The sequence below is a fragment of the Pseudomonas sp. LBUM1651 genome, assembly GCF_059716135.1.
Genome location: NZ_CP166805.1, coordinates 2,000,637 through 2,057,574 on the forward strand (window position 1 = coordinate 2,000,637; position 56,938 = coordinate 2,057,574).

Annotated in this window: 47 protein-coding genes and 1 other RNA gene (2 of these 48 only partly in view); 20 read left to right on the top strand and 28 right to left on the bottom strand. The window is 59.4% G+C overall.

Annotated features, from left to right (window positions below):
• The 3 genes from ligA to ffs form a co-directional block, all read left to right on the top strand.
• Nucleotides 1–1,691 carry the 3' portion of an NAD-dependent DNA ligase LigA gene (gene ligA / locus ACA066_RS09200; protein ID WP_497698954.1) on the top strand. 667 nt of this gene lie to the left of the window's left edge, so the window shows 1,691 of its 2,358 coding nt (coding positions 668–2,358); its start codon lies beyond the left edge, outside the window; the stop codon is at nt 1,689–1,691.
• A gap of 240 nt (nt 1,692–1,931) precedes the next feature.
• Nucleotides 1,932–3,095, top strand: coding sequence for a zinc-binding metallopeptidase family protein (locus tag ACA066_RS09205; protein ID WP_497698955.1), 1,164 nt, complete (start codon nt 1,932–1,934; stop codon nt 3,093–3,095).
• A 128-nt stretch (nt 3,096–3,223) separates the two neighbouring features.
• Nucleotides 3,224–3,320, top strand: an RNA gene (ffs, locus tag ACA066_RS09210) — signal recognition particle sRNA small type.
• 185 nt (nt 3,321–3,505) lie between these two features.
• Here ffs and ACA066_RS09215 read toward each other — a convergent pair.
• Nucleotides 3,506–3,820 (bottom strand): helix-turn-helix domain-containing protein, encoded by a 315-nt coding sequence (locus ACA066_RS09215; protein WP_497698956.1) that lies wholly within the window; start codon nt 3,818–3,820, stop codon nt 3,506–3,508.
• A gap of 416 nt (nt 3,821–4,236) precedes the next feature.
• On the opposite strand from ACA066_RS09215, the gene ACA066_RS09220 reads away from it, so the two are divergent.
• Nucleotides 4,237–5,937: a putative bifunctional diguanylate cyclase/phosphodiesterase gene (locus ACA066_RS09220; protein ID WP_497698957.1), complete on the top strand. Its 1,701-nt coding sequence runs from the start codon at nt 4,237–4,239 to the stop codon at nt 5,935–5,937.
• Nucleotides 5,938–6,050: 113 nt separating this feature from the next.
• Here the strand turns inward: ACA066_RS09220 and ACA066_RS09225 are convergent, their stop codons facing one another.
• Entirely contained in the window at nt 6,051–6,785 is a 735-nt protein-coding gene (locus tag ACA066_RS09225) for a substrate-binding periplasmic protein (protein ID WP_497698958.1), read from the bottom strand.
• 122 nt (nt 6,786–6,907) lie between these two features.
• Here ACA066_RS09225 and dnaX point away from each other — a divergent pair, with 122 nt between their 5' ends.
• The 5 genes from dnaX to ACA066_RS09250 all read left to right on the top strand — a co-directional run bounded on the left by dnaX (nt 6,908) and on the right by ACA066_RS09250 (nt 12,703).
• Nucleotides 6,908–8,995: a DNA polymerase III subunit gamma/tau gene (dnaX, locus tag ACA066_RS09230; RefSeq protein WP_497698959.1), complete on the top strand. Its 2,088-nt coding sequence runs from the start codon at nt 6,908–6,910 to the stop codon at nt 8,993–8,995.
• Between the two features lie 66 nt (nt 8,996–9,061).
• Nucleotides 9,062–9,400: a YbaB/EbfC family nucleoid-associated protein gene (locus tag ACA066_RS09235; RefSeq protein WP_008028561.1), complete on the top strand. Its 339-nt coding sequence runs from the start codon at nt 9,062–9,064 to the stop codon at nt 9,398–9,400.
• A gap of 267 nt (nt 9,401–9,667) precedes the next feature.
• Nucleotides 9,668–10,702: an NADPH-dependent curcumin/dihydrocurcumin reductase gene (gene curA / locus ACA066_RS09240; protein WP_497698960.1), complete on the top strand. Its 1,035-nt coding sequence runs from the start codon at nt 9,668–9,670 to the stop codon at nt 10,700–10,702.
• A 65-nt stretch (nt 10,703–10,767) separates the two neighbouring features.
• Complete coding sequence (gene recR, locus ACA066_RS09245; RefSeq protein WP_214381918.1) at nt 10,768–11,370, top strand: recombination mediator RecR; 603 nt, start codon at nt 10,768–10,770, stop codon at nt 11,368–11,370.
• 184 nt (nt 11,371–11,554) lie between these two features.
• Nucleotides 11,555–12,703: an acyl-CoA dehydrogenase family protein gene (locus ACA066_RS09250; protein ID WP_497698961.1), complete on the top strand. Its 1,149-nt coding sequence runs from the start codon at nt 11,555–11,557 to the stop codon at nt 12,701–12,703.
• 121 nt (nt 12,704–12,824) lie between these two features.
• On the opposite strand, the gene ACA066_RS09255 is transcribed toward ACA066_RS09250, so the two are convergent.
• The 11 genes from ACA066_RS09255 to ACA066_RS09305 all read right to left on the bottom strand — a co-directional run bounded on the left by ACA066_RS09255 (nt 12,825) and on the right by ACA066_RS09305 (nt 23,229).
• Nucleotides 12,825–13,373 carry an adenine phosphoribosyltransferase gene (locus ACA066_RS09255; RefSeq protein ID WP_221733278.1) on the bottom strand — a complete coding sequence of 183 codons (549 nt, stop codon included), beginning with the start codon at nt 13,371–13,373 and terminating at the stop codon, nt 12,825–12,827.
• 79 nt (nt 13,374–13,452) lie between these two features.
• Entirely contained in the window at nt 13,453–14,187 is a 735-nt protein-coding gene (fnr, locus tag ACA066_RS09260) for a fumarate/nitrate reduction transcriptional regulator Fnr (RefSeq protein ID WP_008028550.1), read from the bottom strand.
• Nucleotides 14,188–14,299: 112 nt separating this feature from the next.
• Entirely contained in the window at nt 14,300–15,682 is a 1,383-nt protein-coding gene (gene hemN, locus ACA066_RS09265) for an oxygen-independent coproporphyrinogen III oxidase (RefSeq protein ID WP_497699837.1), read from the bottom strand.
• A gap of 132 nt (nt 15,683–15,814) precedes the next feature.
• Nucleotides 15,815–16,498: a sulfite exporter TauE/SafE family protein gene (locus ACA066_RS09270; RefSeq protein WP_497698962.1), complete on the bottom strand. Its 684-nt coding sequence runs from the start codon at nt 16,496–16,498 to the stop codon at nt 15,815–15,817.
• On the bottom strand, nt 16,491–16,709 hold the full coding sequence (gene ccoS, locus ACA066_RS09275; RefSeq protein WP_017337529.1) for a cbb3-type cytochrome oxidase assembly protein CcoS: 219 nt from the start codon (nt 16,707–16,709) through the stop codon (nt 16,491–16,493). Before ccoS ends, ACA066_RS09270 begins: the two co-directional genes overlap by 8 nt.
• A 24-nt stretch (nt 16,710–16,733) precedes the next feature.
• Nucleotides 16,734–19,184, bottom strand: a complete 2,451-nt coding sequence (locus ACA066_RS09280) for a heavy metal translocating P-type ATPase (protein ID WP_497698963.1) — start codon at nt 19,182–19,184, stop codon at nt 16,734–16,736.
• Nucleotides 19,185–19,298: 114 nt separating this feature from the next.
• The gene (locus tag ACA066_RS09285) at nt 19,299–19,838 is read right to left on the bottom strand and encodes a FixH family protein (RefSeq protein ID WP_214381930.1); all 540 of its coding nucleotides are present in this window, start codon (nt 19,836–19,838) and stop codon (nt 19,299–19,301) included.
• Nucleotides 19,839–19,849: 11 nt separating this feature from the next.
• Complete coding sequence (gene ccoG / locus ACA066_RS09290) at nt 19,850–21,265, bottom strand: cytochrome c oxidase accessory protein CcoG (protein WP_497698964.1); 1,416 nt, start codon at nt 21,263–21,265, stop codon at nt 19,850–19,852.
• A 207-nt stretch (nt 21,266–21,472) separates the two neighbouring features.
• Nucleotides 21,473–21,883 (bottom strand): type II toxin-antitoxin system VapC family toxin, encoded by a 411-nt coding sequence (locus ACA066_RS09295; protein ID WP_497698965.1) that lies wholly within the window; start codon nt 21,881–21,883, stop codon nt 21,473–21,475.
• The gene (locus ACA066_RS09300; protein ID WP_033055887.1) at nt 21,883–22,137 is read right to left on the bottom strand and encodes a type II toxin-antitoxin system Phd/YefM family antitoxin; all 255 of its coding nucleotides are present in this window, start codon (nt 22,135–22,137) and stop codon (nt 21,883–21,885) included. The genes ACA066_RS09295 and ACA066_RS09300 overlap by 1 nt, the downstream gene beginning before the upstream one ends.
• A 150-nt stretch (nt 22,138–22,287) precedes the next feature.
• Nucleotides 22,288–23,229 (bottom strand): metallophosphoesterase family protein, encoded by a 942-nt coding sequence (locus tag ACA066_RS09305; RefSeq protein WP_497698966.1) that lies wholly within the window; start codon nt 23,227–23,229, stop codon nt 22,288–22,290.
• Between the two features lie 161 nt (nt 23,230–23,390).
• Between ACA066_RS09305 and ACA066_RS09310 the strand changes: the two genes are divergently transcribed.
• On the top strand, nt 23,391–24,401 hold the full coding sequence (locus tag ACA066_RS09310; protein ID WP_497698967.1) for a metallophosphoesterase family protein: 1,011 nt from the start codon (nt 23,391–23,393) through the stop codon (nt 24,399–24,401).
• A 67-nt stretch (nt 24,402–24,468) separates the two neighbouring features.
• On the opposite strand, the gene ccoP (ACA066_RS09315) is transcribed toward ACA066_RS09310, so the two are convergent.
• The 8 genes from ccoP (ACA066_RS09315) to ccoN (ACA066_RS09350) form a co-directional block, all read right to left on the bottom strand.
• Nucleotides 24,469–25,452 carry a cytochrome-c oxidase, cbb3-type subunit III gene (gene ccoP / locus ACA066_RS09315; RefSeq protein ID WP_497698968.1) on the bottom strand — a complete coding sequence of 328 codons (984 nt, stop codon included), beginning with the start codon at nt 25,450–25,452 and terminating at the stop codon, nt 24,469–24,471.
• Entirely contained in the window at nt 25,449–25,634 is a 186-nt protein-coding gene (locus tag ACA066_RS09320) for a CcoQ/FixQ family Cbb3-type cytochrome c oxidase assembly chaperone (protein WP_003175465.1), read from the bottom strand. Before ACA066_RS09320 ends, ccoP (ACA066_RS09315) begins: the two co-directional genes overlap by 4 nt.
• A 5-nt stretch (nt 25,635–25,639) precedes the next feature.
• Nucleotides 25,640–26,248 carry a cytochrome-c oxidase, cbb3-type subunit II gene (gene ccoO / locus ACA066_RS09325; protein ID WP_010456412.1) on the bottom strand — a complete coding sequence of 203 codons (609 nt, stop codon included), beginning with the start codon at nt 26,246–26,248 and terminating at the stop codon, nt 25,640–25,642.
• Nucleotides 26,248–27,690, bottom strand: coding sequence for a cytochrome-c oxidase, cbb3-type subunit I (ccoN, locus tag ACA066_RS09330; protein ID WP_497698969.1), 1,443 nt, complete (start codon nt 27,688–27,690; stop codon nt 26,248–26,250). Before ccoN (ACA066_RS09330) ends, ccoO (ACA066_RS09325) begins: the two co-directional genes overlap by 1 nt.
• A gap of 482 nt (nt 27,691–28,172) precedes the next feature.
• Nucleotides 28,173–29,126: a cytochrome-c oxidase, cbb3-type subunit III gene (gene ccoP, locus ACA066_RS09335; RefSeq protein WP_497698970.1), complete on the bottom strand. Its 954-nt coding sequence runs from the start codon at nt 29,124–29,126 to the stop codon at nt 28,173–28,175.
• Complete coding sequence (locus ACA066_RS09340; RefSeq protein ID WP_497698971.1) at nt 29,123–29,323, bottom strand: cbb3-type cytochrome oxidase subunit 3; 201 nt, start codon at nt 29,321–29,323, stop codon at nt 29,123–29,125. Before ACA066_RS09340 ends, ccoP (ACA066_RS09335) begins: the two co-directional genes overlap by 4 nt.
• 5 nt (nt 29,324–29,328) lie before the next feature.
• Nucleotides 29,329–29,937 carry a cytochrome-c oxidase, cbb3-type subunit II gene (ccoO, locus tag ACA066_RS09345; RefSeq protein ID WP_497698972.1) on the bottom strand — a complete coding sequence of 203 codons (609 nt, stop codon included), beginning with the start codon at nt 29,935–29,937 and terminating at the stop codon, nt 29,329–29,331.
• A 10-nt stretch (nt 29,938–29,947) separates the two neighbouring features.
• Entirely contained in the window at nt 29,948–31,372 is a 1,425-nt protein-coding gene (ccoN, locus tag ACA066_RS09350; RefSeq protein WP_497698973.1) for a cytochrome-c oxidase, cbb3-type subunit I, read from the bottom strand.
• A 111-nt stretch (nt 31,373–31,483) separates the two neighbouring features.
• On the opposite strand from ccoN (ACA066_RS09350), the gene ACA066_RS09355 reads away from it, so the two are divergent.
• A complete protein-coding gene (locus ACA066_RS09355) occupies nt 31,484–32,164 on the top strand; it encodes an alpha/beta family hydrolase (protein ID WP_497698974.1) in 681 nt (226 codons plus the stop codon).
• Nucleotides 32,165–32,268: 104 nt separating this feature from the next.
• Nucleotides 32,269–35,043: a phosphatase domain-containing protein gene (locus ACA066_RS09360; RefSeq protein ID WP_497698975.1), complete on the top strand. Its 2,775-nt coding sequence runs from the start codon at nt 32,269–32,271 to the stop codon at nt 35,041–35,043.
• A gap of 84 nt (nt 35,044–35,127) precedes the next feature.
• On the opposite strand, the gene ACA066_RS09365 is transcribed toward ACA066_RS09360, so the two are convergent.
• From ACA066_RS09365 to acnA, 3 genes are all read right to left on the bottom strand, one after another.
• Nucleotides 35,128–36,693, bottom strand: coding sequence for a methyl-accepting chemotaxis protein (locus ACA066_RS09365; RefSeq protein WP_497698976.1), 1,566 nt, complete (start codon nt 36,691–36,693; stop codon nt 35,128–35,130).
• Nucleotides 36,694–36,796: 103 nt separating this feature from the next.
• Nucleotides 36,797–37,588, bottom strand: a complete 792-nt coding sequence (locus tag ACA066_RS09370) for a CPBP family intramembrane glutamic endopeptidase (RefSeq protein ID WP_497698977.1) — start codon at nt 37,586–37,588, stop codon at nt 36,797–36,799.
• 260 nt (nt 37,589–37,848) lie between these two features.
• Nucleotides 37,849–40,590: an aconitate hydratase AcnA gene (gene acnA / locus ACA066_RS09375; RefSeq protein WP_497698978.1), complete on the bottom strand. Its 2,742-nt coding sequence runs from the start codon at nt 40,588–40,590 to the stop codon at nt 37,849–37,851.
• Between the two features lie 222 nt (nt 40,591–40,812).
• Here acnA and rlmM point away from each other — a divergent pair, with 222 nt between their 5' ends.
• Nucleotides 40,813–41,886 carry a 23S rRNA (cytidine(2498)-2'-O)-methyltransferase RlmM gene (gene rlmM / locus ACA066_RS09380; protein WP_497698979.1) on the top strand — a complete coding sequence of 358 codons (1,074 nt, stop codon included), beginning with the start codon at nt 40,813–40,815 and terminating at the stop codon, nt 41,884–41,886.
• 185 nt (nt 41,887–42,071) lie between these two features.
• Nucleotides 42,072–42,323, top strand: coding sequence for a sulfurtransferase TusA (gene tusA, locus ACA066_RS09385; RefSeq protein ID WP_497698980.1), 252 nt, complete (start codon nt 42,072–42,074; stop codon nt 42,321–42,323).
• Between the two features lie 108 nt (nt 42,324–42,431).
• Here tusA and ACA066_RS09390 read toward each other — a convergent pair whose 3' ends face one another.
• Nucleotides 42,432–43,835 carry an MATE family efflux transporter gene (locus ACA066_RS09390; protein WP_497698981.1) on the bottom strand — a complete coding sequence of 468 codons (1,404 nt, stop codon included), beginning with the start codon at nt 43,833–43,835 and terminating at the stop codon, nt 42,432–42,434.
• Nucleotides 43,836–44,105: 270 nt separating this feature from the next.
• Between ACA066_RS09390 and pdxB the strand changes: the two genes are divergently transcribed.
• On the top strand, nt 44,106–45,248 hold the full coding sequence (gene pdxB, locus ACA066_RS09395) for a 4-phosphoerythronate dehydrogenase PdxB (protein WP_497698982.1): 1,143 nt from the start codon (nt 44,106–44,108) through the stop codon (nt 45,246–45,248).
• Between the two features lie 191 nt (nt 45,249–45,439).
• On the opposite strand, the gene ACA066_RS09400 is transcribed toward pdxB, so the two are convergent.
• Nucleotides 45,440–45,619 carry a PA1571 family protein gene (locus ACA066_RS09400; protein WP_017337549.1) on the bottom strand — a complete coding sequence of 60 codons (180 nt, stop codon included), beginning with the start codon at nt 45,617–45,619 and terminating at the stop codon, nt 45,440–45,442.
• 257 nt (nt 45,620–45,876) lie between these two features.
• Here ACA066_RS09400 and ACA066_RS09405 point away from each other — a divergent pair, with 257 nt between their 5' ends.
• On the top strand, nt 45,877–47,655 hold the full coding sequence (locus tag ACA066_RS09405) for an ABC transporter transmembrane domain-containing protein (protein ID WP_497698983.1): 1,779 nt from the start codon (nt 45,877–45,879) through the stop codon (nt 47,653–47,655).
• Nucleotides 47,656–47,797: 142 nt separating this feature from the next.
• Here the strand turns inward: ACA066_RS09405 and ACA066_RS09410 are convergent, their stop codons facing one another.
• Complete coding sequence (locus tag ACA066_RS09410) at nt 47,798–49,726, bottom strand: transglycosylase SLT domain-containing protein (protein WP_497698984.1); 1,929 nt, start codon at nt 49,724–49,726, stop codon at nt 47,798–47,800.
• 213 nt (nt 49,727–49,939) lie between these two features.
• Here ACA066_RS09410 and ACA066_RS09415 point away from each other — a divergent pair, with 213 nt between their 5' ends.
• Complete coding sequence (locus ACA066_RS09415; protein ID WP_497698985.1) at nt 49,940–51,859, top strand: ATP-binding cassette domain-containing protein; 1,920 nt, start codon at nt 49,940–49,942, stop codon at nt 51,857–51,859.
• 191 nt (nt 51,860–52,050) lie between these two features.
• Here ACA066_RS09415 and ACA066_RS09420 read toward each other — a convergent pair whose 3' ends face one another.
• Complete coding sequence (locus ACA066_RS09420; RefSeq protein WP_008028495.1) at nt 52,051–52,491, bottom strand: universal stress protein; 441 nt, start codon at nt 52,489–52,491, stop codon at nt 52,051–52,053.
• Nucleotides 52,492–52,594: 103 nt separating this feature from the next.
• Between ACA066_RS09420 and ACA066_RS09425 the strand changes: the two genes are divergently transcribed.
• From ACA066_RS09425 to fadA, 3 genes are all read left to right on the top strand, one after another.
• Entirely contained in the window at nt 52,595–53,032 is a 438-nt protein-coding gene (locus ACA066_RS09425; protein ID WP_497698986.1) for a hypothetical protein, read from the top strand.
• A gap of 609 nt (nt 53,033–53,641) precedes the next feature.
• Complete coding sequence (gene fadB, locus ACA066_RS09430; protein WP_497698987.1) at nt 53,642–55,789, top strand: fatty acid oxidation complex subunit alpha FadB; 2,148 nt, start codon at nt 53,642–53,644, stop codon at nt 55,787–55,789.
• Nucleotides 55,790–55,818: 29 nt separating this feature from the next.
• A protein-coding gene (gene fadA / locus ACA066_RS09435; protein WP_008028488.1) for an acetyl-CoA C-acyltransferase FadA crosses the window boundary here: on the top strand, nt 55,819–56,938 show its 5' portion. The gene runs 56 nt beyond the window's last position; only the first 1,120 of its 1,176 coding nucleotides appear in the window; the start codon lies at nt 55,819–55,821; its stop codon lies beyond the right edge, outside the window.

Sequence of the window (56,938 nt, forward strand, 5' to 3'; positions counted from 1 at the left end):
CTGCCAACCGCCCGCTGGAGTTCTGCTGCTACGGCATCGGCCAGGTTTCGGCGGACATTGCCGACACGCACATCGGCAATCTGAAGCAGCTTCAGGCATGGGGCATGCCCATCAGTCGCGAGCTGAAACTGGCGCACGGCATTGATGAGTGCCTGGATTACTACCGCGACATCGGTGAGCGCCGCAACGGGCTGGCCTATGAGATCGACGGCGTGGTGTTCAAGGTCAACAGCATCGCCTCACAGCGTGAGCTGGGTTTTCGCGCTCGCGAGCCACGCTGGGCAATCGCCCATAAATTTCCGGCCATGGAAGAACTCACCGAGTTGCTCGACGTGGAATTCCAGGTCGGTCGTACCGGTGCAGTAACACCCGTGGCGCGCTTGAAACCGGTCAAGGTGGCGGGCGTCATCGTGGCCAATGCGACGCTGCACAACATGGACGAAGTCGCGCGTCTGGGCCTGATGATCGGCGACACCGTGATCATCCGCCGTGCGGGCGATGTGATTCCGCAAGTGGTGCAAGTGGTCATGGAGCGCCGTCCGGATGATGTGCGTCCGGTGCAGATTCCGCAGAAGTGCCCGGTCTGCGGTTCCCATGTCGAACGCACGCAACTGGTCAAGCGCAGCAAGGGTCGCGAGACCGTGAGTGAAGGCGCGGTGTATCGCTGCGTCGGTCGACTGGCCTGTGGTGCGCAACTCAAGCAGGCGATCATTCACTTTGTCTCCCGTCGCGCGATGGACATTGAAGGGCTGGGCGATAAAAGCGTCGAGCAACTGGTCGATGAAGGCCTGGTGAGTTCTCCGGCCGATCTTTATGCGTTGAAATTTGACGGCATTGTCGATCTGGAGGGATTTGCCGAGCTGTCGAGCAAGAAGCTGCTCAGCGCCATCGAAGACAGCAAGAAACCAAGCCTTGCACGGTTTATCTACGCCCTCGGCATTCCCGATGTCGGCGAGGAGACGGCCAAGGTGCTGGCACGCTCTCTCGGTTCGCTGGAGCGGGTTCAGCAAGCATTGCCGCACGTGCTCACCTACTTGCCGGATGTCGGTCTGGAAGTGGCTCACGAGATCCACAGCTTCTTTGAAGATGCGCATAACCAGCAGGTGATCGCGGATCTGCTCAGGCATGGCCTGCAGATTCAGGATCAGGGCGACCTGGGCGCCGAGTTTGCGGCGAGCACCACGCTGGGCGGTTTCCTCGACAAGTTGCACATTCCTTCGGTCGGGCCGGGTGGGGCGCAGAAACTGGCGGACAAGTTCGGTTCGCTGGAAGGCGTGTTCGGCGCTGACTGGCTGGACATGCGTCAGGCGCTGCCGGAGAAACAGGCCAATTCGGTCCGCGAATTTTTTGCGGTTGCGGACAATCGTCAGATTGCTGAGGCCGCTGAAAAGCAGCTGCGCGATTTCGGCATGCACTGGCAGAGCGAGAAGAAGGTCGTCGAAGGGCTGCCGCTGGCGGGACAGACCTGGGTGCTGACCGGTTCGCTGGAATTGATGAGCCGTGATGTCGCCAAGGACAAACTGGAAAGCCTCGGCGCCAAGGTGGCCGGCTCGGTGTCGGCCAAGACCCATTGCGTGGTGGCCGGGCCGGGTGCCGGCTCCAAGTTGGCCAAGGCCAATGAGCTTGGGCTGAAAGTGTTGGATGAAGAGGCGTTTATCGAGTTTCTGAAGAAACACGGCATCCCGATCTGACACTAAACCTTGGATGAGTGAAATCCTGTGGCGAGGGGGCTCGTCGGAACGCCGCACCGCCCCGTTCGGCGGCGAAGCCGTCGTAAAACCGATGAATGCGGTGTGTCTGTAGAAACTAGGCGGAATGAATAGGGGGTCGCTGCGCGACCCAACGGGGGCAAGCCCCCTCGCCACAAAGAACACGGAACGATCTTCGCGCCGCAATGATCTAGTCTTGGCAAGCCCCAGGGAGAGATCGCCATGCACCGCTTCTTCGAACAGCTCAGCTCGCGCATTGCAGCGCCCTTCACCGGCGAGCGTTCGCGCAACAGCAAGGTCTGGCATTGCCGTTGTGGGCAGTCGCTGTTTTTTCGCAACAGCCAGTGCCTGGCCTGTTCGGCGGCGCTGGGTTATCAACCTGAACACAGTCGCTTGTCGTCGCTGCAACCCGGCTTGCAGGCGGACACCTGGGTTCTGGACGCCGATCCCGACGCCGGTGTGTTCCGCCGCTGCGCCAATCTCGATTCCCCTGCCGCGTGCAACTGGCTGTTGCCGGCCAACGATCATGATGCGTTGTGTGTCGCCTGTAGCTTGAATCGCACCATTCCCGATTTATCGATTCCTGAGAATCACGAACGCTGGCGCAAGGTCGAAACCGCCAAGCGTCGCCTGGTCGCGCAGTTGGTCAGCCTGGGTTTGCAGGTCATCCCCAAAACCGTGGATGAAGAAACCGGTCTGGCCTTCGATTTCATTGGCGTCGACCTCGAAGGCAAACCGCCGACCACCGGCCATGCCAACGGCCTGATCACCCTCGATATCAAGGAAGCCGACGACGCCCACCGCGAGCAGATTCGCGTGCAAATGCGCGAACCCTATCGCACGTTGCTCGGGCATTTTCGCCACGAAGTCGGGCATTACTACTGGGATCGACTGATCGCCAACAGTCAGTGGCTGGAACCGTTTCGCGGGTTGTTCGGCGATGAGCGCGCGAGCTATGCCGACGCCCTGGAACGCCATTATCAACAGGGCGCACCGCTCGACTGGCAGCAACACTTCGTCAGCGCCTACGCCACCATGCATCCATGGGAGGACTGGGCGGAAACCTGGGCGCACTACTTGCACATGATGGATGCGGTGGACACTGCCCTCGGTTTTGGCATGAGCGCGAGGGAAATGGATTTCGACTACCAGCCATTTCCGCCCACAACGCTCTACGATCCGCAGCATCCGGGCGGCGCGGCGTTCCTGTCCTTCGTCAATGCCTGGATCGAACTGGCCGGCATGCTCAACGAACTCTCGCGCAGCATGGGCCAGCCGGATTTCTACCCGTTCGTCCTGCCGCCGGCGGTGATCGCCAAGTTGCACTTCATTCACCTGGTGATCCAGCAGGAGGGCGGCAAGGCTGATGAGGTGTTGGCGCAATAGGATTTTCAGCCGTACTGCATGTCCTTGAAGCCGTTCATATTTTTTAATCCATCCGAACGGTTGTAACTTCGTCTCAGACAGGTACAATGGCGCGGCTCGCCGTCAGGTGAGCGTCGTTATGGTGATCCCATCGGTCCCCCCGCAACGATTACCCGTGAACCTGGTCAGATCCGGAAGGAAGCAGCCACAGCGGGAACATTGTGTGCCGGGGTGTGGCTGGTGGGGTTGCCTCCATAACGCCTCGCGAGCCTTCTCTCGCGTTATCCATCAAAAAATACCGTTTTATTGTTCTGCCATGGATCTCGTCCAGGGCGGATTTTCGTCGTTTCCATTTTTTTGGAAACGGCGCAAAAAAAGGAGGCCGACCTGTCGAACCACGACAAGTCGGCCTCCTTTTTTCATTTCTGCCACTAAGGCTTGGACAAGGCCTGGTCAACCGCTGCAATCAGCTTTCCCAGATCCTTCGGGGTGGCTTTATTTATGACTGCGAACAGGTACGCCCGCTGTTCATCTTCGTCGCCCAAATCTGCGAAAAAGGCTTTCAGCTTCACGCCCAGCACGTCGGCAAGCAGGAACAGGGCTTCCACGCTGGGAGTGTAGGTGCCGGTTTCGAAGCGGCTGATGGTTTTGGGGTCAAAACCGGTTTTTTCGCCGAGTTCAGCCTGAGTAAGCCCCGCGACCTTGCGGTAACGCCGGATGGCTGGACCCAAACTTGAAATTTGCATCGCTCAATTCCCATTTATAATCAAGAACTTAACGATAGATTTTTGCATTAGACAACCGCATGATTCATCACCTTGCTTTGCAAAATGTGATGCATTTCGTAGAATCGCCGATCCAAAGGGGTATTCGGTGATCTGTTTTCGGAAGTTCGGCTGATATGGAAGAGCCAGCATTGCGCTCCCTCGAGCGGTATGCGGAGCGCTGAAGCGGTCCTGAGGCCTTGCAAAATGTTACCGAAATCGTTGTTGCTGCCCTTTATCAAGGTCTTTGAGCCTAGTTGATCTTCGGCGGCCAATGGGCCATCAATCGCTGTAAATGGAGTGATCACGTGGCTCTGCGCAGTACGATTCAAAACATCTCTTCCGGGCATTGTGCGCTGGTCGAGCGGTACCACCGCTAGCGACAGCGAGCCTGACTCATGGATGAGAAATACCGCAGGGCCGTTGATGCCGCCGCCATTTTTTCCGAGACAGATCTGACCGGCCGGATTACCTACGTCAACGATCAGTTTTGCGCCGTGTCCGGCTATAGCCGCGATGAACTGCTCGGGAAGAACCATCGCCTGCTCAACTCCGGTTTGCACTCCGCTGATTTCTTTGCCGGGATGTGGCGCACCATCGCGTTGGGCAATGTCTGGAAGGGCGAGATCTGCAATCGCGCCAAGGATGGCCGTCTGTATTGGGTCGAAAGTACCCTGGTGCCGGTGCTCGATGACGCCACCGGGCGAATCCACCGTTACCTGGCGATTCGTTTCGACATCAGCGAAAAACGCCAACTGCTGCATTCATTGCAGTGGCGGGTCGGCCATGACGTGCTGACCGGGCTGCCCAACCGCGCGTTTCTCTCGGATTTGCTGGATCAGGCGCTAGCCTTCTCCCGCGAGGAAAACATTCCGCTGGCGGTGTGCATGCTCGACCTCGACGGCTTCAAGGCGGTCAACGACGGCTACGGGCATGCCAGTGGCGATCTGCTGCTGGTGGAAGTGGCCAAGCGTCTGCGCGACATCGTTCGCGGCGAGGATGTGGTGGCGCGGCTGGCCGGTGACGAGTTCGTGCTGGTGTTGCGTTATGTGCTTGATGTGCCGGAGTTGCGCGCGGCGCTGAACCGAGTGCTGGGGGCGATTTCCGCACCGTACGCGCTGCAGGGCAAGGCCCTGAATGTCTATGCCAGCATCGGCGTCACCCTGTTTCCCCACGACAACGAAGATGCCGAAACCTTGCTGCGTCACGCCGATCAGGCCATGTACGTGGCCAAGCAGAGCGGGCGCAATCGTTTTCATTTGTTCGATGTGTTCCGGGACCAAGAGGTCAAGGCCACTCACCAGACCGTCGAACGGGTACGCCAGGCGCTGGCCGCCGGTGAACTGCGCCTGTATTTCCAGCCCAAGGTCAATATGCGTCACGGTGTTGTCGTCGGCTTCGAGGCGCTGTTGCGCTGGGAGCACCCGCGAGACGGCACGGTGCCGGCAAGGGAGTTTCTGCCGCTGGTGGAGGAAACGGATCTGATCATCGAAATCGGTGAGTGGGTGATGGATCAGGTGTTGTTGCAGTTGGACCGTTGGCAGCAGGCGGGGCAGGGCTGGCCGATCAGCGTCAACATTGCCGCCCGGCATTTTCAGCGGGCGGATTTCGTCGACCGCCTCAGGCAGGTGCTCGCCCGGCATGCCCGGGTCGCGCCACAGATGCTCGACCTGGAAATCGTCGAATCGGTGGCCATCGAAAACATCCAGCATGTCAGCGCTTGTTTGCAGGCCTGTCAGGCCCTCGGGGTGCAGTTTTCATTGGGTGACTTTGGCACCGGGTATTCATCGCTGAGCTACCTCAAGCGCTTGCGCACCCAGACCATCAAGATCGACAAGTCGTTTATCCGCGACATTCTGCATGATCACGACGACCTGGCCCTGACCACGGCGGTCATTGGCCTGGCCCGGGCGTTTGGCCGACAGGTGATCGCCGAGGGGCTGGAAAGCATCGAGCACGGTGAGCTGTTGTTGCAGCTGGGGTGCGACGTTGCCCAGGGCTACTTCATCGCTCGACCGATGCCGGCGGCGGAGGTGCCGGGCTGGGTCGAAGGGTTTGTTGCGCCGCTGCAATGGCGGGGGCTTGATCAAACAGCCTGAGGCTCGTACGAAGATCAAATGTGGGAGCGACCTGCTCGCGAAAGCGGTGTATCAGTTGACACTAGTGCTGAATGACACGCCGCCTTCGCGAGCAGGCTCGCTCCCACAGGTTTTTACGGTTTCCCGACGTAAAGCCGGATGATGTCATCGATTTCCCCGGACATTTTCATCCTCAGCAGGGTGCGCAGAATTCGTTGCGCCGGCACTTTCGGATCATTGCGCACGTAGCAACCGACAATCTGCTCCTGCAGCACCGCCACGCCTTGCAGTTGCCGGTCAGGCAGCAAGCGTTGATTGAACCAGTCCAGCGTCCACTGGTTGCTCACGGCATAGCGATAACGTCCGGCCAGAAGCTTGTCCAGCACTTGATCCTGGTTGCGCGCGTCTTCGCGAATCAGGCGGCCGGCATCGAACAGTGGCTGCAGGGCCGGGTAGCTGTAACCGAGCACCGTACCGATGGTTTGTCGCGGCAAGTTTGCCGGAGTAACCGCGATCTCCGGTTGCCGCCGGCTGATCAGCACGCCGGGCTGATTGCATAGCGGAATGCTCCAGAGGTAGTCCCCGGGATTCGGCAGCCACGACTGCGCGGCATAGCAGCGAACATCGACCTCGCCGTGTTCCATTGCGCCTTGCACCCGCGCCCGGGGCAGCACGTGAAATTCGGCCGGAACGCCGACCTGGGTGGCGAGGCTGACCATCACATCATGCAGGATGCCCCGGGTTGGCCGGCCGCGATCCAGTTGCACCATCGGCATCGCCCAACTGTCGGGCACCACGAAACGCAACGGCGCTTCGGTGGCAGCGCTGTTCAGGCTGATCAACAGCAGTGCCCCCAAGGCCAGCCGCATAAACACTCCGATAAATACCCCCAAAGAGCATCTTAGCCAGATTAGACGAGCGCACCGGATGCAATTTTGGCCTTGCTCCGCTAGCATTAGCCGCTTGTGTTCCTTCGTGGCGACGGTTTTCGATGAGTTATCAGGTTCTTGCACGTAAATGGCGTCCGCGCTCGTTCCGCGAAATGGTCGGCCAGACCCATGTGCTCAAGGCTCTGATCAATGCCTTGGACAGCCAGCGGCTGCACCACGCCTACCTGTTTACCGGGACGCGCGGTGTCGGCAAGACCACCATCGCGCGGATCATCGCCAAATGCCTGAACTGTGAAACAGGTATCACTTCGACGCCCTGTGGCGAGTGTTCGGTGTGCCGTGAGATCGATGAAGGCCGCTTCGTCGACCTGATCGAGATCGACGCCGCGAGCCGGACCAAGGTCGAAGACACCCGCGAGCTGCTCGACAACGTGCAGTACGCCCCGAGCCGCGGGCGCTTCAAGGTCTACCTGATCGACGAAGTGCACATGCTCTCGAGCCATTCCTTCAATGCGCTGCTGAAAACCCTCGAAGAGCCGCCGCCCTACGTCAAATTCATTCTGGCGACGACTGATCCGCAGAAACTTCCTGCAACTATTCTGTCGCGGTGCCTGCAGTTCTCCCTGAAAAACATGACCCCGGAACGCGTGGTCGAGCATTTGACCCACGTACTGGGCGTCGAGAACGTGCCGTTTGAAGACGATGCACTGTGGCTGCTGGGCCGCGCCGCCGATGGTTCGATGCGCGACGCCATGAGCCTGACTGACCAGGCGATTGCCTTCGGTGAGGGCAAAGTCATGGCCGCCGACGTGCGGGCAATGCTCGGGACGCTTGATCACGGTCAGGTTTACGACGTTCTGCATGCGCTGATCGAAGGCGACGCCAAGGCGTTGCTCGAAGCCGTCCGTCATCTGGCCGAACAAGGCCCGGACTGGAACGGCGTGCTCTCGGAAATTCTTAACGTGCTGCACCGTGTCGCCATCGCCCAGGCCTTGCCTGAAGGTGTCGACAATGGTCACGGCGACCGTGATCGGGTGTTGGCGCTGGCCCAGGCCTTGCCGGCCGAAGACGTGCAGTTCTACTACCAGATGGGCCTGATCGGCCGCCGCGATTTGCCGCTGGCGCCGGACCCTCGCGGTGGTTTTGAAATGGTCTTGCTGCGAATGCTGGCGTTCCGGCCCGCAGACACCGAAGACGCGCCGAGGCAACCGCTAAAGCCAGTGGGGATCAGCCAGGCCACAGTTGATTCCGCAAACTCAGTGGCTGCCGCGCCGGTTGTCGCGCCGGTAGTCGCTGCGGCAGTTGCACCGGTCGCTGCGGTTGTTGCTCCAGTTCCTGCTCCAGTTCCCGCACCAGAGCCTGAGCTGGTCGCGCCCGTTGTCGTGCCTGAACCGGTTGTCGTGCCCGAGCCAGTCGCGGTTGAAGCCGTCGTCGATCTGCCATGGAACGACCCGGTAGAGCCCGAAGTCGTTCAGCAGCCAGCCGTCGAGCCGGTGCTGGAAACAGCCAGCGAACAACCCGAATTGCCCCCAATGCCGTTGCCGACGCCTGACAGCGTTGTGCCGGACGCGCCGGAGTGGGCCGCTGCGCCAATCCCGGAACCGTCCGTCGCCGATGTCGACGCCGCTACACCGGGTATCGACCCCGACGACGAGCCGCCGCTGGATGAGGATTACATCGAGCCGGACATGGATTCGGCTTACAGCTACCTCGATGAACTGGCGAGTGAACATACCGCCGAGCCAGCGCCGGAGCCCGAGCCTGAGCCGGCGGCCATGCCCGCTACCGGTCTGGCCCTGCAATGGCTGGAGCTGTTCCCGAAACTGCCGATTTCCGGCATGACCGGCAGCATCGCCGCCAACTGCACGCTGATCTCCGTGGAGGGCGACCATTGGCTGATGCACCTGGATCCGGCCCACAGCGCCTTGTTCAACGCGACCCAGCAGCGTCGTCTCAACGATGCGTTGAACCAGTTTCACGGGCGCACGCTGACCCTGAGCATGGAGCTGATCAAGCCCGAGCAGGAGACCCCGGCCCAGGCCGCGTTCCGGCGCCGCGCAAACCGTCAGCGCGAGGCCGAGGAGTCGATCCACGGTGATCCGTTCATCCAGCAAATGATGCAGCAGTTCGGTGCGGTGGTCCGTAACGATACTATTGAACCTGTCGAAGCCCTGGCCAGTCAGGGCTAATAACTGAAGGCGTTCGGCCGCATGGGCCGGACGCTGTTTTTATCCAAGTACTTTGAGGTGATTCCCATGATGAAAGGTGGCATGGCCGGCCTGATGAAGCAGGCGCAGCAGATGCAGGAAAAAATGGCCAAGATGCAGGAAGAACTGGCCAACGCCGAAGTCACCGGCAAGGCCGGTGGCGATATGGTCACCGTGGTGATGACCGGTCGTCACGACGTCAAGCGCGTGACCATCGACCCAAGCCTGGTCGAAGGCCTGAGCGAAGACGACAAGGAAATGCTGGAGGCCGTGTTCGCCGCCGCCGTCAACGACGCCGTGCGCAAGATCGAAGCCAACAGCCAGGACAAAATGTCCGGCATGACCGCTGGCATGCAATTGCCACCGGGCATGAAACTGCCATTCTGATTCGCCAAGGCGCGTCGGATGAGCTACTAAATAAAAATGCCAGGCATTGCGCCTGGCATTTTTGTTTCTGTCTGTTGGAGATGTAGTGTTTATGAGGGCCCTTTCGCGAGCAGGCTCGCTCCCACAGGTTGATCGCATTCCAATGTGGGAGCGAGCCTGCTCGCGAAGAAGTCAACTCGGTCCTTGAGCAGAAACATCGAACACCCTACCGCCACAAAGGTCTGCTCCCCTATACCGCCGAATTCATCGTTCAAAGGAGACGCTCGCATGCCAGAAGCATTGACCCTCAACCAACGAATCGTCCTGGCGTCCCGCCCGGTTGGCGCGCCGACACCAGAGAATTTCCGCCTGGAACGGGAAGCGCTGCCGGACCTGGCCGACGGTCAGGTGTTGCTCAAGACCCTGTTTCTGTCACTGGACCCCTACATGCGCGGTCGCATGAGTGATGCTCCGTCCTACGCGGCGCCGGTGGAAATCGACGAGGTGATGACCGGTGGTGCTGTCAGCCGGGTCGAGCGTTCGCTGAATCCCAAGTTTCATGAAGGTGATCTGGTCGTCGGCGCTACCGGGTGGCAGAGCCACAGCATCAGCGACGGTCGCAACATCATTCCGGTGCCGTCCGGGCTGCCGAGCCCGTCGATGGCGCTGGGCGTGCTTGGCATGCCCGGGATGACCGCCTACATGGGATTGATGGACATCGGCCAGCCCACATCCGGCGAAACCCTGGTGGTCGCTGCGGCGTCCGGCGCTGTGGGGTCGGTGGTCGGCCAGGTGGCGAAGATCAAGGGCCTGCGGGTGGTCGGTGTGGCGGGCGGCGCGGACAAGTGCCGTTATGTGGTGGATGAATTGGGCTTCGATGCCTGCATCGATCATAAGAGCCCGAATTTCGCCGAAGAACTGGCACTGGCGTGTCCCCAGGGCATCGACATCTATTACGAAAACGTGGGGGGCAAAGTCTTCGATGCGGTACTGCCGCTGCTCAACCCCAAGGCGCGGATTCCTCTGTGCGGCCTGATCGCTACCTACAACGCCTACGAGGCACCCACCGGCCCGGATCGCCTGCCGCAATTGCAGCGCACGTTGCTGACCAAGCGTGTGCGGATTCAGGGCTTCATCGTGTTCGATGACTACGGTGACCGTCAGCCGGAGTTTGTCAGCGCCATGGCGCCGTGGGTGCGTGATGGCAAGGTGAAATTCCGCGAAGACGTAGTCGAGGGTCTGGAGAATGCACCCGAGGCGTTCATCGGTCTGCTGGAAGGACGCAACTTCGGCAAACTGGTGGTGAGGGTCGCACAGAACTGAATAATTGACGCTCATTCGAGGCGCGGGTATAAACCGCGTCTCGTTGTTTTGTCGGACGTTTCCCCATGAGCTTCAGCCCTTTGATTCGCCAACTGATCGATGCCCTGCGAATTTTGCCAGGTGTGGGTCAGAAAACTGCCCAGCGCATGGCATTGCAGCTGCTCGAGCGTGATCGCAGCGGTGGCTCGCGCCTGGCGTCGGCGTTGAGCCAGGCCATGGAAGGGGTGGGTCACTGCCGTTTGTGCCGCACGCTGACCGAAGACGACCTGTGCCCGCAATGCGCCGATACCCGTCGCGACGACACCTTGCTGTGCGTGGTGGAAGGGCCGATGGATGTCTACGCGGTGGAGCAGACCGGTTTTCGTGGTCGCTACTTTGTGCTCAAGGGCCATCTTTCGCCGCTCGACGGGCTCGGGCCGGAAGCCATCGGAATTCCGCAGTTGCTGGCGCGGATCGAAGAGGCGGGCACGTTTACCGAAGTCATCCTCGCGACCAACCCGACGGTCGAAGGTGAAGCCACGGCGCACTACATCGCCCAGTTGCTCAGCAACAAAGGCCTGATCGCGTCGCGCATTGCCCACGGCGTGCCGTTGGGTGGCGAGCTGGAGCTGGTGGATGGCGGGACGTTGGCGCATTCGTTTGCCGGACGTAAACCAATAGCGCTGTAGTGCTTGACCCGGCGCCTTCGCGAGCAGGCTCGCTCCCACACTGGATTTACGGTGCATACGAAATCCCTGTGGGAGCGAGCCTGCTCGCGAAGGGCGCGCCTCGGTTTGCCTGATTAACACAATCCTGTTGAAAACCAAGCAAGCGCTCGGTTAACTTCGCTGAACCCCTCAGTGGAGTTCGCCGATGCCTGCTTTTCAGGAATACTTCGACCCCAGCCACCAATTGGTCCGTGACAGCGTCAGACGTTTCGTCGAGCGCGAGATTCTTCCGGACATCGACCAGTGGGAAGAAGCTGAAAGCTTTCCCCGCGAGCTCTACCTCAAGGCCGGTGCGGCAGGGATTCTCGGGATCGGTTACCCCGAAGCCCTGGGCGGTAGCCACGAAGGTGATCTGTTCGCCAAAATCGTCGCCAGCGAAGAGTTGATGCGCTGCGGCTCCGGCGGGTTGGTGGCGGGGCTCGGCTCGCTGGACATCGGATTGCCGCCAATCCTCAAATGGGCCAGGCCCGACGTTCGAGATCGCGTCGTGCCGTCCGTGCTGGCCGGCGAGAAGATCAGCGCCCTGGCCGTGACGGAGCCCAGCGGTGGCTCCGATGTGGCCAACCTGCAAACCCGCGCCGTACGCGACGGTGATGTCTACCGGGTCAGCGGCAGCAAAACCTTTATCACCAGTGGCGTGCGCGCGGATTACTACACCGTCGCGGTGCGTACCGGCGCGCCCGGATTCGGTGGCATCAGCCTGTTGCTGGTCGAGAAGGGCACGCCGGGTTTCACCGTAGGCCGCCAGTTGAAGAAAATGGGTTGGTGGGCGTCGGACACTGCCGAGTTGTTCTTCGATGATTGCCGTGTGCCTGCAGGCAATCTGATCGGCGCCGAGAACATGGGCTTCGCCTGCATCATGGGCAACTTCCAGAGTGAACGCCTGGCCTTGGCGCTGATGGCCAACATGACCGCGCAACTGGCGCTGGAGGAAAGCCTGAAGTGGGCGCGTCAGCGCGAGGCGTTCGGTAAACCGATTGGCAAGTTTCAGGTGCTTAAACACCGCCTCGCCGAAATGGCTACCGCGTTGGAGGTGTCACGGGAGTTCACTTACCGTCAGGCGGCGAAAATGGCGGTGGGGCAGAGTGTGATCAAGGAGATTTCCATGGCCAAGAATTTTGCCACCGACACGGCTGACCGGATCACCACCGATGCGGTGCAGATGCTGGGGGGCTTGGGTTACATGCGTGAAAGTCTGGTTGAGCGGCTTTATCGGGACAATCGGATTCTGTCGATCGGTGGCGGGACGCGGGAAGTGATGAACGAGATCATCAGCAAGCAGATGGGGCTTTGAGATTTGCAGTGTTGCAGCTATCGCCATCGCGAGCAGGCTTGCTCCCACAGGGGATGTGTGAACGACGCAGATCCAATGTGGGAGCGAGCCTGCTCGCGATGAGGCCTGTGCAGACGCCGCCTTACTTATCGGTCAGAGCAAACTGCGTCAGGCAGAAAGTAGGAATCCCCATATCCTCCAGCCGCTGCGACCCACCCAGTTCCGGCAGATCAATGATCGCCGCCGCTTCATGCACCCGCGCACCCATGCGCCGAATCAGGTTCGCCGCCGCAATCAGCGTGCCGCCGGTGGCGATCAAATCATCGAACATCACCACCGAATCGCCTTCGCAAAGACTGTCGGCGTGCACTTCAAGGAGGGCTTCGCCGTACTCGGTCGCATAACCCTCGGCCAGCACGTCGGCCGGCAGTTTGCCTTGCTTGCGGAACAGCACCAGCGGCTTGTTCAACTGATAGGCCAGCACCGAACCGATCAGGAAACCACGGGCATCCATGGCGCCGATGTGGGTGAAGTCAGCCTCGACGTAACGGTGGGCAAAGCTGTCCATCACCAGGCGCAGGGCTGTGGGCGACTGGAACAGCGGGGTGATGTCGCGAAAGATGACACCCGGTTTCGGGAAGTCGATCACAGGGCGGATCAGGGATTTGATGTCGAAGGAGTCGAAGACCATCGTCGAGTTGTCCTGGCAGGCTGCAAACGTCGCAGTATACCGGCGGCTGAACCGTTTCGCTCAGCCGCCATCGTCGGAATCAACCTTCGATCGAGCCACCGGCCAGGGCGCAGAGCTGGATCGGGTCAAGGATATGGATTTCCTTGCCTTCGGCGGCGATCAGTTCGTTCTGCTGGAAGCGCGTGAACACCCGTGACACGGTTTCCACCGCCAGGCCCAGGTAGTTGCCGATTTCGTTGCGCGACATGCTCAGGCGGAACTGATTGGCCGAGAAGCCGCGAGCGCGGAAGCGCGCCGACAGGTTGACCAGGAACGTAGCAATGCGCTCGTCGGCGGTTTTTTTCGACAGCAGCAACATCATTTGTTGATCGTCGCGGATTTCGCGGCTCATCACGCGCATCAGCTGACGGCGTAGTTGCGGCAGTTGCAGCGCCAGTTCGTCGAGGCGTTCGAACGGAATTTCACAGACCGAGGTGGTTTCCAGTGCCTGCGCCGAGACCGGATGTTTTTCCGTGTCCATGCCCGACAGCCCGACCAGTTCGCTCGGCAAATGGAAGCCGGTGAGCTGTTCTTCACCGCCATCGCTGAGGCTGAAGGTTTTCAGGGCGCCAGAGCGTACGGCATAAACGGAATCGAAAACGTCGCCCTGGCGGAACAGGAATTCGCCCTTTTTCAACGGGCGGCCACGTTTAACGATCTCGTCCAGCGCATCCATGTCTTCCAGATTCAGAGAAAGTGGCAGGCAGAGGGGAGCCAGGCTGCAATCCTTGCAATGGGCCTGGTTATGAGCGCGCAGCTTTACTGGCTCGGACATTTCTTAAATCCTTGTGGGAAAACACACATAAGACGTAAGGGTAACTCACGGGGAGACAATCAGGCCAGCGCTGTGCCGTTTTGTCACATCGCGGTAAAGGGGCGATGAACCGTCAGATCACTCGCGAGAACCGCTGGCGGTTCTGTTGATCCAGGTAGGCATCGAACACCATGCACACCGAACGCACCAGCAATCGTCCGGCGGGCAGTACGTTGATCCGGTCATTGTTCAGTTCGATCAGCCCGTCCTCGGCCATGCTCTGCAACTGCGGCCACAACTCGCCGAAGTAACCGCGAAAGTCGATGTTGAAGGCCTGCTCGATCTCGGCGAATTCAACGTTGAAGCTGCAAATCAACTGCTGAATCACCGCCCGCCGCACGCGGTCATCGGCGTTGCACAGCAGGCCGCGGTTGGTCGCCAGTTGCGTGGAGGCCAGGGCATTCTGGTACTGGTTCAGGTCGTTGCTGTTCTGGCAGTACAGGTCGCCGATCTGGCTGATGGCCGAGACGCCCAGTCCGATCAGATCGCAATGACCGTGGGTGGTGTAGCCCTGGAAATTGCGTTGCAGGGTCGATTCTTCCTGGGCAATCGCCAGTTCATCGTCGGGCAGGGCGAAGTGGTCCATGCCGATGTAGCGATAGCCGGCGGCGGTCAGTTGTTCGATGGTGCGCTGGAGCATCTCCAGTTTCTGCGCCGGCGTCGGCAGCTCGTCGCTGTTGATTCGCCGTTGCGGCATGAAGCGCTCCGGCAAGTGCGCGTAGTTGAACACCGACAGCCGGTCCGGTTGCAGGTTGATCACTTCGTCGACCGTGCGGGCAAAGTTCTCGGGCGTCTGCCTTGGCAAACCGTAGATCAGGTCAATGTTGATTGAACGGAATTGGAGGGTCCGCGCGGCGTCGATCACCGCCCGGGTTTCTTCCAGGCTTTGCAGGCGATTCACCGCCCGTTGTACGGCCGGGTCGAGGTCTTGCAAACCGATACTGACGCGATTGAAACCCAGTTCACGGAGCAGGCCCATGGTCGACCAGTCGGCTTCGCGCGGGTCGATCTCGATGCCGTAGTCGCCGGTGTCGTCGTCCAGCAAATTGAAGCTTTTGCGCAACTGGGCCATTAGCTGGCGCAATTCGTCATGGCTGAGAAAGGTTGGCGTGCCGCCGCCGAAGTGCAGTTGCTCGACCTTCTGCGCCGGGTCGAGGTGGCAGGCGATCAGCTGGATTTCCTGCTCCAGGCGTTGCAGGTAGGGCAGGGCACGGCCGCGATCCTTGGTGATGACTTTGTTGCAGGCGCAGTAGTAGCAAATGTTCGCGCAGAACGGCACGTGCACATACAGCGACAACGGGCGCAGGGCCTTGCGGCTTTCGCGCAGCGCATGAAACAGGTCGAAGGTGCCGACATGACCGTCGAACTGCACGGCGGTCGGGTAGGAGGTGTAGCGCGGTCCCGCCAGGTCATAACGGCGGATCAGATCGGTGTCCCAACGAATGGCGTCGAGCATCATGCGGGCATTCCCCCGGATAGGCTGGCAGTGTCGGCAAGTCTATGGGGTGTGGCGTTGGGGCATCTTGATTTGCATCAACGGTCAGGATTTGTATGGTCAGTTCGGGCCCGCGAACGGCGCGCCGCCGATCTAATGCCCCATGAGCCAATGCTGATGCGGCCCGGGCAAGGTCCAGATGCCGAACAACATCACCAGCAGTCCTCCGGCCATGCGTACGCTGCGTTTGCGCAACAGCGCCGTGACGCGCTCGGCCGCCAGCCCGGTGGCGAGCAACACCGGCCAGGTGCCGAGGCCGAACGCGAGCATCAGCAATGCACTGTCCAGCGCATTACCCTGGCTCGCCGACCACAGCAGCGTGCTGTAAACCAGCCCGCATGGCAGCCAGCCCCAGAGTGCGCCCAGCAGCAATGCGCGGGGCAAGCTCGACACCGGCAGCAATGTGTTCGCCACCGGCTGGATGTGCCGCCACAGACCGCGACCGACGCTTTCGATGCGGGTCAGGCCGCTCCACCAGCCGGCGAGATAAAGCCCCATGGCAACCAGCAGCAACCCGGCGAGGATGCGCATGAACATCGCCGCCGGGCTGTTCGCCACCGCCCAGCCCGCCAGGCCGATCAGCAGACCTGCAGTGGCGTAGCTGAGAATTCGCCCGAGGTTGTAGGCCAGCAGCAATCGAAAGCGTCGGCTGCGCTGTTCCTTGGGAATCGCCAGGGTCAACGCGCCCATCAAGCCGCCGCACATGCCCAGGCAATGACCGCCGCCGAGCAGGCCGAGGATCACCGCAGACACCAGCAGTGGCGCCAACTCAAACATGCGGGGGCGCCTTGTCGTCCGGTTTGACCGGATGGCCGCTGGCTTCGTCGACCGCAGCGGTGTGATTCGGATCCTGGTCGTCGAACAGGATGCTGTGGGCCGGGCCGTCGAGGTCGTCGTACTGACCGCTGTCGACCGCCCAGAAGAAGATGTAGACCGCGATGGCCACGATCAGCAGCGCGGCCGGGATCATCACGTAGAGAGCTGGCATGGGAAGGCTCCATGCCCGCGCGGCTCAGGCCGGCAGCGGGCGGGTTTCTGGCGTGGCGCTGGCGGCCGGCGCGCTCGGCAGGCGAGTCAGGCGCAGGGCGTTCAGCACCACGGTCAACGAACTGATCGACATGCCGACCGCGGCCCACACCGGCGTGATCCAGCCGAGGGCGGCGAACGGCAACATGAGGCCATTGTACAGCCCGGCCCACAGCAGGTTCTCGATGATTACCCGACGGGTGCGCCGGGCGAGGTTGAAGGCTTGCACCAGCGCGTCGAGACGGTTGGACAGCAGCACGGCGTCGGCACTGGTTTTCGCCAGATCGGTGGCCGAACCCATGGCGACGCTGATGTCGGCGGCCGCCAGCACCGGTACATCGTTGACCCCGTCACCGAGCATCAACACCTTGCGACCTTCCTTGTGCAGCTGTTGCAGGACCTGCAACTTGTCGTCCGGACGCAAGCCGCCTCGGGCCTCGTCGATGCCCAGTTCCGCGGCGACGCTGGCGACCATCGGCGAGGTGTCGCCGGACAGCAGCAACGTGCGCCAGCCGCGCGCCTTGCAGGCTTCCAATAATGCGGGCGCATCGACGCGCAAACGGTCGTCGAGGACGAACCACGCCAGCGGTCCCTGACGGTCGCCAAGCAGCAGCCATTGGCCCGCTTCATCGGGCATCAACGGTACGGCGGCGTCACTGAGTTTACAGACAAAACCCGGTTGACCGATGCGCAGGCGTTGCTCACCGACCACACCTTCCAGGCCCAGCCCCGGTGTGCTGTGGACTTCCTCGGCGGCCAGCGGCGCGCGGCCAAACGCGCGGGCGATAGGGTGCTCGGAACGGTTTTCGAGGGCGGCGGCGAGGCTCAGGCATTGATCGCTGTCGAGTGCGCCGAGCGGGCGGATCGAACGCAGCGCCAGGCGCCCTTCAGTGAGGGTCCCGGTCTTGTCGAAGATCACCGTGTCGATCTGGTTCAGGCCTTCCAGTACATGGCCGCGTGTCAACAAAAGACCAAGCTTGTGCAGCGTGCCGGTGGCGGCGGTGAGGGCGGTCGGCGTGGCGAGGGACAAGGCGCACGGGCAGGTCGCGACGAGCATCGCCAGGACAATCCAGAAGGCGCGCGATGAGTCCAGCTCCCACCAAAGCAGGCCAATGCAGGCGGATGCGATGAGCGTCAGCAGCAGGAACCATTGCGCGGCGCGGTCGGCGATCTCTGCCAGTCGGGGCTTGTCGGCCTGAGCGCGGTCCAGCAGGCGGACGATGGCGGACAGCCGGGTGTCCTGGCCGAGGGCGAGGACTTCCACGGTCAGCGCGCCTTCGACGTTCAGTGTGCCAGCGGTGACAGCATCACCGAGCGTTCGCGGTTGCGGCAGGTACTCGCCGGTCAGCAGGGATTCGTCGATGCTCGACTGGCCGTCGAGGATCTTGCCGTCGGCCGGCAGGATCGCGCCGGGATGCACCAGTACTTGATCGCCGACGCGCAGTTCGCTGAGCAGGATCCGCTCGCTCTGGCCCTCAGTACTCAGGCGCAGGCATGAGGCGGGCAGCAGATTGACGAGTTGTGCCGTAGCGGCGGCGGTGCGTTCCCGGGCGCGCCGCTCCAGATAACGCCCGGCGAGCAGGAACAGCGCAAACATGCCGACGGCATCGAAATACAGCTCGCCGACCCCGGTGATCGAGGTCCAGATCCCGGCGATGTAGGCACTACCAATCGCCAGCGACACCGAAACGTCCATGGTCAGGTGGCGGGTGCGCAGATCGCGCATCGCGCCTTTGAAGAACGGCGCACAGCTGTAGAACACGATTGGTGTGGTGAGGAACAGCGCGACCCAGCGCAGGATGGTGTGCAGCTCGGGGCTGAGGTCGATGTTGAATTCCGGCCAGGTGGCCATGGTCGCCATCATCGCCTGGAACCACAGCAGCCCGGCGACGCCGAGTTGGCGCAGGGCCAGGCGGTTTTCGCTGGCCAGTTGTTCGCTGGCGCGGTCGGCCTGATAGGGGTGTGCGGCGTAGCCGATGTGGCGTAACTCGCCGAGCACCTGGCTCAGCGGCAATTGAGCGTCGACCCAGCGCACGTGCAAGCGATGGTTGGACAGGTTCAGCCGCGCTTCCGCCACCGCCGGCAAGCCGCGCAGGTGCTTCTCGATCAGCCAGCCGCACGCCGCGCAGCTGATGCCTTCCATCAACAGGGTGGTTTCGGCGAGCTCACCGTCGTGGCGCACGAACGGCTTTTGCACGTCGGCGCGGTCGTACAGCGCCAACTCGTCCACCAACTGCACCGGCAACGATTCGGGGTTGGCCGAGGCTTCGCTTCGATGCTGGTAATAGCTTTCCAGCCCACCCGCGACAATCGCTTCGGCCACGGCCTGGCAACCCGGGCAGCAGAACTCGCGGGTGTCACCGAGGACGGCAGCGGTGAAGCGGCTGCCGGCCGGGACGGGCAGGGCGCAGTGGTAGCAGGGGGTTGGGGTGGTCATGATTTTGGATCTATGTCGTCTGAAAGGGCCTCTTCGCGAGCAGGCTCGCTCCCACAGTGGATCGCGGTCACCTGTGGGGGCGAGCCTGCTCGCGAATGCGCGAAGCGCAGCTTTTTACTTTTTCAGGTCTTCAGCGCCTTGCAGCGGTTCGTCACCCAGCAGCAGATCCTTGTCATGGCTGACCAGTTCTTCTTCGAACATGCGCCAGATGTGGTCGTCCTGAGTGCCCAGCAGTTCGACAAAGCGACGGCCATCGACCTTGTCGCTCAACTGACCGATGTAGCGGCCCTGTTCGGTTTCACTGCGGGCGAGGGTGATCTTGCGATCCTTCTCGGGCTGCGTTGGCGAGATCAGGTTCAGCTCCAGGGTTTTCGGCTGGCTGTTGCCGCTCAGGCGCAAGTCGACTTCACCGGTCACGTCATCCAGGTGCACGCTGGCGCGCAGGAGCAGGGTCTGTGCCAGCAGCTCGCGGTCGAGCGAACGGTTGATGCCTTTGCCGGCCTCGTAATAGTTGTCGTTGACCAGGTTGTCCGGGTTGTTCACCGCGATCGTCACCATGGACAAGGTCAGTGTCACCGAACAGGCGAGGATGGCGATGATGATCCACGGCCAAAGGTGCTTGTACCAGGGACTTGCGGCGTTTGCTGCGGGCATGATCACTTCTCTCAACGAATTTGTGGGCCGATGAACCGGCTCTTGGCTTCAACGTGGATGCTCTCGTCATCGGCATCCTTGAGGATGAATTTCACCTCGTTGGTGCTCGATGGCAGTTTTTCCGGAGCAATGGACAGTTCGACCGGCTGGCTGAAAATCTCGCCGGCGGCGACCTTGATCTCGCGTTTGCCTTGCAGCTTCAGGTCCGGCAGGCCGGCGGCTTCCAGCACGTACGTGTGGTCGCGCTGATCCTTGTTCATGATCTTCAGGCTGTAGACGTTTTCGATCCGCCCTTCGGCGTTCTCGCGGTACAGCACGCGGTCCTTGCTGACGTCGAAACCCACCAGCGAACGCATGAAGAACGCCCCCGCCAGCAACGCCATCATTGCCAGCAACACCGCCGCGTAGCCGATCAGCCGCGGGCGCAGTTTATGGGTTTTTTGCCCGGACAGGTTGTGCTCGGTGGTGTAGCTGATCAGGCCGCGCGGGTAATCCATCTTGTCCATGATGCTGTCGCAGGCGTCGATGCAGGCGGCGCAACCGATGCACTCGATTTGCAGGCCGTCGCGGATGTCGATGCCGGTCGGGCAGACCTGGACGCACATGGTGCAGTCGATGCAATCGCCCAGACCCTGAGCCTTGTAGTCGATGCCTTTCTTGCGCGGGCCGCGGCTTTCACCGCGACGCGGATCGTAGGAAACGATCAGCGTGTCCTTGTCGAACATCACACTCTGGAAGCGCGCATACGGGCACATGTAAATGCACACCTGCTCGCGCAACCAGCCGGCGTTGCCGTACGTGGCAAGAGTGAAGAAACCGACCCAGAAATACGACCAGCCATCGGCCTCGCCGGTGAAGAAGTCGAGGGTCAGCTCGCGGATCGGTGAGAAGTAGCCGATGAACGTCATGCCGGTGACGAAGCCGATCAACAGCCACATCGCGTGCTTGCTGAGTTTGCGCAGGAATTTGTTGGCGCTCATCGGCGCCTTGTCGAGCTTGATGCGCTGGTTGCGGTCGCCTTCGGTGACCTTTTCGCACCACATGAAAATCCACGTCCACACGCTCTGCGGGCAGGTATAGCCGCACCAGACGCGACCGGCGTACACGGTAATGAAAAACAGGCCGAAGGCGCTGACGATGAGAATGCCCGAAAGCAGGATGAAGTCCTGGGGCCAGAAGGTGGCGCCAAAAATAAAGAATTTGCGCTCCGGCAGGTTCCACCAGACGGCTTGATGACCGCCCCAGTTCAGCCACACCGTGCCGAAATACAACAGAAACAAAAAGGCCCCGCCCATCATCCGCAAGTTGCGGAACAGGCCGGTGAAGGCGCGGGTGTAGATCTTTTCTCGAGAGGCGTAGAGGTCGACGCTGTTGTTCGCGTTTTTGGCAGGCGGGGTAACGTCGTGTACCGGAATCTGGTTGCTCATCGGTTGCATCCCACGGCAGTGGAAAAATGCCTCGGTCAGTACATGCCGACCGCGGTCAAAAAGAGGTGTTGCAGTGGCGCAATGATACGCCTCTAGCTCTAGCGCAAGGGTGCGACCTTTGGTCACGTTGGTGGAAATCAATCGACGGTGTAATGACTTGAATCAATTGACTGGTGAAATTATGGACGGTTTTGCTGGTGTCGGCGTTCAATCGCCCCAGGGATTGATCAGCGTAACGCCGCTGGATTGGAAGTCGTTGGTGTTGCGCGTGACTACGGTAAGGCCGTGAACCAGTGCGGTTGCTGCGATCCAGGCGTTGCTTTCGCTGGCAAGGTTCGGGGCATGCAAACTGGCACAGCGCAGCGCCACGGCGGCATCAACCGGCAGAACTCTGCCATCGAAGGCCGGCATGACGTGGCGCTTCAGCCAGGTACGCATGACCTTTCCCTGCGCGGGGTCACGACGCTCTATGCGCAAAACGTTCATCTCCAGTTCCTGCAATGTAATAGCCGAAATAAACATACGAGGTGCGATGACACTTTTGGCCCAGGCGACGACGTTGGCATCGGCCTGGGGTTTGCGCAGTTCAGAAATCACGTTGGTGTCGAGTAGAAACATCAGGACAGATCCACGGGTCGGTGAATGATCACGGCACGCTCGGTTTCGAATTCGATGTCTGCCGCTTCCGGCATCACCAGCAGGTCGACGATGCTGGCGTTAATGCCGGTCAGTTTTTGGTAGTCCTCAATGCTTAGCAGTACGTGAGCCGGCTTGCCACGGTCGGTGATGATAACCGGCCCCTGACGCGTGGCTTTTTTGGCACTACTTGTGTCCTGATTGAATTCGCGGCTGGAGATGGTGGTGATGGCCATCATGGTTGCCCTCCTGAAAGCGGTGATGTAGAAACGTTACTACCTGATCCTGGGTGCGGCAAGCCGAATACACGAGGATGGTCGAACCGCTCGTCGCTGCAGTGACGAAGGTCGGCGCCAACGGTTTGTATGCTGGCGCCGATCAGCCGGTTACTTGACCGGGACCGTGTGAGTCGCGACAGGGTTGCGCCAGTCATTGCCCGCGACGACGTTCACCGTCAGTTGCGTCCTGTCGGCAGAGAAAGTGGCAAACAACCAGCTTTGCTGAACCGCCGAACCGCTCATGAATAACGGGATGTCGCCATAGATGTAGTTGCTTGACTCATATTTCCCGCTTTGTTTGTGCGCATTCGCGGAAAACACGGCGGTCACACCGTAGTCCTCGATCATCTTGGTAAACCGGAAAATCTCGGTTTCCCTGACCGGCCAGTGAAACGGCTGATGCAAGTTCAGCAAAATGATTTTGCCTTGCGCCCGCGCCCGTTGCAGATCGCGTTCGAGCCAGTCGAGAGATGCCGTGATTTCATAGGCGGTTGTCTGGAAAAACGAACCGGTGGAAAAGTTGACGTTGTAAGTGGGTTCGTTGTGCAACTGCACAAGGTGAACGTCGCCGTAATCCCGAGAGTAAGCCAGGCTGCCGTACCAGGTTTTCGTCAGGCCGGAAGCCCTCGCCGCGAGGTCCATGTTGGCGACTTTTCCCCAGTACCGATCCTTCAGGTCGTCAACGCTTCCAGCAGCGCAACTTGCGCAGTTAGCGACGTTGAAGTCGTAGTCGTGATTGCCCAGGCCGTAGTCATAGAGGTTGCTGAGTTTGTTCTGCAAAACCGTGTTGATGTAAGCGCGTTCACCGGGTTGTCCCGACGCGGTCATGTTGCCGTTGATCATGACGGGAACGGCAGAGGCGCCTCCCGACTGTTTGCGAAAGTCAGCGATGCTGGTGTACTGCGCATCGATCAACCACCGTGAACGCTCTTCCTTGTTTGAGGTGGATTGCGCTTCGCCTTTATCGGACTGTTCACTGGAAGGGAACTTCGGACTCGACGCAAATATGAGGTGGCGCGGGGTACGTTCATTGGCATTCAAATGAACCATGGGGCCGCAAGTGAGTGTTAACAGAATTATGCATTTCAAGCTGTAATATTTCATGGGAGTCCATTTCAAGTAACAAGAGTGTATTTGTGGTTTTGTATGGGTTGGTATATTTAGTTCTGCAGGAGTCGAACAATTATTAATATGAAGGGAAATGGATTTCGATGGAGATTAATAGAAAGTGTAATGTGTTGCTGTGTCTTGCGGTTATGTTGTCTCTGCCACTGGTGCCGGGTATTTCAATGGCGCAAACGCCGCAGCACATGGTGTTTGTCTCTGATCCGCAATACCCCTGGACTGATCTGACGGATCTCGATATTTCCGATCCCAATAAAGAGGCGCGGTCGAAAGAGTTGATCGGGCTGCAGTATTCCGATATTGCAAGCTTTCGGAAACTGAACGGCGGCGCATCCCGTATACCAGTGATGATCAATGGCGATATAACGGCTTATGGACACGGCGGTGAGCGCTCATACATGAAGTCAGTGCTCGACGATAAACTGGAAGGGCTTTATGACTACGGATTGGGTAATCACGACTACGCAAATAATGTGAATGACTGCTTTTTAAATAATTGTGCGGCCGGCAGTATCAATGATTTCAAGGATCGCTATTGGGGCAAGGTTGAATCCATGGATCTGGCGGCAAAGGGCCAAGGGTTCGGGAAGGCTTATTACGGAAGTCTCGCCTATTCGAAGAGTTTCGGTGAGGTGCACATGGTTCAATTGAATAACGAGCCGACCTACTCAGTGCGTTTTTCTTCCGGTAATCCGTTTGCACCAACAGACTTTGAGATTTCGCCCGCACTTGATTGGCTGGAGCAGGATTTAAAGAGCGCTCGGGAACGAGGCAAGATCATTATCCTGAACCTGCATAAAGCCTCCGAGTGGGATGGGAGCGACGATCAGCAGTCCAGATTTCAACGAATGATCGAGCAGTACAAGGTGACGGCCATTTTCGGCGGGCATGACCACTGGAAGGCAGGGCGATATTTCGACTGGAATATGGATCAGCGCTTTGGGACGGTCCCGGTCTTTTTAAGCGGGTCTGCTTCTCAACAGACCTACCTGATTGCCAGTTTTTCCCGCGACAGGCAGTCGCTGACAGTCAGCATCGTTCAGCGCAGTAACTGGCCAAGCCGTGAAGTCGCTGAGGTGATTCCTGTCCTCCGATAGGCCGAAATGAAAACGGCCCCGCCATTTCAAATGGCGGGGCCGTTTTTTGTTGCTTCAGGCGTTTGCCTTACTGGGCGTCTTCCGCCGCAGCCTTCTCACCGTGAGACAGGCTGTAGACGTAAGCGGCCAGCAGGTGAACCTTGTCGTTACCTTGCAGCTGCTCTTGCGCAGGCATCTGGCCCTGACGGCCGTAACGGATGGTCTGCTGCAGTTGAGCGAAGCTCGAACCGTAAATGAACGCCGCCGGGTGGGTCAGGTCAGGTGCGCCCATCGCTGGCGTACCTTTGCCGGCCGGACCGTGGCACGCCACGCAGTTGGCGGCGAACAGTTTCTGCCCGGCAGCCGGGTCAGCCTTGGTGCCTTCCGGCAGCTTGCGGCCATCGAGGTTGGTCAGGACGAACGCAGCAACGTCCGCCACGCCTTGCTCGCCGATCACTTCAGCCCACGCCGGCATGACCGCATGACGGCCACCCATGATGGTGGTCTTGATGGTTTCCGCTTCGCCGCCCCAACGCCAGTCGGCGTCGGTCAGGTTCGGGAAGCCGTAGGCACCCTTGGCGTCGGAACCGTGGCAGACCGAGCAGTTGGAGGCGAACAAACGGCCACCCATCTTCAGGGCTTGCGGGTCCTTGGCGACTTCCTCGATTGGCATGGAAGCGAATTTGGCGAAGATCGGGCCGAACCTGGCGTCCGACTTGGCCATTTCCTTTTCCCACTCGTGAACGCCGGTCCAGCCGGTCTGGCCGTTGGCGAATGCGGTCTGCTTCTCGTTATCGAGGTAGTTGTAACCTGGCAGCAGGCCTTTCCAGTTGCCCAGGCCCGGGTACAGCACCAGGTAGCCCAGGGCGAAGATGATGGTGCCCACGAACAGCATGAACCACCATTTCGGCAGCGGGTTGTCGTACTCCTCGATCCCGTCGAAAGAGTGGCCAACCGTCTCTTCGGTGGCTTCGCTGCGCTGACCCCTGCGGGTGGACAGCAGCAGCCAGGTCAGGGCGAAGATGGTGCCGAGACTGAGGACTGTGACGTACAGACTCCAGAACGTAGTCATTCTTTGTTACTCCTAGAAGCTTGCTCGACGTGCTTGATGGCTTCGGGATCATCCGCGAAAGGCAGCAAGGTCGCGTCTTCAAACTCCGACTTGCGCTTGGGGCTGAACACCCACAGCGCCAGACCGATGAAGGCCACCATCACGACAACGGTGCCCAGGCCACGAATCATCCCGATATCCATCTAAATCACCGTTTGCTTTTGATGATGGTGCCCAGGCCTTGCAGATAGGCCACCAGCGCGTCCATTTCGGTTTTGCCCTTCACAGCATCCTTGGCGCCGGCGATGTCTTCGTCGGTGTAAGGGACGCCGAGCGTGCGCAAGACTTCCATTTTCTTGGCGGTGTCTTTGCCGTCGAGCTTGTTTTCCACGAGGAACGGGTAGGCCGGCATTTTCGACTCGGGCACTACGTTGCGGGGGTTGTACAAATGCGCACGCTGCCAGTCATCGGAGTAACGACCGCCGACACGGGCCAGGTCCGGACCGGTACGTTTGGAACCCCACAGGAAGGGGTGGTCCCAGACGCTTTCACCGGCGACCGAGTAGTGGCCGTAACGTTCGGTTTCAGCACGGAACGGGCGGATCATCTGCGAGTGGCAGCCGACACAACCGTTGGCGATGTAGATGTCGCGGCCTTCCAGTTCAAGGGCGGTGCGCGGCTTCATGCCTTCGACCGGCTTGTTGGTGACGTCCTGGAAAAACAGCGGAACGATCTGGGTCAGGCCGCCGACGCTGACGGCGATAACCATGAAGAAGGCCAGCAGGCCAATATTCTTCTCGACTGCTTCATGCTTCATCAGTGAGCTCCAACTACAGCGATCTGTTCAGCAGCTTTGGCTTCAGCCGGGTTCGAGGCACGTACGGTACGCCATACGTTGTAGGCCATGAACAGCATGCCGCTGGCGAAGAACGCACCGCCCAGGGCGCGAACGATGAAACCAGGGTGGCTGGCTTGCAGTGCTTCGACGAACGAGTAGGTGAGGGTGCCGTCGTCGTTGATTGCACGCCACATCAGACCCTGGGTGATGCCGTTGACCCACATCGAAGCGATGTACAGAACGGTACCGATGGTCGCGAGCCAGAAGTGCGCGTTGATCAGCCCGATGCTGTGCATCTGCGCGCGACCGAACAGTTTCGGGATCATGTGGTAGATCGCGCCGATCGAGATCATCGCTACCCAGCCCAAGGCACCGGCGTGTACGTGGCCGATGGTCCAGTCGGTGTAGTGCGAGAGCGAGTTGACGGTCTTGATGGCCATCATCGGGCCTTCGAAGGTCGACATGCCGTAGAACGCCAGCGATACCACCAGGAAGCGCAGGATCGGGTCGGTGCGCAACTTATGCCAGGCGCCCGACAGGGTCATCATGCCGTTGATCATGCCGCCCCAGCTCGGAGCCAGCAGGATGATCGACATCGCCATGCCCAGGGACTGAGCCCAGTCCGGCAATGCGGTGTAGTGCAAGTGGTGCGGACCGGCCCAGATGTACAGGGTGATCAGCGCCCAGAAGTGCACGATCGACAGACGATAGGAGTAGATCGGACGCTCGGCCTGTTTCGGAACGAAGTAGTACATCATCCCCAGGAAGCCGGTGGTCAGGAAGAAACCGACCGCGTTGTGGCCGTACCACCACTGGATCATCGCGTCAGTCGCACCGGCGTAGGCCGAGTAGGACTTGAAGAAGCTGACCGGCAGGGAGGCATGGTTGACGATGTGCAGCATCGCGGTGACAACGATGAAGGCACCGTAGAACCAGTTACCCACATAGATGTGCTTGGTTTTGCGCTTGGTGATGGTGCCGAAGAACACCAGACCGTAAGTAACCCAGACGATGGCCAGCAGAATAGCCAGGGGCCATTCCAGTTCCGCGTATTCCTTGGTGGTGGTGTAACCCAGCGGCAAGGTAACGATCGCGCCGACGATCACCGCTTGCCAACCCCAGAAGGTGAAGGCGGCGAGGCTGTCGGAAATCAGTCGCGTTTGGCAGGTTCGCTGCACGACGTAATAAGAAGTGGCAAACAGAGCACAACCACCGAAGGCGAAAATCACCAGGTTGGTGTGCAACGGGCGTAAGCGTCCAAACGTCGTCCACGGCAGACCGAAGTTCAATTCCGGCCATACAAGCTGTGAGGCGATGAAGACACCAAGCCCCATGCCAAGGATCCCCCAGACCACCGTCATGATGGCGAACTGGCGGACTACCTTATAGTTATAAGCAGTCGGACTGATTGCTGTGCTCATTCTAAGGTTCCACGGTTTGGGTGTTTTATTAGGAGTAAAAATCGGCCGCAAGTATGGAGAAAGCGGGGGGTCATTGCAACGCGCCATGACCTGGGTCAATGCTTTCAAAAGCTGATTCTGCGGCCTTTCCATGCGCCGCGTAAGGACAAAATCGCCCTCGGACAAATGTCGCATCGAACGAAAATGGAGAGGGGGTCAGGTCAGTTGTAACTGGGTGTGTTCAAACGCAACGATCGGGTGACCGATGGCAATTGGCACGACAGCCGGTATCTACCAGCCTTTGCGGCCTGTCATCGAATAGATTCGTCGAACACATCGGGTTGGGTCGACCTGGAACCGGCTCATGCCAGTCCGCATCGGAGCAAGCTTAGTCCCGAATCCGGGGAATCGAAAGGGGCACTAACGGAGGGTGCGACAATGGGTCGCAAAGGGACAGGGAACTGCCGCATCCGGGGAAAATGCGGCAGCAGAGTGGTCAAGAATTATTCGCTTTTGCCTTCCGCCTGCAAACGCTCTGTATTCAGACCGTGGGACAGGCTGTACACATAAGCGGCCAACAATTGCACTTTATCGTTGCCGAGCAATTCGTTCTGCGCCGGCATTTGGCCCTGGCGGCCATGACGAATCGTTTGTTCAAGCTGCGTGAGGCCTGTTCCATAGATGAACCCGGCCGGTTGCGTCAGGTTCGGCGCGCCCATGGCTTCAGTGCCGTGGCCGTTTGCCCCATGACAGGCGATGCACAGGGTGCTGAACGCTTGCTGTCCGGCTTTCAGGTCGGCACTGCTGTCGGCCGGCAAGGGCAGGCCCGCCAGTTCATGACGCACATACGCGGCAACGTTTTTCACGCCGGCATCACCAAGGATTTCACCCCACGCCGGCATCGCGGCCATGCGACCGCCCATGATCGTTGTCTTGATCATTTCCGCGTCGCCGCCCCAGCGCCAGTTGCTGTCGGCCAGGTTCGGGAAGCCGAAAGCGCCCTTGGCGTCCGAACCGTGGCACACCGAGCAGTTCGACGCGAACAGACGACCGCCCATTTTCAGCGCTTGCGGGTCCTTGGCCACTTCTTCCACCGGCATGGCGGCGAATTTGGCGAAGATAGGTCCGAACTTCGCGTCCGATTTGGCCATTTCCTTTTCCCATTCGTGCACGCCGGTCCAGCCGTTCTCGTAACCCGGCAGGATGCCTTTCCAGTTGCCCAGGCCCGGATACAGGACCAGATAGCCCACGGCGAATACCAGCGTGCCGGCAAACAGCATGAACCACCACTGCGGCAGCGGATTGTCGTACTCCTCGATGCCGTCGAAGCTGTGGCCCATGGTCTGGTCGACGCTGCCCTTGGTTTCGCCCTTGCGGGTGCCGATCAGCAGCCAGGTCAGGCCGATCAGGCTGCCGATGGTCAGTACGCAGATCCACGTACTCCAGAAAGTGGTCATGACCGGGTACTCCTTGTTTCGGGTTCTTGGGTGGCGTCATCGGATAGGGGGTCATCGGCGAACGGCAGCAAACGCGCTTCGGCGAATTCCGGACTGCGCTTGCTGTTGAACACCCACAACGTCAGGCCGACGAAGGCCACGAACACCACGACCGTGCCAAGGCCGCGAATCATTCCACCGCTCATTTCAAAGACCATGGGAATCACCTCTTGCTCTTGATGGCAGTGCCGAGCACTTGCAGGTAGGCGACCAGCGCGTCCATCTCGGTCTTGCCCTTGAGCGAGGCCACGCTGCCGGAGATGTCGTCGTCGGTGTACGGCACGCCGAGGGTGCGCATGGTTTTGAGCTTGGTTTCGGTGTGGCTGTTGTCGACCGCTTGTGTGACCAGCCATGGATAGGCGGGCATTTTCGATTCCGGTACGACGTTGCGCGGGTTGTACAAGTGCGCGCGGTGCCAGTCATCCGAGTAGCGCGCGCCGACCCGGGCCAGGTCCGGACCAGTGCGTTTCGAGCCCCAGAGGAACGGGTGATCCCAGACGCTCTCTCCGGCCACCGAGTAGTGACCGTAGCGCTCGGTCTCGGCGCGAAACGGCCGGATCATCTGCGAGTGGCAGCCGACGCAGCCTTCGCGAATGTAGATGTCGCGACCTTCCAGTTGCAGCGCGGTGTAGGGCTTCATGCCTTCCACCGGTTTATTGGTCACGTCCTGGAAGAACAGGGGGACGATCTGGGTCAGCCCCCCGATGCTCACGGCCAGGACCATCAGCAACATCAGCAGGCCGACGTTTTTCTCGATTGTTTCGTGTTTCATGGCGGACTCCTCAGGCCATCTGCGCGGCAGCGGCGACTTTGGCAGGCTGCGAGGCCCGCACGGTGCGCCAGGTGTTGTAAGCCATCAGGAACATGCCGCTGAGGAAGATCGCACCGCCCACCAAGCGCACGACGAAGCCTGGGTGGCTGGCCACCAGGGTTTCGACGAAGGAGTAGGTCAGCGTGCCGTCTTCGTTGACTGCGCGCCACATCAGGCCCTGGGCGATGCCGTTGACCCACATCGACGCGATGTACAACACGGTGCCGATGGTCGCGAGCCAGAAGTGCGCGTTGATCAGGCCGATGCTGTGCATCTGCGCACGACCGAAGATTTTCGGGATCATGTGGTACAGCGCGCCGATGGAAATCATCGCCACCCAGCCGAGCGCGCCGGCGTGAACGTGGCCGATGGTCCAGTCGGTGTAGTGGGAGAGGGCGTTCACAGTCTTGATCGCCATCATCGGACCTTCAAAGGTCGACATGCCGTAGAACGCCAGCGAGACCACGAGGAAGCGCAGGACCGGGTCGCTGCGCAACTTATGCCAGGCCCCCGAGAGCGTCATCATCCCGTTAATCATCCCGCCCCAGCTTGGCGCCAGCAGGATAAGCGACATCACCATGCCCAGCGACTGCGCCCAGTCCGGCAGCGCGGTGTAGTGCAAGTGGTGCGGACCGGCCCAGATGTACAGGGTGATCAGGGCCCAGAAGTGCACGATCGACAAACGATAGGAATACACCGGGCGCTCGGCCTGTTTCGGCACGAAGTAGTACATCATTCCGAGAAAACCGGCGGTGAGGAAAAAGCCCACGGCGTTGTGGCCGTACCACCACTGCACCATCGCATCGGTGGCACCGGCGTACAGCGAGTAGGACTTGGTGAAACTCACCGGCAATTCAAGGTTGTTGACGATGTGCAGGATGGCGACGGTGATGATGAACGCACCGAAGAACCAGTTGCCGACGTAGATGTGCTTGGTTTTGCGCTGGGCCAGTGTGCCGAAGAACACGATGGCATAGGCGACCCAGACGATGGTGATCAGGATATCGATCGGCCATTCCAGTTCGGCGTATTCCTTGGAGCTGGTGTAACCCAGCGGCAGGCTGATGGCCGCCAAGAGAATCACGAGCTGCCAGCCCCAGAAGCAGAACGCGGCGATTTTCGGCGCAAACAGCTGTGTCTGGCAGGTGCGTTGCACCGAATAGAACGAACTGGCGAACAGGGCGCAACCGCCGAAGGCAAAGATCACCGCGTTGGTGTGCAGCGGGCGCAACCGGCCGAAACTGGTCCACGGCAAATCGAAGTTGAGTTCAGGCCAGACCAATTGGGCCGCGAGAAAAACCCCGAGCCCCATGCCGACGATGCCCCACACCACCGTCATAATGGCGAATTGGCGGACCACCTTGTAGTTGTAGGCGGTACTGATAGAAGTGTTCATGGTTCCCCATCCACGGTTCAGCCGAAGTGAAGGCCCGTCTTCGCGAGTAAGCCGCGCAAGGCAGACGCTCCCTTCGCCTGGAGTTATAGGCAGACTAAAAGCGAGGCAAGCATGGACAAAGAGCACAAGGCCAGTATTGACGGGGATCAATGGGCGCGGTGTGTGGCCGAACATGGCTGGCTGTGGAACGCCGCCGCGGCGCCGTCATCGGCGACGCTGATCCTTGCCCATGGTGCCGGTGCGCCGATGGACAGCGACTGGATGAACGACATGGCTGCGCGCCTTGCTGCGCGGGGCGTCAACGTGTTGCGCTTTGAGTTTCCGTACATGGCGCAACGGCGTGTCGATGGTGGTAAGCGCCCACCGAACCCGGCGCCGAAACTGCTGGAATGCTGGCGTGAGGTATATGCGGTGGTGCGACGCCATGTCACTGGGCGTTTGGCTATTGGCGGCAAGTCCATGGGTGGGCGGATGGCGAGTTTGCTGGCGGATGAGTTGGGGGCGGATGCGTTGGTGTGTCTGGGGTATCCGTTTTATGCCGTGGGTAAACCGGAGAAGCCGCGGGTCGAGCATTTGGCTGCACTAAAGACCCGGACGCTGATTGTCCAGGGCGAGCGGGATGCGTTGGGAAATCGTGAGGCGATTGAGGGTTATGCGTTGTCGCCGAGTATCGAGGTGTTTTGGCTGACGGCGGGGGATCATGATTTGAAGCCGTTGAAAGCTTCGGGGTTTACGCATGAGCAGCATTTGGATGCTGCAGCAAGAAAAGCGGTTAGCTATATAAGGCTCTAGTTGAATGAAATTTAGATTTTGACCGGGTACTGCGTGACGAGCGGTATTTGATATCTCCTATAAAAATCAGCTTGTAAGCTCGGATTTTTTGTAGAGAGGTTTATATGCTCGACACTGTTTTAGCTAGTGGTTGTTCGACTGCGCAGCCTGGTCTTGACGGTGATCGCGGAGCAAGGAGTGACGGGTTTTTCGAAGTCCAGCGACAGCTAGGAGCTACGGTTAACTCTGCGGATGTTCTTGGGCAAGTAAAAGTTCAGGCGTCAAGCCCTGTATGTAATGGCGATAAATTCCTTTTGATTGATGCTGTTAAGTCGGTTGGAATCCCAGGTGAACTATCTGCTAAAGGAGGTGTAACTACTCCTTATGATCGGAAAGATCTTATAGCGCAGCGCAATAACGATCCAGGTTTTTTATCCGAGGTTGAGGCGCGTAATCAAGAGTTGGCAAGGCTTTATGAAAATTTAGATGCGGCAGAAGGCGTGGAAATAACAGGAGTTGAAGACAACATAAGTGAGTTGTTTGGTCAGGCTCTGCGGGTGTTTGCGAAAGAAGACGGAATTTCAATAGCCAGACAAAATCTATCCGGGGCATTGGCTGAACAGGATGGAAGTCTGGAAAGTGGAGAAAAGAAAAAACATGCAAGTGACGAGTTGTGGAGGGAGGCTGTTGGTTTAATTCGGTATGTTCGAGGCGGAGATTCTGAAAATACAGCCTCTTTATATCGTCCTTCTGAACGCTTGGAGAGTAATACGGGCGTGTTGGAGTTGCGGCCGCCGGGCGTTGCGCCGAGTCATCTGAAGGGTTTTTTTGCCCAAGAGGTGCACACCAGTATTACTGTATGGTTGGAGAACTATAATCGCTCTTCTGCAGATCCGGCTTACAATCATATGAGTGAAGATCAGCGTCGGAATCTTGAGCGAAATATTATTGGTGCCCGAGAAATACAGTTTTTGACAGGCTCGGATTTGGCTGCATCTAGTGTTAGCATCAGAGACGGTGTTTTCTACGATTCGAACAATAATCCGGCTAGTACTGAAATGTATTATACGAATGAGGCGGGGCCGGGATGGGCAACCATTGTACAATCTACAGAAGGTCAGATATTCATATTTGAGCATCGAAGGAGTGAACTTCATCATACAACTATTTCGGCTGGCAAACCCGTGCGTTATGCTGGTGAAATTAAGTTGGTAGAAGGCCAGGTTGTAGGGTTGACCAGTAAAACGGGGCACTATAAAACCGGGCTTGACTTGATTGATAAATTTTCCGCGTATCTTGATGTTCAAAATGTTGCTCATCCAGTCATCAGGAATTATGAGCATTCGAGCACGATCGAATCAAATGCGATTAATAACTCCATCAGGGCTGGGATTATTCAGTCTGCAATGCCTCGCATCGAGAAGGCATTCGAAAAAGACGTGCTCAGTCAAATAAAGGGAGTCATAGACGTTAATAGCGTTCTGCCATTCCATGTGCCTCAAAAACTATATGAAAAATGGCAAGCATCAGGCAAGCCGGCACTTGCCTGGCTAAACGAATATGCCAAGGATCCCACGCTTGATGCGAATCATGCGTTTATACGAAAAGGAGTTATTACTAACTCTGTAAGGTATTTTTTGACTCCCCATGAGATGCAGCGTGCGGAGGTTTATCTGGATGCCAAGGGGCAGTTACTGTATCAAGAAAATAACCTGCCCGTAGAAAGTGCTTTCAGGAACGAAAGGACGTTCAATGATTTCGCTGTACTTATCAAGATGGCCGATAAATTATATGTTGTCCCTCGTGCCCCTTTTGTTATCGATAGTCTTTCGGTTACCAAAGGGCAGTCTCCAGATTTTGCAGGGACTATTAAAGTCAAGGAGGGGCATATTGATGGCGTTCAGGCCGGTGATCCTTACTATCCAGTAGACGATGGAGGCGCAGCATTTATCAGAACGCTGTGTCTCCAGGCTCCTGAGAGCATCATGATTCCACAGGATCCGAGATCGACTGAACTTATAATGCCGCAGAATGTGGACGCCGAACCTAAAATGGTTGTTCATGCGAAGAAAGAGACCGGCTTACCCAAATACTTTCGCAGTCCTACAGATTTAACTGCATTAAAAAACGCCTCTGTAAGCATCGAAGGTTTGGCTGAGTTGCGCGCATCTGCAAGTGGCCAGTTTTCTCAGCAGGGATTGGTCTCAATTCAAGCGGCTGTTGGCAACCCTGAAGATTTGACTGTTATTGATTTACGCCAAGAATCCCACTGTTTTGTGGATGGACATGCTGTTACTTGGTATGTAAAGAATGGCTGGAACAATATCGATTTGACGACCGAAGAACTAACCATTAAGGAGCGCGAGTCTATAGCGGGGATGTCAGTGGGTGGGAAGATTATGTTATACGAACCAAAGTCTGCCAAAAACGGTTTGCCACCATCTCTGCAGGTAGGAGAGTTACAGGCACCTCCTCAATCGGAAGAGGAGTGGTTGCGTGCGCAAGATATATCTTATATGCGGCTTCCTGTGGTCGACCATCTTCCTCCTGATCTGCATACCATGGCTCAGTTTGATGAACTTATAAAGGCGCAATCTACAGAGAACTGGATGCATATTCATTGTGCTGGGGGAGGAGGGCGTTCAGGCTTTATGATGGTCATGTACGATATGTTTAAAAACGCAGATCGCGTTCCGTTTTTCGATATAGTCAAACGTCAGTGTTTGTTAGGTGGGCATGATCTGAGGTTGGCGCCAGTCGCGAACGAGACTAATAAAGAATTCAAGGCACAGAGAATGGGGTGTTTGGCTACCTATTATGAGTACTGCAAGGAGCAAATCAGCAATGGCGGAGAGAGGGAGTCATTCTCGAACTATGTCAAGAAGAGGTGGGGTGAGTAAATTAGTGATATTAAATCGTAGTAATCACTAATCCCATTTATACATGGCAGAGCTCAAAGCTCTGTCATGTATATAGGGGTGTTCTCAGCGATTAAACCGCTCCACCAACGAATACTGGGTATTCGCCGTCTTGGTCAGCTCTTCACTCAACAACGCCGAATGTTGCGCCTGCTCTGAAGTCTGGTCAGCCAGTTGCGAGATGTTGCTGATGTTGCGGCTGATTTCTTCGGCTACCGAGCTTTGCTCTTCGGTCGCGGCTGCGATCTGGGTGGTCATGTCGGTGATGTGCGCCACCGCTTCGCTGATCCCGACCAGCGCCTGGTCCGCTTCCAGTACCCGCGCCACGCCTTCTTCCGCCTGGCGATGCCCGGCCTCCATGGTTTGCACCGCCGTGCTCGCGGTTTGCTGGAGCTTGGCGATCAGGGCGTGAATCTGCCCGGTGGATTCGCTGGTGCGCTGCGCCAGTTGACGAACTTCGTCCGCCACCACCGCGAAACCACGGCCCATCTCACCGGCACGCGCCGCTTCGATTGCCGCGTTCAACGCCAGCAGGTTGGTCTGGTCGGCGATGCCTTTGATCACGTCGACCACGCCGCCGATTTCGTCGCTGTCCTTGGCCAGTTGGGTCACGGTCAGCCCGGTTTCACCGACCACCACCGACAAGCGCTGAATGGCTTCGCGGGTTTCCCCGGCGATGTCACGGCCGCGACCGGTCAGGCGGTTGGCTTCCTGAGTCGCGTCAGCGGTGCGCTGTACGTGGCTGGCCACTTCCTGCGTGGTGGCGGCCATCTGGTTGACGGCAGTGGCTACTTGTTCGGTTTCGACGCGCTGACGTTCCAGGCCGGTGGAGCTGCTGTGAGCCAGGGTGTCGGACTGTTTCGCCTGGTCGCTCAAATGCTCGGCGGTGTCCTGCAGACGGGTCAGGCAGGTTTTCAGGCGAGCTTCCTGGCTGAGGATCGACATCTCCAGACGTGCCTGAGCGCCACGGCTGTCGGTGTACATCTGCGCGATCAGCGGGTCGGACGTGGTTTGCTCGGCCAGGCGCAGCAAGCGCTTGAGACCGCGCTGTTGCCAGCTCAACCCCAGCAGGCCCAACGGCACCGAAAGGCCCGCAGCCAGGGCAAAGCCCCACTGGGAGTTGAGCGTGGCGCCGATCATGAAGCTCAGCTGGCTCACCAGAATGAATGGCAGCCAGTCCTGAAGCACCGGCAGCCATTTATCGGAGGAAGGAATTGCAGACTTGCCCTGGTTGATGCGTTGGTAGAGCGCTTCGGCACGCTGGATCTGTTCGGCGGTGGGCTTGACCCGCACCGACTCGTAACCGACGACCTGATTGCCTTCGAAAACCGGTGTGACGTAGGCGTTGACCCAGTAGTGGTCACCGGTCTTGCAGCGATTCTTGACAATGCCCATCCATGGCAAGCCTTGTTTCAGTGTGCCCCACATGTGCGCGAACACCGCGGCCGGTACGTCGGGGTGACGGACCAGGTTGTGCGGTGCACGGTTCAGTTCCTCGCGGGAATACCCACTGATTTCGACGAACGCGTCGTTGCAGTAGGTGATCACGCCCTTGGCATCGGTGGTGGAAATCAACCGTTGCTGAGCCGGGAAGGTCCGTTCGCGTTGTGTAATGGGCTGGTTGTTACGCATGGCTTTTTCAATCCGCAAGGCTTTGAGAGGTTGTCGGCACTGTCAGGAATTTATTGAAATTATTTTTCAATAATCAGCGGTGCGTCGCAAAACCACCGTTGCGTCAGCCGGCCAGCATCGGATACGTGAACAGGCCGAAATGCAGCAGGTTCAAGCCGAAGTGCGTGGTGATGGCCGCCCCCAACCCGCCGAAACGGTAGGCCAGACCATAGCCGACACCCGCCAGGCTCGCCAGCAACACCCATTGCCAGCCGGCACCCAGATGCACCAGGCCGAACAACAGCGAGGCGAGCAGCAGCGCGAGGTTTTCGCCATAAGGCAGGTGTTTGAAGTGTCGGCTCAGACCGCCCTGGATGTAGCCGCGAAACAGCGCTTCCTCCACCAGCGTTACCAGCAGAAGATTGTTCAGCACCCACAGCCACGCGTGGTCCGGCCACTTCGGTGCCCAACCGATCACGCCCAGCAACAGCGCGCCGCCCAGTGCCAGCACGGTGCTCAGTGTCAGCCCCAGCGCCGTGGCATACAGGGAAAGCCGCAGCGAACGCCGACCGACAATCCACGGGCAGACCAGCAACAGCCAGAAACCAATCAGCGGTTTGTCCAGATTCAGGTACATGGAAAACCGCACAGCGTCGTCGGTGAAGCGTTGCGGATTGATACTGCGGCCGTTGTAGAAGCCGGGGAGCCAGTGCATGGCCAGTGCCAGCGCCATGAAAATGAACAGAGCGTGACCGAGGTAGCGGCCGATGCGCAGGTGTTGTTGGCGTGCGGCGAAACCGGCGGTCAGCAATAGCGCAACGGAGATTCCGGCGAGCCAGCCGAGGTGGCCATAAGTCAGGGCCAAGCCGTAGCCAAAGGAGAGCAGGGCCAGATGAATCCATGGCAGGGCGAGCATATAGAGTCCTTTAAGGCTGAAGAGCTTTTGTGGCGAGGGAGCTTGCTCCCGTCGGACGATCCGCACCCGGGCGAAGCAGTCGTAAAATCAGCCGATGCGGTCTGCCTGAAACAATGTGGCTACCGGATTTGGGGCCGCTTCGCAGCCCAGCGGGAGCAAGCTCCCTCGCCACAAGGTTGCGCAATATTTGAGGGGCGCAATTATAAGCAGGGCCCAAACAAAAACACCGCCCGAAGGCGGTGTCTTTTGTCAGCAGGCGGTCAGGACGCAATCAACTGCCGCAACACGTAATGCAAAATCCCTCCCGACTTGAAGTACTCCACTTCATTGAGCGTATCGATCCGGCACAGCACCTCGACTTTCTCGCGACTGCCGTTTTCACGGGTGATGATGAGCGTCAGGTTCATCCGCGGCGTCAACTCCACACCCGTCAAACCAAGAATATCCAGCGTTTCCTTGCCCGTGAGGTTCAGGCTCTTGCGGTTCTGATCCAGTTTGAACTGCAGCGGCAACACGCCCATGCCCACCAGATTGGAACGGTGAATCCGCTCGAAGCTTTCGGCGATGACCGCTTTCACACCCAAGAGATTGGTGCCCTTGGCGGCCCAGTCACGGCTCGAACCGGTGCCATATTCCTGCCCGGCGATTACCACCAGCGGTGTGCCCGACGCTTGATAACGCATGGCCGCATCGTAAATCGCCATTCTTTCCCCGGTGGGAATGTAAATCGTATTCCCGCCTTCCTCGCCGCCGAGCATTTCGTTGCGTATGCGGATGTTGGCGAAGGTGCCGCGCATCATCACTTCATGGTTGCCGCGACGGGAACCGTAGGAGTTGAAGTCCCGGGGTTCCACGCCTTTCTCGCGCAGGTAGTTGCCCGCCGGGCTGTCGGACTTGATGTTGCCGGCCGGGGAGATGTGGTCAGTGGTCACCGAGTCGCCAAGCAGCGCGAGGACCCGGGCGCCCGCGACGTCCTTGACCACGGGCGGCGGGCCGCCGATGTCGTCGAAAAACGGCGGATGCTGGATGTAAGTCGAATCATCCTTCCAGACATACGTCGCCGCTTTCGGCACTTCAATCGCCTGCCACTGCTCGTCGCCGGCAAACACTTCGGCGTATTCCTTGTGGAACATTGCGGTGTTGACCTGATTCACCGCGTCGGCGATTTCCTGGGTGCTTGGCCAGATGTCTCGGAGATAGACCGGGTTGCCGTCCTTGTCGTTACCCAGCGGTTCGCTGCTGATATCAATGCGCACAGTCCCGGCCAATGCATAAGCGACCACCAGCGGTGGGGACGCCAGCCAGTTGGTTTTCACCAGCGGATGCACCCGGCCTTCGAAGTTTCGGTTGCCCGACAGCACCGAGGCCACCGTCAGATCGGCTTTCTGGATGGCTTTTTCGATCGGCTCCGGCAATGGCCCTGAGTTGCCGATGCAGGTGGTGCAGCCATAACCGACAAGGTCGAAACCGAGTTGATCCAGATACTGAGTCAGACCTGCGGCGTTGTAGTAGTCAGTGACCACTTTCGAGCCTGGGGCTAGCGAGCTCTTGACCCACGGTTTGCGCTTGAGGCCTTTCTCCACGGCTTTCTTCGCCACCAGCCCTGCGGCCATCATCACGCTCGGGTTGGAGGTGTTGGTGCAAGAGGTGATTGCGGCGATGACCACCGCGCCGTTTTTCAATCGATAGGTCTGGCCGTCGTACTCATAGTCCGTTTCACCGACCAAATCGGCGTTGCCCACCGCGACGCCGCCACCGCCCTCACTTTCCAGGCGACCTTCTTCCTTGCTGGTGGGCTTGAACTGCAGACCTAGGAAATCACTGAACGCTTGCGCGACATTGGGCAGCGACACCCGGTCCTGTGGGCGTTTCGGTCCGGCGAGGCTGGCTTCGACGCTGCCCATGTCCAGCGCCAGGCTGTCAGTGAACACCGGCTCCTTGCCCGGCAGGCGCCACAGCCCCTGCGCCTTGCTGTAAGCCTCGACCAGTTTCACGGTTTCAAGCGGCCGGCCGGACAGGCGCAGGTATTCCAGCGTCACGTCATCCACCGGGAAGAAGCCGCAGGTAGCGCCATATTCCGGGGCCATGTTGGCGATGGTCGCTCGGTCAGCCAGCGGCAGGTCGGCGAGACCGTCGCCGTAGAACTCGACGAATTTGCCGACCACGCCTTTCTTGCGCAGCATCTGGGTCACGGTCAGCACCAGGTCAGTGGCGGTGATGCCTTCCTTCAATTTGCCGGTGAGTTTGAAACCGATCACTTCCGGAATCAGCATCGACACCGGTTGGCCGAGCATCGCGGCTTCCGCTTCGATCCCGCCGACGCCCCAGCCGAGCACGCCGAGGCCGTTGATCATGGTGGTGTGGGAATCGGTGCCGACCAGGGTGTCGGGAAACGCGTAGGTGCGACCGTCTTCATCCTTGGTCCAGACAGTGCGGCCGAGGTATTCGAGGTTGACCTGGTGGCAAATCCCGGTGCCCGGAGGCACGACGCTGAAGTTGTCGAAGGCGCTCTGGCCCCAGCGCAGAAAGGCATAACGTTCGCCGTTGCGCTGCATTTCGATGTCGACGTTCTGTCCGAAGGCGCTTGCGCTGCCGAACTTGTCGACCATCACCGAGTGATCGATCACCAGATCCACCGGCGACAGCGGATTGATGCGCTGCGGGTCGCCGCCGGCCTTGGCCATGGCGGCGCGCATGGCAGCCAGGTCGACCACGGCGGGCACGCCGGTAAAGTCTTGCATCAATACCCGGGCAGGACGGTACTGGATTTCGCGGTCGGAGCGGCGCTCCTTGAGCCAGGCGGCAATCGCCCTGAGGTCGGCGCCGGTGACGGTTTTTTCGTCTTCCCAGCGCAGCAGGTTTTCCAGCAACACTTTCAACGACATCGGCAGCTTGTCGAGATCACCGAGGCTTTGGGCGGCGTCGGGCAGACTGAAATAATGGTAGGTCTTGTCGTCGACTTGCAGGGTTTTAAGGGTTTTCAGGCTATCGAGGGACGGCATTGCGATCACTCCTTTGAGTCCGCACGGCTACGGACTGAGGGGACGGACAGAGCATTAAACCTAGCCCTGTTTTAAGTAGCTGGCTAATAACTGGACTCTATCGACAGTTTCGAGGTTCCGAACTCGGCTATCATGCGCCGGTTTTCGTGACAGGCTTTGCTTCAACGCAAGTCTGGGCATCGCGCAGTGGCTGAATTCTTCGCCAACTGCCCAGGAGTAAGAATGAACACCCTCTTTATGCATTGCCGGCCGGGCTTCGAAGGCGAAGTCTGTTCCGAGATTTCCGAACACGCTGCGCGGCTGAACGTCGCCGGTTATGCCAAGGCCAAGACCGCCAGCGCCTGCGCCGAATTCATCTGCACCGAAGAAGACGGTGCCGAGCGCCTGATGCGCGGTCAGCGTTTTGCCGATCTGATCTTTCCGCGTCAGTGGGCGCGCGGGATTTTCATCGACCTGCCGGAAACCGACCGCATCAGCGTGATACTCGCGCACATGGCGGACTTCCCGCTGTGCGGCAGCCTGTGGCTGGAAATGGTCGATACCAACGATGGCAAGGAACTGTCGAACTTCTGCAAGAAGTTCGAAGTGCACCTGCGCAAGGCGCTGATGGCGGCGGGCAAGCTGGTGGAAGACGCGAACAAGCCGCGCCTGCTGCTGACGTTCAAAAGCGGTCGCGAAGTGTTCATGGGCCTGGCCGAGTCGAACAACTCGGCAATGTGGCCGATGGGCATTCCGCGCCTGAAGTTTCCCCGCGAGGCACCGAGCCGCTCGACCCTGAAGCTGGAAGAGGCGTGGCACCACTTCATCCCGCGCGACCAGTGGGACGAGCGCCTGCACAGCGACATGACCGGCGTCGACCTCGGCGCGGCACCCGGCGGCTGGACCTGGCAACTGGTCAATCGCGGCATGCTGGTGACCGCCATCGACAACGGTCCGATGGCGGAAAGCCTGATGGACACCGGTCTGGTGCAACATTTGATGGCCGACGGTTTCACCTACAAGCCCCGGCAACCGGTGGACTGGATGGTCTGCGACATCGTCGAGAAACCGGCACGCAACGCCGCGATGCTGGAAGAGTGGATCGGTGAGGGCCATTGCCGCGAAGCGGTGGTCAACCTCAAGCTGCCGATGAAACAGCGATACGCTGAAGTGAAGCGCTTGCTGGAGCGTATTGCCGAGGGTTTCAAGGAGCGCGGGATCCGGGTCGAAATCGGCTGTAAACAGCTGTATCACGACCGCGAAGAGGTCACGTGCCACCTGCGCCGGCTGGACGTGAAGAAACCCAAGTCCCGCTAAAGCACGCCGCACCGCCCTTGTAGGAGCAAGGCTTGCCCGCGAAGACCGCGCCTCGGTGCTACAGATACACCGCAGTGAGGCCTTCGCGGGCAAGCCTTGCTCCTACAAAAGCGGTACGGTGTTTGCCACAGATGACCGAGCACCCGGCAATGCGCGACAATGCCGGCCAGTTTCAGGAGTGAATCATGAGTGAAATGCTTGATACGCCGGTAGACGGCACCCTCGACGCCACCGGCCTCAACTGCCCGGAGCCGGTGATGATGCTGCACCAGCACATCCGTGACCTGGCGCCTGGCGGCCTGCTCAAGGTGATTGCCACCGATCCGTCGACCCGTCGTGACATTCCCAAGTTCTGCGTGTTCCTTGACCACGAACTGGTCGCGCAGCACGAAGCGGCAGGCACCTACCTGTACTGGATCCGCAAGAAGTCCGATTGACCCACAAAAAACTACTGTGGGAGCCAGCCTGCTGGCGATGGCTGATTCAAACTCAACATCATTGTTGACTGAATCACCGCAATCGTCAGCAGGCTGGCTCCCACAGGGTCAACTCAGCCCGTTGCGGATCCGCTTGCGTGCACTGCGCGTCAGGCGGATCGACAGCATCAGCGCGGCGCAGCTCAGGCCGACGATCAAACCCTGCCACAACCCGCTCGGGCCGCTCGGTGCGCCGAACCAGTCGGTCAGGCCCAGCGCGTAACCCACCGGTAAACCAATGCCCCAGTAGGCGAACAGCGTCAGGATCATCGTCACCCGCGTGTCCTGATAGCCGCGCAACGCGCCGGCCGCCGTGACCTGGATCGCGTCGGAAAACTGGAACAGCGCCGAATACACGATCAGCATCGCTGCTACGCGAATCACCGTCGGATCAGCCGTGTAGATCGTTGCGATGTGCTCGCGCAGCAACAGCATCATGCTCGCCGAAATACACGCATAAGCCAGCGCCGTGCCCATGCCGACACCGGCGGCGAAGCGCGCTTCACGGGGTTCCTGACGACCGAGCGCCTGACCGACGCGCACCGTCACGGCCATGCCGAGGGAGTAGGGGATCATGAACACCAGCGAACTGAAGTTCAGCGCGATCTGATGCCCGGCCACTACGGTGGCGCCAAGGCTGCCGATCAACAGAGCGATCACTGCAAAGATGCTCGACTCGGCGAACACCGCGATGCCGATCGGCAGGCCAATGCCCAGCAGGCGTTTGATCACCGACCATTGCGGCCAGTCGAAACGGCTGAACAACTGGCTCGACTGATACGCCGGCGCCCAACGTTCCCAACCGGCCATGCCCAGCGCCATCACCCACATCACAATCGCCGTGGCCCAGCCGCAACCGACACCGCCCATGGCCGGCACACCGAAGTGGCCATAAATGAAGACGTAGTTCAGTGGAATGTTCAACGCCAGACCGCACAACCCCAGCACCATGGCCGGGCGCGTGCGCCCCAGGCCATCACTGAAACAGCGCAGCACATGGTAGAGCGCGACGGCGGGCAAACCGCTGGCGATGCCGTGCAGGTATTGCATGCACGGGCCGATCAGTTCGGGGTCGACCTTCATGATGTGCAAGATCGGCTCGGCGCTGAACAGCATGCCGGTCGCCATCAACCCCACCACCAACGCCAGCCACAGCGCCTGACGGACAATCGGTCCGATCTCGCTGTGCGTGCCGGCACCAAAGCGCTGGGCGACTTTTGGCGTGGTGGCCAGCAGGGTGCCGGTCATCAGCAGAAACACCGGGACCCAGATCGAGTTGCCCAGCGCTACCGCCGCCAGATCCCGCGGCCCGACGCGGCCGGCCATCACCGCATCGACGAAGCCCATCGCGGTAGTGGCAAGCTGCGCGATCATGATCGGCAGCGCCAGGCCGAGCAGGTTTTTCAGCTCCAGGCGAACCCGGGCGGGGCGGGTGAGGGGAATGGCAGCGGGGCGGTCAGTCACGGAGTTCAAGGGCAAAACGTCCAAAAATTTTGATGCGCGAGGCGGCGCATTCTACGCGTTGACGCAGTGGTCAGGAAAAGTCCTGTGTTAGGGATTTGTAATCGCACCGCCACTTGTAGGAGCGAGCTCGCTCGCGATGGACGTTAACGATGACGCGGGTTGTCGGAATGAACGCGATAACCTGACGTCCTTCGCGAGCGAGCTCGCTCCTACAGTTATGCGTGCTAGGCGTTGTGTGTCATCTCCGCCTACACTGCCGATCCGCCAAAGGAGCCTGCCATGCTGATTGTTGCCGACGAAAATATTCCGCTGCTCGATGCTTTCTTCGAAAGTTTCGGCGAAATCCGCCGGGTACCGGGACGTTCCATCGACCGCGCCGCCGTCGAACAGGCCGATGTGCTGCTGGTGCGCTCGGTGACTAACGTCAATCGTTCGCTGCTCGAAGGCAGCAAGGTTCGCTTTGTCGGCACCTGCACCATCGGCACCGATCACCTGGACCTCGATTACTTCCAGCAGGCCGGCATTACCTGGTCCAGCGCCCCCGGCTGCAATGCCCGTGGCGTGGTCGACTACGTTCTGGGCAGTTTGCTGACCCTCGCCGAAATCGAAGGCGCCGACCTCACTCAGCGCACTTACGGCGTGGTCGGCGCCGGTGAAGTGGGCGGCCGTTTGGTCAAGGTTCTGCAAGGGCTGGGCTGGAACGTGCTGGTCTGCGATCCGCCACGACAAGCCGCTGAAGGAGGCGATTTCGTCAGTCTCGAGCAGATCATTGAGCAGTGCGACGTCATCAGTCTGCACACACCGCTGAAGAAACACGGTGCCGGATCGACCTGGCATCTGTTCGACAAAAACCGTTTGAACCAGCTCAAACCCGGCACTTGGCTGATCAACGCCAGCCGCGGCCCGGTGGTGGACAACGCCGCCCTGTGCGAGGTGCTGCTGCAACGCGAAGACCTGCAAGCGGTGCTGGACGTCTGGGAAGGCGAGCCCGAAGTCGACGTGGCACTGGCCGAACTCTGCGTGCTGGCGACGCCGCACATTGCCGGTTACAGCCTCGATGGCAGACAACGCGGGACGGCGCAAATCCATCAGGCGTTTTGCGATTTTCTCGGGCAACCGGCGCAGGTCAGTCTGAGTGACTTGCTGCCGGCGCCCTGGTTGTCGCAAGTGTCCTTGCACGCTGACAGCGATCCGGCCTGGGCGTTGGCGATGTTGTGCCGGGGCGTGTACGACCCGCGCCGTGACGATGCGGATTTCCGCCGCAGCCTTGTAGGCAGTGTGAGTGAGCAGCGTGCGGCGTTTGATGTGCTGCGTAAGAACTATCCATCGCGGCGGGAGATTGATGGGTTGCAGGTGCGGATCGAGGGGGATTCGCCTGAGTTGCTGAAGATCGTGGCGGCGTTGGGCGCAACGGCCGTCTAAAAAACCGAGGTGACCCATTCGCGGGCAAGCTCGCTCCTACAAGTTAGGCGCCATTTTCGACATTGCGCCGATTCTGTAGGAGCGAGTGGTGCGGCATCCCGACTTGCCCGCGAACAGTCGCACCACAATTCTGTATCAACGCCCACAAAAAACCCGACCATCAGGGCCGGGTCAAGAAGACGGTGGCTATATCAATCTTGTTTGGCAGGCTTGACCAATCGTTTTTCCAGTTCGCGGCAGGCGTCCTGGATCATGTTTTCAGTGATCGGTACCTCGCGGCCTTTTTCGTCAATGATTGAGCAACCCAGAGACTGATCTGGCTGTGTGCGGATCACTTGAATCTTGTCATCGCTGCTGTGTTGCAAGGACATGGCCTGTCTCCTCATCAGGTTGTGTGCTTACTGTAGAACCGCCAGGTGACCGGGCTGTGACAACTCCCTGCGATCTTCTCGGAGCGGCAATACCAGTCCACCAGAAATACCGCAACGTTGCCACCCGGACTTTAGACCAATAGCGTCTAGGGGCTGGACTTTGCGGTCATAATTAACCTGACTCATTGTGATTTACAGAGTTCCCCCCCCATTGAGCGGTATAGCCGGCCCCTTAACCTGTGAACTGGAAACCCCCGATGCTATCTGCCCGTCACCGCCGCGCGATTCGCCTGGCCAGTCGTTTTCTCGTGCCCTATCGCCGGCAGGCCTTGGGTGCGTTGCTCGCACTGATTGTCACGGCGGGCATCACCTTGTCCATGGGGCAGGGGATTCGGTTGTTGGTGGATCAGGGGTTCATGACCCAGTCACCGCATTTGCTCAACCAGACCATCGGTCTGTTCATGCTGTTGGTGGTGGGTCTGGCGCTCGGCACGTTTGCGCGTTTCTACCTGGTGTCGTGGATCGGCGAGCGGGTGGTGGCCGACATCCGCCGTCAGGTGTTCAACCATCTGGTTTACCTGCATCCGGGGTTTTACGAAGACAACCGCAGCTCCGAGATCCAGTCGCGGCTGACCGCCGACACCACCTTGCTGCAATCGGTGATCGGCTCTTCGCTGTCGCTGTTTCTGCGCAATCTGCTGATGGTGATCGGCGGGATTGTGTTGCTGTTTATCACCAATCCCAAACTCACCAGCATCGTCGTTGTGGCTTTGCCGCTGGTGATTGCACCGATCCTGATTTTCGGCCGACGGGTACGTAGCCTGTCGCGCCTGAGTCAGGACCGGATTGCTGATATCGGCAGCTACGTGTCGGAAACCCTCGGCCAGATCAAAACCGTGCAGGCCTATAACCATCAGGTCCAGGACGAACAGCGATTTGCCGTGACCGTGGAGGAGGCGTTCAACACCGCCCGTAAACGGATTTTCCAGCGTGCCTGGCTGATTACCCTGGTGATCGTGCTGGTGCTGGGCGCGGTCGGCGTAATGCTGTGGGTCGGCGGCATGGATGTGATGGCCGGGCGTATTTCCGCAGGTGAACTGGCCGCGTTTGTGTTCTACAGCCTGATCGTCGGCAGCGCTTTCGGCACGCTGAGCGAAGTGATCGGCGAGTTGCAGCGCGCCGCCGGGGCCGCCGAGCGGATTGCCGAGTTGCTGCGCTCGGAAAACATCATTCAGCCACCGACGACGGGGCTGGTGACATTGCCGGAGCGGGTGACGGGGAACCTGGTGCTGCAAGACGTGCGTTTTTCCTACCCGTCGCGTCCTGAAAGCTATGCTATCGATGGCTTGAATCTGACCATCAAGGCCGGCGAAACCCTGGCGCTGGTTGGACCTTCCGGCGCGGGCAAGTCGACGGTGTATGACTTGTTGCTGCGTTTTTACGACCCGGCCGAAGGCCGCATTCTGCTCGACGGTGTGCCGCTGACTCAGCTCGATCCATTGGACTTGCGCCGCTGCTTCGCCCTGGTCTCCCAATCCCCGGCACTGTTCTTCGGCAGCATCGAAGAGAACATCCGCTATGGCAACCCGACGGCGACGCTGGAACAGGTTCAGGAGGCGGCGAAAATCGCCTATGCCCACGACTTTATCGAGGCGATGCCCCACGGTTATCAGACTCATTTGGGTGACGCAGGCCTCGGTTTGTCCGGCGGCCAGCGTCAACGCCTGGCCATCTCCCGAGCGTTGTTGGTGGACGCACCCATCCTGCTGCTCGACGAGGCCACCAGCGCCCTCGATGCCCAAAGCGAACACCTGATCCAGCAAGCCTTGCCCAGCCTGATGAAAAACCGCACCACCCTGGTCATCGCCCACCGCCTGGCCACGGTGAAAAACGCCGACCGGATTGCAGTGATGGATCAGGGAAAACTGGTGGCGGTGGGCACGCATCAGGAGTTGATTGCGAGCAATGCGCTGTACGCGCGGCTGGCGGCGTTGCAGTTCAATGATGGAAAGACCGAGCTCGATCTCCACCTGTAGGAGCTGCCGCAGGCTGCGATCTTTTGATCTTGGCTTCGAGCCGCAAACAAAAATGCCCGCATCGATCGATGTGGGCATTTTTTTTAGAGCAAGATCAAAAGATCGCAGCCTGCGGCAGCTCCTACAGGTCCGGTATTACCCGTTACTGATCATCAAAATACCGCTCATGCCAGTCCACCAACGGCTGTGGCGAGTTGAGCTTCTGGCCGTAGATCACCGAGTACGACAATACGTTCTGCACGTACTGACGGGTTTCGTCGAACGGGATGCTTTCCACCCAGACGTCGAAGCTCAGGTGATCCGCGCCGCGCAGCCACTGGCGCACGCGACCCGGGCCGGCGTTGTAGGCGGCGGAGGCGAGGACGCGGTTGCCGTTGAACTGGCTGTGCACCTGACTCAGGTAAGCGGCACCGAGCTGGATGTTCTTGTCCGGATCGAACACTTGCTGCGGCGAGGCCAATGGAATGCTGAACTTGCGCGCGGTTTCCTTGGCGGTACCGGGCATCAGTTGCATCAGACCGCTGGCGCCGACACCGGAGCGGGCGTCAACCATGAAGGCGCTTTCCTGACGGGTGATGGCGAACACCCAGCTCGAGTGCAGGCCGCGGACCTTGGCTTCGCGCACCAGGGTTTCGCGGTGGGCCATCGGGAAGCGGATGTCGAGGTCGTCCCAGTACTGCGCCTGGCTGATGGTGCGGATCGCCGGGAAATACCATTTCAGGTCATAGGCCAGTTTTGCCTGGGCGACCATTTCGTCACGGTTGAAATGGCGGCTGACGTGATACCACTCGCGACGACCATCAACGATCTGCCCGCGTGCGTGGAACTCGAGGGCGCGACGCACGCCTGGCGTATTGCGCACTTTGTTGATCAAAGCCTGGCTAAGCACCAGCGGCTTGTTGTTCAGCGAGTACGGCAGCTGCGAGCGGTCGGCGGCGAGGAAACCGTAGAAATCACGCTCACGGGCGAGGCCTTTGTAAAGCGTCTGCGCTTCCGGGTTCTGCGGCTGCGCCAGTTCCAGGCTACGGGCCTGCCAGTAGCGCCAGCGGTTGGTGGTCGCCAGGTCCTGCGGCAAGCGGCGGGTCAACTGATAGGCATCGTCCCAGCGGGCCAGGCGCAACAGCAGACGCAAGCGCCATTCGGACACCGTGTTGTCGCGCAATTCCGGGTCGTACTTGGTCATCACGTCCAGCGCCCGGCTATCAAAGCGACGAGCGAGGGTCAGGCCGATTTCCCGGGCGATCGCGACTTTTTCATCACGGGAGAAATGCATGCTGCTGGCATAACCGTCGAGCAATTCCATTGCCTTGTCCGGGTCTTGTTTGGCCAGGCGGCGCAAGCCGAGGCTGACGATGTCAGACATCGGCTCATCGGCCGGGGTGAAGCGCGACGGCTGGTTGAGCAGCTCGGGTTTCTGCGCCACATCCACCAACAAACGACCGCGCGGGGCGAGGGTGGTCAGGCTGTTGACCAGGCTGTTGGCCAGCGGATAGTTGCGCGACTGAGCGGCAAGCTTCGCGCGCTCCCAGCGTTTCTGTTCGGTCAGTTGGCCTTCGGCAGCCCAGGCGCCAAACAAGCCGTCGCAGGCGGCGGGCAGGGATTTACCGGTCAGCCAGAGTTTGTTCGCGTTGGCGTAGCCTTCGGATTTCTGATTGTGCCCGATCTGGTACTGCGCGTTCAGGCAGTCCAGTTCGGTGAAATTCAGCTTGGGGTCGTAGTACTTGACGAAGGTCGCCCAGTCGCCACGCTCGGCCAGCCAGCGCAACCAGCGCAATTTCATCCAGTTGGCTTGCGGCAGGTCACCGTGTTCGGCGAGAAATTTCTCGATTTCGGCATTGCTCGCGGTTTTCAGGCGCGCGGTCAGTTCGTCGTAGGCCAGGTACGGCTCCAGCGGGTAGTCGCTGAGTGCCTGGCTGTAACGGAAATAGGGACCGGTATCGCCCTTGGCCAGCGCGCGCTTGGCTTCATCGTAATATTGTCGCTGGGTGGACAGGTCCACCGCCTGGGCGGTTTGAACGGCAGTGGCAGAAAGAAGAAAACAGGATAAAAGACTGAAAAGGCGACTGCGCATGAGACGTCCGGGCAGAGAAATCATGACAAGTGCAGGCTTGGGCCGCACTGAATAATCTGTAGCTTAGCCTTTTGCCAGCAGCGGGCGAAAGCTTTGCGGGCCTGTCAGCATCAGTTCGCAACATTTGTCATGCAGAGTGCCGCGAAGGTGAAATTGCCGGCCTTCTGAAGCCTCAAGTCAGGTAGAATGCGCGCCCGGTTTTTGGAGAAGCTCATGACCCTGCTCAAATTCAGCGATGTGTCCCTTGCTTTCGGCGCTATGCCGTTGTTGGACAAGGTGTCCTGGCAGATCGCCCGTGGTGAGCGGGTGTGCATCATCGGCCGCAATGGCACTGGCAAGTCCAGCATGATGAAGCTCGTCAAGGGCGACCAGAAGCCCGACGACGGCTCCGTTTGGCGCGCACCCGGCCTCAAGATTGGCGAATTGCCGCAAGAATTGCCGGTAGCCGACGAGCGGACCGTGTTCGACGTGGTGGCTGAAGGCCTGGACGGTGTCGGCGAGCTGCTCGCGCAGTATCACCACCTGAGCCAGAACATCGTCACCGACGCCGATCTGGACAAACTGATGCACGTCCAGCATGACCTCGAAGCCCGTGACGGCTGGCGTTTGCAGCAACTGGTAGACAGCACTTTGAGCCGTCTGCAGTTGCCGGCCGACAAGACCCTCGCCGAATTGTCCGGCGGCTGGCGTCGCCGCGTCCTGCTGGCGCAGGCGCTGGTGTCCGAACCGGATCTGCTGCTGCTCGACGAACCGACCAACCACCTGGACATCGGTGCAATTGCCTGGCTCGAAGAAGCGCTGAAGGATTTCCAGGGCGCCGTGCTGTTCATCACGCACGACCGTTCCTTCCTGCAGAATCTCGCGACCCGCATCCTCGAACTGGATCGCGGCGGCCTGATCGACTGGAACGGCGACTACGCCAGTTTCCTCGTGCACAAAGAAGCCACGCTGGCCGCTGAAGAAACCGCCAACGCGCTGTTCGACAAAAAACTGGCCCAGGAAGAAGTCTGGATCCGTCAGGGCATCAAGGCCCGTCGCACCCGTAACGAAGGCCGCGTGCGTGCACTGAAAGCGTTGCGCGTCGAGCGCAGCGAACGTCGTGAGCGCACCGGCAAGGCCAACATTCAGCTGGATACCGCTGACAAGTCCGGCAAACAGGTGATGGTCCTCGAGAACGTGAGTTTCGCGCACCCGGGCGGCCCGTTCCTGATCAAGGATTTCTCGATGGTCCTGCAGCGCGGCGACCGTATCGGTCTGCTCGGCGCCAACGGTACCGGCAAGACCACGCTGCTGAAACTGATGCTCAGCGGCCTGCAACCGACCAGCGGCAAAGTGGAAGAGGGCACGCGCATCGACGTGGCGTACTTCGACCAGTTGCGCCATCAGCTGGACCTGGAAAAGACCGTGATCGACAACGTGGCCGAAGGTCGCGACTTCATCGACATCGACGGTCAAAGCCGCCACGTGCTGAGCTACCTCGGCGACTTCCTGTTCAGCCCGCAGCGTGCCCGCACGCCGGTCAAGGCGCTGTCGGGTGGTGAACGTGCGCGTCTGTTACTGGCGAAACTGTTCAGCAAACCAGCGAACCTGCTGGTCCTCGACGAACCGACCAACGACCTCGACGTGGAAACACTCGAGCTGCTGGAAGAGGTCCTGCTGACCTTCAACGGCACTGTGCTGATGGTCAGCCACGACCGGGCATTCCTCGACAACGTGGTGACCAGCACCCTGGTCTTCGAAGGTGAAGGCAAGGTTCGTGAATACGTCGGTGGTTACCAGGACTGGCTGCGCCAGGGCGGCTCGCCGCGCCTGCTGGGCGTGACCGAGAGCAAGTCCGGCAAGGCCGACTTGAACTCTGCCGTCGTTACGGCTGAGGCTGCACCCGTTGCGGCGGCAGTTGAAGCGCCGGTGGCGAAGAAGAAGCTCAGCTACAAGTTGCAGCGCGAGTTGGAAATGTTGCCGGCTCAGATCGAGGCCATGGAACAGCAGATTGCTGTAGTTGAAGCGCAAATGGCGGATGCCGGTTTCTATCAGCGTCCTGCTGCCGAGACGGCTGCGGTGATCGCTCAGTTGGAGCAGTTGCAGGCTGAACTCGACGTGATGGTCGAGCGTTGGGCGGAGCTGGATGCCTGATTGATCCTGCAATAAAAAAGCCCGGCGCTCAGTGATGAGCGCCGGGCTTTTCATATGTAATGCAATCCATTCCCTGTAGGAGCGAGCTTGCTCGCGATGAGCCTGAGAGCGCCGCGCGGTGTCAGGCTTACAGCGTCATCGTTGAAGACCATCGCGAGCAAGCTCGCTCCTACAGTAGCGGTTTTGTATTGTCAGCTTTTGTTTTGAAGGCGCACTGCAAGCACATCGCAAGGCGCACCGTGCAGCACGTCGTTGGCAGTGGAGCCCAGCAATAGCGCCAGACCGTGCCGGCCATGACTACCCACCACGATCAGGTCACAGGTTTGTTCCTTGGCCAGGTGATGAATCTCCTGGCGCGGCTGGCCGTAGGTCAGGTGGCTGTATTCCTTGGAGAGTTCCGGGTACTTCACGATCAATCGGTCCAGTCGCTCCTTGGCCTGATCGAACTGCTGCTGTTGCAGTTGTGACAGGTCCATCGGCACGTCGCCGCCGAAAGCCATGGCCATGGGCTCGACAATGTGCACCAGGGACAACTTCGCGCCATTGCTCACTGACAACTCGCGAGCACGGTGGATGACAGGGTCGCACTCTTCGGTCAGGTCTACAGCGACCAGAATGTGGTTGTAGGGCATGAGGTGCTCCTCCTGAGGATGCAATATTGGTAAGTATGGCTGGTTTCAAGCGCATTGTTTTCAAAGTGACCCAAAGCGCCCATCAAGAATCGGGAGTACAGATATGACGGTCTGGATAGTGGTGTCAATCCTGTTGGTGGTGCTGAGTCCGCTGGCATGGCTGCGACCGTCCCGTGGTCAGAGCGGGCGCATGGCCTTGCGCATGGAGGCGCGGCGCATCGGGCTGGCCATGCAACTGGCGCCTCAGGAGTGGCCGCACTGGCTCAGTCAGGAGCCACCGAGCCCCTGCGCGCAGTACCATCGACCGCGTCGCGGCAATCAGCCGGCGTGCTGGAGTTATTGGCAGAAGTCGCCAGGTGTGTGGGTGAATCAGTGGCAGGAGGTCTGCGAGGATCAAATGCTGCTCAATCATTTCGAAAAATTGCCAGCCAACGTCTACAAGGTCGAAGCGGACAAGCAGATGATCACGTTGTATTGGGGCGAGAAGGGCGAAGCGACGGTTTTGCAACAAATCGATGCCACCCTCAAGGCACTCGCTTGAACACCGACCCCCTGTAGGAGCGAGCTTGCTCGCGATGAGCGCGAGAACACCGCGGGGTGCCAGGCTTCCAGCGTCATCGTTGACGACCATCGCGAGCAAGCTCGCTCCTACACGGCAGGCAATAAAAAGCCCGACATTCATCATCGGGCTGGAGTTGGCCAGGCAGGCCGGTAATTCGCTGTGGGTTGATCTTGCGCCGGGCATTCGCCGACGCGTTCAATTTTTTCCTCAATCTCCCGCCCAGCGTAGCCCGTTAAACAAAGGCTGCCGCGAATTAGGGCGACTTTTCTAACTATTGATTCTATGAATGGCCCCACATGCATCCGTGTGTTGCAGGTACTCGTGGTACGGAAATGACCGGAAAGTCGCGTTTCAACCCGTATTTTGGGCGATTGACAATTGCCGGGAATTCCGTGAAGGTGGCGTACCCAAATCAAACGGGCGTATGAATCGGGCGTTTGCATTGCAGACCGCTCCTACAGAATCCCGACTATCGCGTTGGCGGGTGTGCCGGGTGGATTGGCGTAGCATCGACGTTAAACGTCCTGCCGAGCCATTCGCCTGCGTCCGACGTGTACTGTTCAGCTTCCATATCGTGGAGATCAGTTGATGATTTACGAAGGTAAAGCCATCACGGTTAAGGCTCTTGAAAGTGGCATCGTCGAATTGAAATTCGACCTCAAGGGTGAGTCCGTCAACAAGTTCAACCGTCTAACCCTGAACGAACTCCGTCAGGCCGTAGACACCATCAAGGCAGATGCTTCGATCAAGGGTGTGATCGTCAGCAGCGGCAAGGACGTGTTCATCGTCGGCGCCGACATCACCGAATTCGTCGAGAACTTCAAGCTGCCGGATGCAGAGCTTGTTGCAGGCAACCTCGAAGCCAACAGGATTTTCAGCGATTTCGAAGACCTCAACGTCCCGACTGTCGTCGCGATCAACGGCATCGCCCTGGGTGGCGGTCTGGAAATGTGCCTGGCGGCGGACTACCGCGTCATGTCCACCAACGCCAAGATCGGTCTGCCGGAAGTCAAGCTGGGCATCTACCCGGGCTTCGGCGGTACCGTGCGTCTGCCGCGCCTCATCGGCGCCGACAACGCGATCGAGTGGATTGCCGCCGGCAAGGAAAACCGTCCTGAAGACGCGCTGAAAGTTGGCGCCGTCGATGCTGTGGTTGCTCCTGATAAACTGCAGGAAGCCGCTCTGGAGCTGCTCAAGCGCGCCATCTCCGGCGAGTTTGATTACAAGGCCAAGCGTCAGCCGAAGCTGGAAAAGCTGAAACTGAACGCCATCGAACAAATGATGGCTTTCGAAACCGCCAAAGGTTTCGTGGCCGGTCAGGCGGGTCCAAACTACCCGGCACCGGTTGAAGCGATCAAGACCATCCAGAAAGCCGCGAACTTCGGTCGCGACAAAGCGCTGGAAGTCGAAGCCGCCGGTTTCGTCAAACTGGCCAAGACCTCTGCCGCGCAGAGCTTGATCGGTCTGTTCCTGAACGATCAGGAACTGAAGAAAAAGGCCAAGGCCTACGACGAAATCGCCAAGGACGTGAAACAGGCTGCCGTATTGGGCGCCGGCATCATGGGTGGCGGTATTGCTTATCAGTCGGCCTCCAAAGGTACGCCGATCCTGATGAAGGACATCAACGAGCACGGCATCGAGCAAGGCCTGGCTGAAGCCGCCAAGCTGCTGGTGAGCCGCGTTGATAAAGGTCGCATGACGGCGGCGAAAATGGCTGAAGTGCTCAACGGCATTCGTCCAACCCTGTCCTACGGCGACTTCGGTCACGTGGATCTGGTGGTCGAAGCGGTCGTCGAGAACCCGAAGGTCAAGCAAGCCGTTCTGGCCGAAGTCGAAGACAAGGTCAAAGAGGACACCATCCTCGCGTCCAACACCTCGACCATTTCCATCACCTTGCTGGCCAAGGCCCTCAAGCGTCCGGAAAACTTCGTCGGCATGCACTTCTTCAACCCGGTGCACATGATGCCGCTGGTGGAAGTGATTCGTGGCGAGAAGTCCAGCGAGCTGGCTGTGGCCACCACCGTTGCCTACGCCAAGAAAATGGGCAAGAACCCGATCGTCGTCAACGACTGCCCGGGCTTCCTGGTCAACCGCGTACTGTTCCCGTACTTCGGCGGTTTCGCCAAGCTGGTCAGCGCCGGTGTGGACTTCGTCCGTATCGACAAGGTCATGGAAAAATTCGGCTGGCCGATGGGCCCGGCGTACTTGATGGACGTGGTCGGCATCGACACCGGCCACCACGGTCGTGACGTGATGGCTGAAGGCTTCCCGGACCGCATGAAAGACGACCGTCGTTCGGCTGTCGACGTGCTCTACGAAGCCAAGCGCCTGGGCCAGAAGAATGGCAAGGGCTTCTACGCCTACGAGACCGACAAGAAGGGCAAGCAGAAGAAAGTCGCCGATCCGTCGGTGCTGGAAGTGCTCAAGCCGATCGTTTTCGAACAGCGCGAAGTCACTGACGAAGACATCATCAACTGGATGATGATCCCGCTGTGCCTGGAAACCGTGCGTTGCCTGGAAGACGGCATCGTCGAAACTGCTGCCGAAGCCGACATGGGTCTGGTCTACGGTATTGGTTTCCCTCCATTCCGTGGCGGTGCGCTGCGTTACATCGATTCGATCGGTGTGGCAGAGTTCGTTGCCCTGGCTGACCAGTACGCTGATTTGGGCGCGCTGTACCACCCGACCGCGAAGCTGCGTGAAATGGCCCAAAACGGTCAGAGCTTCTTCGGTTAAGCGCCCCCAACTAGAGTGAGAGTGAATATATGAGCTTGAATCCTAGAGACGTCGTGATTGTCGACTTCGGTCGTACTCCGATGGGCCGCTCCAAGGGCGGCATGCACCGCAACACCCGCGCCGAAGACATGTCGGCGCACCTGATCAGCAAATTGCTGGAACGCAACGTCAAGGTCGACCCGAACGAAGTTGAAGACGTGATCTGGGGCTGTGTGAACCAGACCCTGGAGCAGGGCTGGAACATCGCCCGCATGGCATCGCTGATGACTCAGATCCCGCACACCGCTGCCGGTCAGACCGTCAGCCGTCTGTGCGGCTCGTCGATGAGTGCGCTGCACACTGCCGCGCAAGCGATCATGACCGGTAACGGTGACGTGTTCGTGGTTGGTGGCGTCGAGCACATGGGCCACGTGAGCATGATGCACGGTGTCGATCCGAACCCGCACATGTCGCTGTACGCGGCGAAAGCCTCGGGCATGATGGGCCTGACCGCTGAAATGCTGGGCAAAATGCACGGCATCACTCGCGAACAACAGGATGCTTTCGGCGTGCGCTCCCACCAACTCGCCCACAAGGCGACCGTGGAAGGCAAGTTCAAAGACGAAATCATCCCGATGCAGGGCTACGACGAAAACGGTTTCCTGAAACTGTTCGACTACGACGAAACCATTCGTCCGGAAACCACCCTGGAAAGCCTGGCGGCATTGAAGCCAGCGTTCAACCCGAAGGGCGGCACCGTGACAGCCGGTACTTCGTCGCAGATCACTGATGGTGCTTCGTGCATGATCGTGATGTCGGCGCAGCGTGCACAGGACCTGGGCATTCAGCCTCTGGCGGTGATTCGCTCGATGGCAGTGGCAGGTGTGGACCCGGCGATCATGGGCTATGGTCCAGTACCGGCGACACAGAAAGCACTGAAGCGCGCAGGTCTTGGCATTAACGATATCGACTTCTTCGAGCTCAACGAAGCTTTCGCCGCACAGGCCCTGCCAGTGCTGAAAGATCTGAAAGTGCTCGACAAGATGAACGAGAAGGTTAACCTGCACGGCGGCGCGATCGCCTTGGGTCACCCGTTCGGTTGCTCCGGTGCGCGTATCTCCGGCACCCTGCTGAACGTGATGAAGCAAAATGGCGGCACCTTTGGGGTAG

What these genes read in the sequence shown, in the direction of transcription:
- acnA (WP_497698978.1), bottom strand. Translation starts at nt 40,590, where the DNA reads ATGCCGTCCCTCGATAGCCTGAAAACCCTTAAAACCCTGCAAGTCGAC.
- ccoS (WP_017337529.1), bottom strand. Translation starts at nt 16,709, where the DNA reads ATGCCAGCTCTCTACGTGATGATCCCGGCCGCGCTGCTGATCGTGGCC.
- ACA066_RS09215 (WP_497698956.1), bottom strand. Translation starts at nt 3,820, where the DNA reads ATGCAAATTTCAAGTTTGGGTCCAGCCATCCGGCGTTACCGCAAGGTC.
- ACA066_RS09355 (WP_497698974.1), top strand. Translation starts at nt 31,484, where the DNA reads ATGGACAAAGAGCACAAGGCCAGTATTGACGGGGATCAATGGGCGCGG.
- ACA066_RS09320 (WP_003175465.1), bottom strand. Translation starts at nt 25,634, where the DNA reads ATGGATATCGGGATGATTCGTGGCCTGGGCACCGTTGTCGTGATGGTG.
- fnr (WP_008028550.1), bottom strand. Translation starts at nt 14,187, where the DNA reads ATGTCCGAGCCAGTAAAGCTGCGCGCTCATAACCAGGCCCATTGCAAG.
- ACA066_RS09235 (WP_008028561.1), top strand. Translation starts at nt 9,062, where the DNA reads ATGATGAAAGGTGGCATGGCCGGCCTGATGAAGCAGGCGCAGCAGATG.
- ACA066_RS09340 (WP_497698971.1), bottom strand. Translation starts at nt 29,323, where the DNA reads ATGGTCTTTGAAATGAGCGGTGGAATGATTCGCGGCCTTGGCACGGTC.
- ACA066_RS09250 (WP_497698961.1), top strand. Translation starts at nt 11,555, where the DNA reads ATGCCTGCTTTTCAGGAATACTTCGACCCCAGCCACCAATTGGTCCGT.
- ccoO (WP_010456412.1), bottom strand. Translation starts at nt 26,248, where the DNA reads ATGAAGCATGAAGCAGTCGAGAAGAATATTGGCCTGCTGGCCTTCTTC.
- recR (WP_214381918.1), top strand. Translation starts at nt 10,768, where the DNA reads ATGAGCTTCAGCCCTTTGATTCGCCAACTGATCGATGCCCTGCGAATT.
- ACA066_RS09365 (WP_497698976.1), bottom strand. Translation starts at nt 36,693, where the DNA reads ATGCGTAACAACCAGCCCATTACACAACGCGAACGGACCTTCCCGGCT.
- ACA066_RS09280 (WP_497698963.1), bottom strand. Translation starts at nt 19,184, where the DNA reads ATGACCACCCCAACCCCCTGCTACCACTGCGCCCTGCCCGTCCCGGCC.
- curA (WP_497698960.1), top strand. Translation starts at nt 9,668, where the DNA reads ATGCCAGAAGCATTGACCCTCAACCAACGAATCGTCCTGGCGTCCCGC.
- ACA066_RS09270 (WP_497698962.1), bottom strand. Translation starts at nt 16,498, where the DNA reads ATGTTTGAGTTGGCGCCACTGCTGGTGTCTGCGGTGATCCTCGGCCTG.
- ACA066_RS09305 (WP_497698966.1), bottom strand. Translation starts at nt 23,229, where the DNA reads ATGGTTCATTTGAATGCCAATGAACGTACCCCGCGCCACCTCATATTT.
- pdxB (WP_497698982.1), top strand. Translation starts at nt 44,106, where the DNA reads ATGCTGATTGTTGCCGACGAAAATATTCCGCTGCTCGATGCTTTCTTC.
- ccoO (WP_497698972.1), bottom strand. Translation starts at nt 29,937, where the DNA reads ATGAAACACGAAACAATCGAGAAAAACGTCGGCCTGCTGATGTTGCTG.
- fadB (WP_497698987.1), top strand. Translation starts at nt 53,642, where the DNA reads ATGATTTACGAAGGTAAAGCCATCACGGTTAAGGCTCTTGAAAGTGGC.
- ACA066_RS09400 (WP_017337549.1), bottom strand. Translation starts at nt 45,619, where the DNA reads ATGTCCTTGCAACACAGCAGCGATGACAAGATTCAAGTGATCCGCACA.
- ACA066_RS09420 (WP_008028495.1), bottom strand. Translation starts at nt 52,491, where the DNA reads ATGCCCTACAACCACATTCTGGTCGCTGTAGACCTGACCGAAGAGTGC.
- ACA066_RS09310 (WP_497698967.1), top strand. Translation starts at nt 23,391, where the DNA reads ATGGAGATTAATAGAAAGTGTAATGTGTTGCTGTGTCTTGCGGTTATG.
- ACA066_RS09220 (WP_497698957.1), top strand. Translation starts at nt 4,237, where the DNA reads ATGGATGAGAAATACCGCAGGGCCGTTGATGCCGCCGCCATTTTTTCC.
- ACA066_RS09285 (WP_214381930.1), bottom strand. Translation starts at nt 19,838, where the DNA reads ATGCCCGCAGCAAACGCCGCAAGTCCCTGGTACAAGCACCTTTGGCCG.
- hemN (WP_497699837.1), bottom strand. Translation starts at nt 15,682, where the DNA reads ATGCTCGACGCCATTCGTTGGGACACCGATCTGATCCGCCGTTATGAC.
- rlmM (WP_497698979.1), top strand. Translation starts at nt 40,813, where the DNA reads ATGAACACCCTCTTTATGCATTGCCGGCCGGGCTTCGAAGGCGAAGTC.
- ccoN (WP_497698969.1), bottom strand. Translation starts at nt 27,690, where the DNA reads ATGAGCACAGCAATCAGTCCGACTGCTTATAACTATAAGGTAGTCCGC.
- ACA066_RS09415 (WP_497698985.1), top strand. Translation starts at nt 49,940, where the DNA reads ATGACCCTGCTCAAATTCAGCGATGTGTCCCTTGCTTTCGGCGCTATG.
- ACA066_RS09225 (WP_497698958.1), bottom strand. Translation starts at nt 6,785, where the DNA reads ATGCGGCTGGCCTTGGGGGCACTGCTGTTGATCAGCCTGAACAGCGCT.
- ccoN (WP_497698973.1), bottom strand. Translation starts at nt 31,372, where the DNA reads ATGAACACTTCTATCAGTACCGCCTACAACTACAAGGTGGTCCGCCAA.
- ACA066_RS09255 (WP_221733278.1), bottom strand. Translation starts at nt 13,373, where the DNA reads ATGGTCTTCGACTCCTTCGACATCAAATCCCTGATCCGCCCTGTGATC.
- ACA066_RS09425 (WP_497698986.1), top strand. Translation starts at nt 52,595, where the DNA reads ATGACGGTCTGGATAGTGGTGTCAATCCTGTTGGTGGTGCTGAGTCCG.
- ACA066_RS09410 (WP_497698984.1), bottom strand. Translation starts at nt 49,726, where the DNA reads ATGCGCAGTCGCCTTTTCAGTCTTTTATCCTGTTTTCTTCTTTCTGCC.
- ACA066_RS09405 (WP_497698983.1), top strand. Translation starts at nt 45,877, where the DNA reads ATGCTATCTGCCCGTCACCGCCGCGCGATTCGCCTGGCCAGTCGTTTT.
- ACA066_RS09205 (WP_497698955.1), top strand. Translation starts at nt 1,932, where the DNA reads ATGCACCGCTTCTTCGAACAGCTCAGCTCGCGCATTGCAGCGCCCTTC.
- ccoP (WP_497698970.1), bottom strand. Translation starts at nt 29,126, where the DNA reads ATGACCACTTTCTGGAGTACGTGGATCTGCGTACTGACCATCGGCAGC.
- ccoG (WP_497698964.1), bottom strand. Translation starts at nt 21,265, where the DNA reads ATGAGCAACCAGATTCCGGTACACGACGTTACCCCGCCTGCCAAAAAC.
- ccoP (WP_497698968.1), bottom strand. Translation starts at nt 25,452, where the DNA reads ATGACTACGTTCTGGAGTCTGTACGTCACAGTCCTCAGTCTCGGCACC.
- ACA066_RS09370 (WP_497698977.1), bottom strand. Translation starts at nt 37,588, where the DNA reads ATGCTCGCCCTGCCATGGATTCATCTGGCCCTGCTCTCCTTTGGCTAC.
- ACA066_RS09300 (WP_033055887.1), bottom strand. Translation starts at nt 22,137, where the DNA reads ATGGCCATCACCACCATCTCCAGCCGCGAATTCAATCAGGACACAAGT.
- ACA066_RS09360 (WP_497698975.1), top strand. Translation starts at nt 32,269, where the DNA reads ATGCTCGACACTGTTTTAGCTAGTGGTTGTTCGACTGCGCAGCCTGGT.
- tusA (WP_497698980.1), top strand. Translation starts at nt 42,072, where the DNA reads ATGAGTGAAATGCTTGATACGCCGGTAGACGGCACCCTCGACGCCACC.
- ACA066_RS09295 (WP_497698965.1), bottom strand. Translation starts at nt 21,883, where the DNA reads ATGTTTCTACTCGACACCAACGTGATTTCTGAACTGCGCAAACCCCAG.
- dnaX (WP_497698959.1), top strand. Translation starts at nt 6,908, where the DNA reads ATGAGTTATCAGGTTCTTGCACGTAAATGGCGTCCGCGCTCGTTCCGC.